This is a genomic window from Kitasatospora sp. NPDC001309, assembly GCF_042896295.1.
In the GTDB taxonomy this organism is placed as follows: domain Bacteria; phylum Actinomycetota; class Actinomycetes; order Streptomycetales; family Streptomycetaceae; genus Kitasatospora.
Genome location: NZ_JBIAXC010000043.1, coordinates 1 through 57,671 on the forward strand (window position 1 = coordinate 1; position 57,671 = coordinate 57,671).

Below are 57,671 nucleotides of genomic sequence, written 5' to 3' on the forward strand. Positions count from 1 at the left end.
TTGGGGTATCCTGGGGGGTGCGCTGGGGGGGGGCGGTGGGGGCCGGGGCGAAGTTCTGGACTAGGGGGGGGGGCGCCGGGGGGTGTGGGGGGGGGGGGGGGGGGTGGGCGGCGCAGGGCCGCCCACCCCGGGAACAAGGCCCGGTCAGGAACCGGGCTCGGTGGGCCGGTTCGGGAAGACGAACCGGGACGGTCCTCCGGCCGGGGACGGTCCGCTGGCTGCCGGCGCGGGCGGTGCCGGCACCGATGGGGCTACCGGAGCCGGACCGGGCGCCGGGGGCGCGGGTGCGGCCGGGGTCGTCGACAGTTCCGGCGCGGACGGGGTGGCAGGCTGGGCCGCGCCTCCGTCCTGGCCGCCGCCGGACGACGACTCCCCATTACCTGAGCCGGGGGCGGCCCGGGTGATCAGGGCCGGGATGCCAGGCCGGGTGACCAGGGCGCGTCCGCGGTCGCCGGGGGCGGCCGGGTCCTCGCCGAAGCGGAACTTCGTCGGCTGCTGCGCGGGGCCGGCGTCGATGCCTTCCTTGCTGATACGCCCGGTCGGATCGATGCCGGAGGAGGCACCGCCGCCGTCCATCCCGGGGACCTTGGCGGGGCCCTGCGGGGCCGGGACACCGGTGCCCACCTGCATCGCGAGGCTGGCAGCGGTCTTCGCCGCCCCGGCAGCCACTGCGACACCGGCGACGCTGGTGCGGTGCATGTCCTCGTGGCCCGAGCCGTCGGTCGCCCAGTGGATGAACTTGTAGCAGGCGTACGGGCAGAGCAGGATCAAGACCATGATCACGACACCGGCCATGGCGTCCGACAGGGCGCTCATCCCGTCCTTGGCGTTCGAGTTGCCGATCGCGGAGATGCCGGTGATGAACACGATGGTCATCAGGAGCTTCGACGCCACCAGGGTGGCGGTGGCCTCGATCCAGCCGCGCCGCCAGCGCTGCGCGACCTCCCAGCCTCCGCCGGCCCCGGCGAAGCTCGCGAGGACGACCAGGACCAGGATGCCGACCTTGCGGGCGACCATCGTGCCCCAGTAGAGGAACGCGCCGATCGCGCACCCGATGGCGACCAGGGATGGGATCGTCCAGCCGAGCCCGTACATGAAGCCGAGTTCGGAGACCTTGATGATCCGCCGGATCGCGTCCTCCAGCGTGGTCCCGGCGGCCTTGAACAGGCTGTCGGACAAAGCGTCGACGACCGTCACCGCAACCGAGGTGAACGAGATCGCGCAGAAGGAGAACAGGACGCCGGTCATGGTGCCCCAGGCCGCGCGGGCGAGCGCCCGGTCGTCGCGGCGCCAGGCAGCGAGGATCAGCTGCGCGCAGAACGTGCCGACCGTGAGGATCAGGCCGATCGGCAGGATCAGCTCGTAGTTCTGCCTGAACCAGCCGGCGTTGAGGTCGATGCCGGTGGTCTGGTTGACCCCCTGCGAGGCGAGGTTGACGGCGCTGGTCGCCAGCTCCGTCATCGACTTGGTGATCCACGCACCGATGCCGTCAGTGATGCTCTTGCCCGGATCGGAGACGAAGTTGATCGCGTCGACCGCGTCGCAGACCTGGCTGATCATGGGGACGTCGCAGACACCCATGGGGGAACCTCCTTCCTGGGATTAGGGCGAGACGGTCGGCAGCACGCCGACCAGAGCGCAGGGACGGTCGGGGCGGCACTGGACGGCGAGGGTGGACGAGCGGTCCTCGGCTCCGCCCTGCGGGGCGCCGTTCCAGGAGATCGACTGCTTGCCGGTGACGGTGACGGCGTAGATGTATGCCTGCTTGATCGCCCCCGGATCGGCCTGGAGCGCCCTGGTGAACGTGTCCGGGAAGTGCGCCTCGTCCGCGGTCGCCGTGGCGAACTGGCCGGAGTCGGCCATCCGTCCCCACAGCAGCGGCGACGGAACCAGGCGGTCCACCGAGCTGGCGTCCGCGTAACTCCCCTCGGCCGTCAGCCACCGGTGGAGGCCGGCCACCAGCTCCGGCTGCGAGTACGAGCGGGTGTCGTACGACCACAGCGCCACCGCCGCAGACTTCGCGTAGCCGATCGGATCGTGCGTCGACGGCGGAGACGGAACCGAACCGGGACCACCCGTGGGCGATGGCGACGCGGAAGCGCTGCTGGAGGAGGGTGAACTGGCGACCGGGGAGACAGGGTTGGGCGTGGCTCGGGTGTCGCGGGTGAAGTAGGCGAGCGCGCCGGCCAGGATGACGAGGACCACCAGGACCACGAGGCCGAGCAGCGCCCGGCGGCGCACGCGCGATGCGCCGCCGGACACGCCTTCACGGGTGAAGGAACGATTCTGCATCAGTGGACCTGGCCGCCAAGGCCGGAGAAGAAGGCGACGATTCCGTTCGCCGCACCGATCAGCAGTGCGGCGCCGGCCGACACCAGTACGCCCTTCTTGCCGTTGGCCTCGGCCTGGTGGCCGCCGGAGTGGTGGCCCCAGGCCCAGACCCCGGCGCTGACGGCAAGCGCGCCGACGATCGCGATGATCCCGAACAGGTTGATCGAGCCCATCACCTGCTTGAGGACCGAGAGGCCAGGCAGGCCGCCCTCGTTCGGGGTGATGCCGGGGTCGAAGGCGAGGTGCGTGACCGCGTCCGCGAGAAACATGGGAACTCCAGTTCGAATATGGGCATGCGAAGGCAGCCCGGGAGGGGAAAAGGGGGGAGGGGAGGTGGGAGAAGCGCCGGTCAGACGACGCGGCGGGCCGCGAGGATCTCCGGTCGCCATTCGGCGAGCGTCGAGATCTTGACCACGTCGCCGGTGTGCGGGGCCTGCACGACGAGCCCTGAGCCGATGAACATTCCGACGTGTTCCGGCACGGCGGCGGTGCCCCGCGTGAAGAGCAGGTCGCCGGGCTTGAGAGCGTCCGCCGAGACGGCCGTCCCCTGCTTGACCTGGTCGTACGTGGTCCGCTCCAGCGAGATGCCAGCGGCCTTGTAGGCCATCTGCATCAGCGAGGAGCAATCGCACCGGCCCATCGGGTCGGCGCCGTGCGAGTTCTCGCACGTCCCACCCCACTGGTACGGGGTGCCCAACTGACCGAGCGCCCAACGGATTGCCGTCTGGACCTGCTGGGGGGCGTCGGTCGGAATGGTGTACCCGGCCGGGAGTGAGCCCGCCGGGATAGTCCCGAAGTTGGTGCCGTCGCCGCCCGTTGAGGTTCCGCAGCCGCCGGTGCTCGGCGAGGGGCTCGCGGTGCCGCCGCCCGAAGGAGTCGGCGCCGGGGTCGGGCTCCCACCAGGTGGCGGCGAGGCGGCTTCGGTGGGGGTGAGCAGCGGCTCGATCGCCTTCTGCAGCGCGGTCGCCAGCGGCTCCCACTTCGCATAGGCGTCGGGGAACCCGCTGCGCTGCACCGCCTGGGCGGCCTGGGTGACGGTCATCGACTGCCAACCGCTGACCTGGTTGAGCGCCTCGTAGAACTTCGTCGAGGCGTACACCGGTTGCATGATCTGCGCCGGCGTGCCCCAGCCCTGCGAGGGCCGCTGCTGGAACAAGCCCAGCGAATCGCGGTCCCCGTAGTTGATGTTCCGAAGTCCGCTCTCCTGGAGCGCCGTTGCCAGCGCGACGATCTGCCCGCGGACGGGGATGTGCATCGCGACACCGGTGGCCTGGATCGTCTTGGCGTTCGGGATCTGCTCGTCCGGCTTGTCCAGCCCGGCCACGTTCGGCGCCGACAGCGGGCTCGAGCCCTTGAGAATCGACTCCACCTGCGCCGCGACGGCGGAACTGTCCACAGCCTGTGTACCGCCGCCGGTCGGACAGGCGGACGCCGACGCGTTGCCCGCGCCGACGATCACCACCGGCAGGGCCAGCATCAGTGGGCCGCAGGCGAGAACGCCGAGGAGCGTGCCAGCGGTCTTCTTCACGTCCGCCGCCGATCGCCGAAGCGGTACAGGGCAGTTGGCGGGGGACGATGAGGGCACGGGTGTGCCAGGGCATGCTGCATCGCAGCGGCTCCTTGCGGGATTCGTAGGAGGGCGCGGTGCCGGACTCTCGTGCGAAGAAGTCACCGGCACCGCGCCGGTCGTGAAACCGCCCTCGGTCAGGGCGGGCCCGGGTCAGAGGAGTTGGTAGCTCCCGGACGCCGGTCTCGGGTCACGCGCGGCAGCCAGCCGCGCTCGTAATCTCAGCCGGAACACGAAGGCGCTCCTCGGAATCGGGGGAAGGAAGATGCCGCCCGCGTGGCTCCGCGAGACAGAGCAACACAGGGCAGCACAGGGCAACACGCGCCGGGCCCAGGCCCGTTCGGCCTGCTGCCCGGTTGGCATGGCGAGACAGTAGACGCGAAAGTCGGCCGCACCAAACGACCCCCGACCAGGCCCGGCACCTGCGTCGCCGCTCGTTAGGTCCAGCCGCCGATCGCCGCTACCTTCCTCGACATCCCCGCTCCCGGCGGCTGCCGCCGGGCGCCGCCTGGAGCGGGCCCAACCACGCCCTGAAGGAAGAACCATGAGCTACAAGCTGCACCGAGGCGACGCTCTCACCGTCCTGAAGTCCCTGCCCGACGAGAGCGTCCACGCGGTGATCACCGACCCGCCGTACAACAGCGGCGGCCGGACCAGCTCCGAGCGCACGAGCCGCGACGCCCGCGCCAAGTACGTGACCAGTGGCAGCGCCCACGACCTGAAGACCTTCCCCGGCGAGAACCGCGACCAGCGTTCCTACCGGTCCTGGCTCACCGACCTGCTGACCGAGGCATACCGGGCGAGCACCGAGCACTCGGTCGCGATGGTCTTCTCCGACTGGCGGCAGGAGCCCACCACCAGCGACGCGCTGCAGATGGCCGGGTGGACCTGGCAGGGCACCATCCCGTGGATCAAGCCCGCCAGCCGGCCGCGCAAGGGCGGCTTCAAGCAGTCCGCGGAGTTCATCATCTGGGGCGTCAAGGGCACCCTCGACAACAGCCGGGACCTCTACCTGCCCGGCCACTTCATCGCCAGCCAGCCCCGCAAGGACCGGGTCCACATCACCCAGAAGCCGCTGGAGATCATGCAGCAGCTCGTCCAGATCTGCCCCGAGAACGGCACCGTCCTCGACCCGTTCACCGGCAGCGGCTCGACCGGCGTCGCCGCCCTACGCGAAGGCCGGCGATTTGTCGGCGCCGAACTCTCGCCGCACTACGCGGACGTGGCCGAACAGCGCCTGCGCGCCGAACTGACGCAGGACGACTTTGTCCTCGCCGGACCGGAGGCGTGACCGTGAGAACCCCGGACAGCCGGCACCGACCGGCCCACAGACACACTAGGGCGGCTGGAGCATGAAGCTCCAGCCGCCCTCGCCGTTCCGTCAGGCCGCCTGAACTGCCCGCTCGATCAGCGGACCCGCCTTCTCCAGGTCGGCCGCCGAGGCGATCCGCACCTCCAGGTCCCCGGTGCCCAGGTGCCCGATCCCGCGCATGTCGCGCGTGAAGCCCTCCTCCAGGTCCACCGTGTCCGGGTCCAGGCGCAGGTAGACCAGGATCACCCGGTGCGACTCCGAAGGCCGGAAGATCACGCTGGCCACGTTCTGCAGCCGCCGGTAAGCGATGTAGTGCTTGAGGACGACGGTCTCCACCTCGCCCGACGCGGTGAGCACCTCGTCCAGCTCGCCGTACAGATCCCGGAGACACTCCGGTACGTCGCCGACGACCGGCAGCTCAGCTGCCTCGACGGCAGCCGCCGGCACCGAAGGCGTGATGGATCTGCGCACGGCCGCCGGGCTGACTGCGGCGGAGACCGGCTCGACCAGCTGGAGGCTCAGCAGCCCGCCGTCGAAGATCCGGTAGCGGACCAGCTCGATCGGCCACTGCCGACCCAGGTCACCAACGGCAACCCGGTCGTGGTGCGAGAACCCGGCCGCGATGCACAGCGCCCGGGGAGCACGCCAGTCGACGGACTCGGCCGCCTCCGGGCCCAGCTTCTTCTTGACGAGGGCCTCGAACTCGTGGCGGCTGCTCTTCAACCAGGTGAGGTACGAGACCGCCTGCGAGACGACCCCGCTGTCGTTGCCCTTCTTGAACTCGATCACGACCGGCACGCCGTTCTCGTCCAGACCCAGCGAGTCCACCCGGCCCCGGTGCCACGGACCGGTCGGATACTCCGACTCCAGGAACCGGATGCCGAGCATGGCCCCCATGCTGGCCTCCACCCGGCGCTGCAGCTGCACCTCCAGCGCCACCGTCGAGCTGCGCAACTCCACGTCCTGGCCGTCCGCCCCGAGCCGGAACACCTTCAGATCAGCCACCCACGCCCCCTTCGCACGACCGTACGGGGAGACCAATCAACGAGCGGAACGGGATATTCCCCCTGGGTGGCGACACCGGAGCCCGCAGATGAGCAGCCCGGACGGCTTCCAGAATGAGGTGGTGATCAAGCGGCCAGAGCTGGGAAGATCACCCCCTAGGCGGCTATCTCGGACAATGAGGTACAAGTTGCGGATCGTCAGGATCGCTTGGGAGAACTACCGTCGACTGCCCGACGGTGAGATCCATGTGCGCAACCACATGGTGCTGGTCGGCCCCAACGACTCGGGTAAGTCGAGCGTCCTCCGCGCCGCACACATGTGCCTCGGCATGACCCGCGCCCAGCTGATGTCCGCGGTCAACGTTCGCGACTTCACCGACGCAACCAATCAGCTGAGGTTGGAGGTAGAGCTCTCGGACCTCGGGCCCGACGACCTCGCGGCGTTTCCGGACGAGGTGATCGTCGGCGACTCCAACACGATCAAGATCGCGGTCGAGGCGGACCTCAACCTCGCCGACTCCGAAGGCGATGACGCCGAGGAGACCAAGGAGGTCCGCCGGTTCTTCATCGATGCCGGACACAGGCGCGGGCCTTCGAGGGCACAGTTCGACGCCATCGGGTGGGCATACGTCCCTGCCGCGCGCTCGCTTGTGCGGGAGCTGGCTGGCGCCGGCGGGACGATGCAGGAGCTTCTCAGTGCCCTCGATCTAGGCAACGACTCCGCAGCTGTCGAGCAGGCCGCCAAGCAGCTGAGGGAGGCGGTCCAACAGGCGGCAGCAGTAGGCGCGTTCGGCGCTGAGCTCGCAACTACGCTCTCCGATGCGCTGCCGAAGCCCGTGAGGGCTGACCAGGTCCACATCTCGACCGCCGGCGATCTGATCGGTTCCCCCCTCGCGGGGATGACGGTCGCGATCCAGGACGGCGATCACCTGGCTCCCCTGGCCGAGCAGTCTGACGGCGTACGAGCCCTCTCCGTGCTCGCACTACTGGGCATGTCCCAGCGGGCAGCCCGGATCGTCGGAGTCGATGAGCCTGAGACACACCTGCACACCAGCGCCCAGAGGGCCGTAGCACGATCTTTCCGCAAGAGTGCCGGGCAACGGCTCGTGGTCTCCCACTCAGCCGCCCTTGTCGGTCAGATGGACCCCCAGGACATCGTGGCGTTCGGCGCCGACCGGAGGCCCCGGCAGCTTCCCGTCGATGTGTTCGCAACGGGCGGTGCTCAGGCTGCCAAGTACTGGATCCCCAGCATCATCGACGCCCTGACGGCACGTCGGCTGCTCTTCGTCGAAGGGGCAAGCGACAAGATCATCTGCGAGGCTGTCGCGGACCTCATCGGCCTTTCGCTCGATCGAGTCGGCGTAGCCGTCATCGAGCTTGGTGGCGGAAGCTCGTTCGGACCTGCGTACAAGGTGCTCGGCCCTGCGGGCTTCGACGTGCCCATCTACGGGGTCACCGACGAGGACAAGCGGGACGAGTGGGCGAAGGTTATCGGAGCTGCTCCAGGAGTGCTGGAGGCCAGTGGCATCCTGGTCTGCAACCCCGACCTTGAAGCCATGTACGCGAAGGCGCTCGGGCGGGACAAGCTGCTCAAGCAGCTCCTCAAGAGCCCGGACTTCAACGAGGCCGCGATCGTTGCGGCGAGCGGTGCCCAAAGCCTGGATGATGTCACCGAGGCAGACCTGGTGAGCTTCTGTGGACACAAGCGGAGGAAGGTCCAGGCTGCTGCTGCGGTTACGGCAGGACTCACCCTGACCGATGCCGAGAGCATGACCGGGCTGTGCGGCCACCTTCGGGCGGTGGCGTCGTGACGGTGGCCGATCCGCCCGCTGACCCGCGTCAGAGGTTGCGCGAGTTCGGCCCCGCAGACCTTCTCGTGGTAGCCCCTGCGGGCTGCGGGAAGACCTATGCCCTCGCAGACCGGGCTGCCGGCCTTATCAGGGCTGGCCACGTCGTCTCCCCGCGCAAGATCCTCGCGCTCACCTTTTCCAACAAGGCGCGGGACAATCTCAACGCGCGCCTGCGACAGGTGATGTCCGTGCGGGAGAGCGCCTCGGTCGCCGTGAGCAACTTCCACGGACTAGCCGGCCGGGTCCTCCGGGCGCACGGCAAGGTCCTCGGCCTCGATCCCCAGCAGGCGTTCCCCGAGAGGGTTCAAATCAACCGCCGCCGCGAGGCGGCAGGGATCAGCTACAAGAACAGCCAAGCCGCCGACCTCGCTCTGTCTCAGGCCAAGGTCGGGCTCTGGGACGACGACGAGGTCCTCCGCCGCCTTGCAGCAGCCGGCAACGCCGAGGCACTCCGGTACGAACTGGCGCTGCGCGAAGCAGGGCATATCGACTACAACGACCTCATCCGCTACGGAGCTCGCCTCCTCGCCGACCCCCGCGTGGCCCAGCTTTACCACGAGCATTTCGCCGTGCTACTCGTGGACGAGGTTCAAGACCTGAGCCTCCTCCAGTTCGGCATGGTCCAAGCGATCGGGGCCGGCCGGACGACCTACGCAGGCGACCCGGCACAGGGCATCTATGCCTTCGCTGGCGCCGAGCCGGACCTCGTCTTCGACGCGATCCACGCCGTCGTCCAGGACACCGTGGAGCTCAACGTGTCCTACCGTTCCAGCCCGGCCGTCCTGGCCGCCGTCAACGCGCTCGCAGCCGAACTCGGCACCACTCGCCTCCACTGCGCGAATCCCGAGAAGTGGGGGGCCGACGCCAGGGTCGAGGTGGTGATCAGTGACGATCCCGACGAGGAGGCCAGCGCGCTGGTCCCCGAGATCCGCCAACAGCTTGAGGCCCAGCCGGACCTGACCATCGGGGTTGTCGCCCGCCGAACCACGCGGTTGAACGAGTTGATCACCGCCCTCGACGCAGACGGGATCGCCTTCCAGAACTGGCAGTTGGACACACACCAACCGGAGATCGTCGGCCTGCTCCAGCGCCATGTGCGAGAAGCCACCGCACGACAGATCGCGCCCGAGGCCCAGCTTCAACGGTTGGCTGAGCTGTGCCGAGCCGATCTGCAGATCGACGCAGCCGAGGCGAGCGACCACCTGAGCGGCGCAATCGCATCGCTGCAGGAACAGCTCGATGCGGGCATGACCGTAGCCCAGGCCGTAGCGACCTGCAGAGCCGTACAGGACTCCGAGGCGCCGGTCACCCCCGGGCTTCATCTCCTGTCGGGGCACGCCGGCAAGGGCCAGGAGTTCGACGTCGTGTACATCGTGGGCCTCGAGGAGGGACAGATCCCAGACTTCCGTTCGACCTCCGACGACGCTCGGCTGGCCGAGGAACTCCGGGTACTGCATGTGATGGCCTCGCGGGCCAAGACGCGACTTGTCTGCACTCGTGTCGAGAACCGGTGGCGAACAGAAAACTGGTACGCAGCAGAGGCACCGTCTCGATGGTGGCACCTCCTGGCGAATGTGGCCACCAGCTGACTCGTGTGTGGGCGTCGGCAGCGCCACGGCCGACCGTCCGCGTGGGCCTCGGGCGTGACGGGCCCGCCCCACGGGCGGGCGACCTGCTGGTTCGTCCAGGCCCTAGGACCGCCCCTCGGTGGGGCTCGTTCCCATGGCCTCGGCCGCCGGCAGGTCTGCCTCCGGGCACCTGTGGGCGCGGGTCAGCGGCACGAAGCCCGAGGGCAGGTCAAAGCCGGGGACGAACAGCATGGTCGTTGCCCGGATCCCGGCGCGCCCGAGGTGGAACTCCATGAACACCGCCGCCAGGGCGTCCTGCTGTTCCTTGACCTCCCGGCACTCGTCGGTAAGCAGCTCGGCGGCCCAGGCCCAGCGGCGCGCCTCACTGGGCAGGCAAGCCTGTAGGGCGTCGAGCGCGCGCAGGCGGTCGTCCAGCAGGGCGACGTGCTGAGCGACCACTGCGGCGACTCCGTCGTCTCCGGCCAGCAGGTGCTCAAGCTTGAGGGCTTCGACGTCCGGCAGAGTGGAGCTGAGGCGCTCGCGGGTGTCGGCGTACACGGCGACCGGGTGGCGGTACGCGGCGGGCACGTCCCCGAACTCGCTCCACCGAGCCCAGCTGCCGGGGAAGAGGTCGGCGTGCCAGCCCCCGGCCGAGGGCTGCAGGCGCAGCTCGAAGTCGCCGTGGCCGAGGGTGTGGATGTCCGCGCCGACCCGGCACCAGCGGCCCTCGGAGACGAACGCCTCGGCCAGGTGTTCGGCCATCGTCAGGTCTGGGTCGGTGTAGGACTCCGCGAGTTCCCGGCTGGCGGTCACGATCGGGCGATCGTCGAAGGCCAACCCGTAGGACAGGATCGGGACGAGGGTCATGCAGAAGGTGTCGGCAGAGCGGGCCGCCGCCTTGAGGACACCCCCGCGTACGGCCCGCCGCCGGCGCCCTGTGACACCCGCGCACTGCGGCGTTCCTGCCGGACTGCGTCGACGCCGCACCATAGGCTCGGGATCCTCCCGGAGCAGGCAACGGTCTTCGTCGGTTGTGGAGTGCCAACAGCCCCGGTCTTGGCCAGACTGGTGCGTCTGGTGTGGCCATGTGCGGCCGGTGTACGGCCGGACGCCTCTGGACGAGGTAACACCAGGTGGACGAGGCTGAACAGCCGAACGTGCCCTGATCAGGCAAAATGGCACTACGGAGCACTAGGCAAGACCAGCCGTCACGATCGCTGATGGTCTCGTAATGCGTCGGTCGCGAGTTTGACGCTGAGAAGTCTCGGTGACCGCGATAGCGGTCGGTCGGCTGCTTCTTTCGGCCGCGAGGTACCCATTGCCGAGAGCCGGTGACGACGTCCGCCGCGCACGCGCTGGAGGGCTCTGGCACTTATCACAACACGACGGTCTCACCAAACCGGTCATTTTCCGGATTCTGGTCGCCCGCCATTCCCACGGCTAATCGTGCGGATGGCGGGCGATTTGCATGGCCGCCGTTAAGCGGCATGGACACCGGAGAGAAGATGCGCAGCAAGTCGGAGCTCGCCGTCGAGGCCGCCTTCATGACCGTCCAGGATGCGGCGACGTACCTGGGGATCTCGGTCAACACCCTGTATGTCTGGCGCCACCGGCGGCAGGGGCCACCGAGCTTTCGGATGGGGCCCGGTGGGCGGGTGATGTACCGCCGGGAGCTCCTTGACGCCTGGTTGGTGGAGCAGGAGGACGCGGACTCTCGGTCGAACTCGGCCCTCAACCCGCTGAACAAGGGGCGCCAGCCTCGTAATTCGCGCGATCGGTGACCTGACGAAGGATCAGAAAGTCGACCTGCAGGATCGGGAAGTTCTTGCGACCGCAGGTCGTCTGTGTCCATACCGATCAAGTGGTGACTGCGTCCAGAGGACGCGAGGCAGCGAGGGGAACGTACGTGGCGGGCTATATCGAGGACCGGTGGCTGAAGAAGCGCCCCAGTAAGGAGACTGGGAAGCGCGAGCGCACATCGATGTGGGGCAAGTGCACCAGGTATCGGGTCAAGGGCATACCTGGAATTCGGGACCGTTCGTTCGATACGGTCGCGGATGCCAAGGCATGGCTGGCTGAGGCCCAGACAGACACGCGCCGGGGGGACTTCGTCGACACGCGCGACGGTGCCATCAGCCTGCGCGAGTACGTGGAGAAGTACTGGTGGCCGTCGCAGGTGCACCCGCCGCAGACGCTGGAGAGCATGCGGTACCGGATCTGGGGGCAGCTGTTGCCGCACCTGGGTGACCTTGCTCTCCGTGACATAGGTGTCGCCGAGCTGCGGAAGTGGTCGGCCGACGTACAGCGCGAGGTCGGATCCGGCACGGCTTACACCGCCTGGGTGTACCTGAAAGCGATCATGCAGGCGGCAGTCGAGGACAAGCGGCTGTTCCGCAATCCGTGCAAGGGCAACAGTTCGATCAACCCGCCGAAGAAGCCGGAGCGCAAAGCTCGAGCATGGTCGCAAGACCGTGTGGATCGTGTCCGGGAGGGGCTGCCGGAGCGCTACCGGATCTCGCTCGACCTCGGTGTGGGCAGCGGGCTCCGGCAGGGTGAGGCGTTCGCCTTCAGCCCGGATGACGTCAGGGGTGACTTCATCCACATCCAGAGGCAGATCATCCGGTACAAGTCGCAGCTCTACTTCGCGCTGCCGAAGGGCGGCAAGGAGCGCGAGGTACGGCTGGCTTCATCGTTGCGAGAGAGGATCCTCAGTCACCAGGAGCGGTTCGAGCCGGTCGCGGTCACACTCCCGTGGCTTGATCCCGAGGAGCCGGAGAAGCCTCGTGAGGAGCGACGGAGGGTTACCGTGAGGCTGCTCGTCCACACGACGCACCGCACGGCGATCAATCGATCCACATGGAACACCAAGACCTGGAAGCCCGCGCTCGCAGCCGCTGGTGTCATCTCGCCGCTGCCTGAGCCCGTTGAGGGGGCGAAGCCCGGCCGTGTCTGGGAGCCCAGCCGTGAGTATGGCTTCCACGCCCTTCGCCACACCTATGCGTCGGTCATGCTCGAGGCCGGTGAGTCGATCGTGTCGCTGGCGAACTGGCTGGGTCACTCCGACCCGGCCTTCACCCTCCGAACCTATACTCACTTCATGCCGCAGGCGGGCGCGCGTGGGCTCGCTGCCATCGACTCCTGGTTCGCCAGTCCCAGTCTGGCGGAAAGTCCCTGAGAAGTCCCAGGGGGCTCGCAGGCGCTCTGATTCCAGGGTAAAGCACCAGGTCAGCGGCATGATCGTCCTGATCTTGAACTGAACCCGGCGTACAGGCCGACTTCCACAGGCGTCAACGGTGCGGTACCGGCGGCGGTGACTTCATGCGGGAACGTGAATGGTCCTTGCCCGCCCGGCGTGGCCTGCCTAGGGTCCTGATCACCGGTCCGCCATGAAATGCGTGGAGGGGAAACGATGAGGCTTACGAGGATCGCGGGTGGCGACCCCGACTGCCGCAATGACGACTGTCCGACCGTCTACACCACGGATCGTGGGTCGATCGCGGTTCAGGGTGACGTGGTGGAGTGGCAGACGCCCGCGGGCGAGGCCGTGGTGGAGATTCCCGAGGAAGTGTTGAGGGAGGCGTTCCGTGCTCTTGGATGGTGATGCCTGGCGTGCCGTCTTCGACACGTTCGAACGCGAGGCATTCCGGCTGGAGACGCGGAGCGCCTATGCCATGCCCGGCGAGGACGAGGAGTTCCGGGAGTTCCTGGCCACCGGAGAACTCGACATCCCCGAGGACGACCCGTGGCTCACCCGCGTGCGGACCTATCGCGCGAGCGGCCGAAGGATCTGCCGGGTGCACGTCCTGACCCGACCGCTCTCCGACTACCTGCGCTACGAGTTCGCCGCCTACGCCCACAACGTGAAGGCCGGCGAGGACATCCGCATCCTGGACCTCACCGGTCGGGACGACCCCGGGCTCCCGGACCAGGACTTCTGGATGTTCGACGACACCACAGTCGTCGACATGAGATACCGGTCCGACGGCACACAGAGCGGCCGGGAACTCCTGGAGGATCCGGACCTGGAGCAGTACCGGCACTGGCGTGGTCTCGCGCTATCCCTCTCGGTCCCCTTCGAGGAGTACGTCGCAGCTTGACCCTCGATCCCGGTAGGGCCGGAGAGCAACGCCGAGACCTTGCAGCAGCGCTCAAGGACCTCCGGCGTGCCTCCGGTCTTTCCGGCGAACGGCTGGCCGTCCGTTGCGGCATGAGTCAGAGCAAGATCTCCCGGATCGAGACGGGCCGCGCTCTGCCGACGGTCGTCGATGTGCACCAGATCGTCAACGCACTGGGCCTGGACGAGGACCTGGCCCGGGAGCTGCTCGCGTTGGCCAGCGTCGCCAACGCCGAGTACGAGGATGTCCGGGCGTCCGTCAGACGTGGACTGCACTTTAGGCAGCGTGAACTGGCGACCCTCGAGAGCAACTCCGAGCACATCCGCTACTTCTTGCCGGCCATTCCGTCGGGGTTGCTCCAGACGCCCGAGTACATGCGAGCGGCGATGAGCCCGCCGGTCGACCCGGTCGACGGTGATGTGACTCAAGCCGTCGCGTTGAAGATCGAACGACAGGCCGTTCTCTATGACGAGAGTAAGCAGTTCGATTTTCTGCTGACTGAGTCGGCTGTCCGCTGGAAGCTGTGCCCTCCATCGGTCATGGCTGTTCAGCTGGACCGCTTGGCGTCCATTTCTCGACTTCCGAACGTCAACATCGGAATAGTTCCACTTTCCGCTCAGATCGCCGATGCGCCGTTCCATATCTTCACTGTCTATGACTCGAGCCTTGTGACCGTCGAGCTCTTCACGGGACGGGTCGTCCTGCGCGATCCGAAGGACATCGACCACTATCAACGCCTGTTCGACTTCTTTCTCGCGAACTCCCAGGTCGGAGCCGGTGCCAGGGCCTTGCTCGATGAGTGGTCCGAAGAGTTCCGGCGGAGAATGTAGATGGATGAACTTTAGTCAATATCGTGCATATCGTTGAATGGCGGCCATCGACTTCTCTAATCTGCTCCTCGCTGGTTGGATGTCTCATCCGCAGGAGGGAACGCACATGGGAAAGCACCGCGGCGGATCGGGTGGGGACGGTCCCGGTAAGGCTGGTGGGGGCAGCGGGGGCGGGCACTCCGGGAAGCCGGATACCGCGCCGCACGACGGGCAGCGGGACGCGCCGCCCAAGAACCTGCCCAAGCCGTCGAAGCCGTAGGGGGCGTCATGACGTGGTACGAACTGGCCGATGCGCTCCGGGAGTCCGGCGCGCTGTCGGCCGACTGGGAGAAGGCGTTCCGGACCACCCCGCGTGAGCTGTTCACCCCGGACCGGATCCTGGACGAGGGCGAGTGGCTCGATCGCGCGGAACAGCCGCACCGCTGGGCCGAGTTGGTCGCCTCCGACCTCGCCCTGGTGACGCAGGTCTACGAGGGGACGGACACGCCGTCGTCGTCCAGCTCCATGCCCACGGTGGTCGCGCAGATGCTCCGGCACCTGGACGTGGCCGAGGGTATGCGGGTGCTGGAGCTGGGCACCGGGACTGGGTGGACAGCGGGTCTGCTGGCCACCAGGTTCGGCGCGGAGCGGGTGACCAGCGTCGAGCTGGACCCCGAACTGGCGGGCCGGGCGCGGCAGCGGCTGCACGCGGCGGGCCTGCGGCCCACCGTGCTGGCCGGTGACGGCACCCTCGGCCACCCCGGGGGCGCCCCGTACGACCGGGTGCAGTTCACGGCCGCCGTCCAGCGGCTCCCGTCGGCGATCATCGAACAGACGGCGCCCGGCGGGGTCATCCTGGTGCCGTACGGCACGCCGTTCTGCAACGGGGCGCTGTTGCGGCTCACCGTCGCCGAGGACGGGCGGTCGGCGAGCGGCCCGTTCGTCGAGGACGTGTCGTTCATGTGGGTGCGCGACCAGCGCCCGGACTGCGGCGAGTTCGGCATCGAGGATGTCCGGCACGGGCCCTCCGGCATCGACCCGGACGAGGTGGCCGAACGGACCGACTGCGCCTTCGCCGTCGGGCTGCGGCTGCCCGGCCTGTTCCGGCGGAGCGTGTGGGCCGACTACGACCGGTTCGGCACCGGCCGGGCGGAGGTCTGGGACGGCACCTCCTACGCCCACTGCCGCTTCGCCGATTGGGACGGGCCGCACGCCGTGTCGCAGTCCGGCCCGCGCAGCCTGTGGGACGAGGTGACGGCGGCGCACGGTTGGTGGGTCCGAAGCGGAAGGCCCGGTCTCACCCGGCTCGGTATGACCGTGACCGTCGCCGGCGAACACCGCCCGTGGCTGGACGACCCGGGCAACGTTCTGCGCTGACCCCGATCGGGTCGGCCCCCACCTCACCGTGCTCGCGGCAGGTGGCCCTTGCGTCGGGTGAGGGGCGGCGGTAGACACGGGTGGATCTTTGTTCCCCCGTAGACAGGCCGTTCGATGGCTCGTACGACCCCGCCGCGTCCGCTCGACGTGGAGGCGCTGTTCCCCGAGGTGGCCGCGTTCCGGAAGTCGGCCACCCGGCTGCATCCGCGGCCCGGCGAGCCGGGGCCCCGGGAGAGTTCGATGGGCGGGCCGGTGCTGTGGCCGTCCTCCGAGCCGTGGCCGCACTGCGCGGACGAGCATCCGCGGACGGCGTACTCCCCGCCGAGGACCACGGAGGGCCCGGTCCCGCTGGTGCCCGTCCTGCAGTTGTTCGCCGCCGATCTGCCCGGGCTCGAACTGCCGCCCGGCACCGACCTGCTGCAGTTGCTGTGGTGCCCCTTGGAGCACGATCCGGACTTCGTGCCCCGCCCGGAGGTGTTCCGGTGGGACAGTGCCCGCCCGGACCTCGCACCGGTGGCGCCCTCCCGCCCGGACGGTGCGGACGACGACTACCTGCCGGATCCGTGCGTCCTGCACCCGGAGGTCGTCACCGACTACCCGAACTGGGACCTGCCGGACGAGGTCGCCGACGCGCTGAGGGCCAGGTTCGAGCAGGTGGAGGAGGAGACCGGCTGGTCGTACTGGTACCACCTCTCGGTGTCCAGCGGGATCAAGGTCGGCGGCTATCCGACCTGGACGCAGGAACCGGACTGGCCCGACTGCCCGTCCTGCGACCGCACCATGCGGCACCTGCTGACCGTCAACAGCCGCGAGTTCGACGGTGAGGGCTGGCGTACCTGGCTGGCCGTCGAGGACACCCCGGCGGAGGGCGAGATCTGGGACCTCCCGTACGAGGAGCGGAAGCTGGTCCAGTGCCCGCCGGACCTCACGATCGGCGACATGGGCGGCGTCTACCTGTTCGAGTGCCCGGACTGCCCGGACCGGCCCCTCGCGCACCGCTTCGACTGCTCCTGACGGACGAGCGGGGTGCGGTCCCCTCCCCTGGGCGGGGGAGGGGGTCGGGCCGCCGGGACGATCCGCCCACCGTCGTCACGGCGGGACGGTGGAGGCATGAAGACGACCCTCCTTCGCCCCGCCGCCGCCCCCGCCGTCCACGCAGCCTCCGCCGCCTACGCCGCCGCCGTGTGGGCCGGCGCGTTCTCGCTCGTCCACCTCTACTGGCTGTTCGGTGGCCGGATCGGCCTCCCGGACGGGCTGTCCGTCACCGGGAACACCCCGCTGCTGATCATCGACATCCTGGCGATCCCGGGGTGTGCCGTGGCGGCGGTGCTCGCGCTGGCGATCGTCCGGCCGTGGGGCGGGCGGCTGCCCGCCAAGCTGCTCGGCGTCGCGCTGTGGGGCATCACCGCCGTCCTGCTGGTGCACTCGCTGCCGTCCGTGCCGGACTGGTTCGCGCTGGCCACCGGCTCCCGGACGACGGGCGACTTCGACGCGATGGGACGGTTCGCGACGCTGCTCTACGAGCCCTTCTTCCTGGCCGGCGGGCTGCTGTTCGGCCTCGCCACCCTCGCCCGCCGCCGCCCCCGCCGGAGCTGAGGGCCGAGGCTGAGGGGCTACGCCGGGTGCTCCAGGCCGATGGCGCGCAGGACGTCGGCGAGCCACACCAGGTGGTGGCCGATGGCGCGGTCCGGGTCGGCGAGCAGGGCCTGGAGTTGTGCCCAGGACTCCGACACCTGTCCGATCGTCAGCACGTCGGGCTTCGCGGTCATGTCGTACAGCTCGGGCGGTGGCACGGTCCAGAAGAGGTCGTTCGGCAGGGCGGCCTCACCGCCCGCCCCGTGCGCCTCCAGGTGCCGCATCAGCACCTCGAACGAATCGCGCACCTGATCGAGGGAAACCCGCAACTGCTCATCGCTCATCGGCCCATCCTGCCCGGGCCGGACGGAGCGGGCGCAGGGGGGCTCCCCGTCCCCGCCGTGGTCGGACGCTTCGCCCACCCACCAAACGTCGTCATTCGGCCTCTTCGCCCCCGCGCCTTGGCTCGATCGCTCCCTTGTGGGTGACCGGACGTGTTCGTAGCGTGACCACCTCCGCCGCATCGCGGCTCCCGCACAACGACGTGGAGGTGGCTTCGCCATGCCTGGAACACCCGAGTACGCCGAGCCCATCGAGCCCATCGAGCCGACCCCCGCCGTCGCGGCGGCGAACCGGCGGGCCGCGGAGGCGGCCACGGCCGCCGACGAGAAGGACGGCCGGGACTTCGCCGACGCGAGCCGGTTCCTGATCGCCCCGCCGGACGTGCCCGTCATCGTCTCCCGCAAGGACCGGGAGAAGGTGGTCTGGGACTTCACCGCCTACGAGTTCCTCGACCCCGACAACCGTTCCGGGTTCCCGACGGTCAACGGCAGCCTCCACCGCCAAGGCGAACTGACGGCGATCGCAGGCCTGTTCCAGGTCACCAGCTGTCGCGAGTACCGGATCTACCAGGTGCGCGGCTACGACCTGTCCAACATGACGATCGTCGAGAGCGACGCCGGCCTGGTCGTCATCGACCCGCTGGCCTGCTACGAGACCGCGCAGGCCGCGCTCCGGCTGTTCCGGGACAAGACGGAGCTCAGCAAGGAGCAGCGGCCGGTCAAGGGCATCGTCTACACCCACTGCCACGTCGACCACTTCGGCGGCTCCCGCGGCCTGTTCCACGAGCTCGGCGACCCGTTGGAGCCCGGCGTGCCCGTCGTCGCGCCGGAGGGCTTCCTCGAACACGCCGTCAGCGAGAACATCTACGCCGGCCCCGCGATGGCCCGGCGCGCGCAGTACATGTATGCGGCGCAGCTGGACAAGGGCCCGACGGGGCAGGTCGGTTCGGGCCTCGGTCTGACCATCTCCACCGGCGAGGTGACGCTGGTCCCGCCGACCGAGTACATCGGCGGACCGGCCCACCCGGCGGTGCCGGAGCAGAGCTGGCGGGACGGCTACGTCATCCCGTGGCGTCCGGGCCTGTACGAGTTCGCCCTGGCCGGCGTGCAGATGCTGTTCCAGCTCACCCCGGGCACCGAGGCCCCGGCGGAGATGAACATCTACTTCCCGGACGCCCGCACCCTGTGCATCGCCGAGAACGCCACCCACACCATGCACAACATCCTCAGCCTGCGCGGCGCGCAGGTGCGGGACGCCCACGCCTGGTCGAAGTACCTCACCGAGTCGATCCAGACCTTCGGCAAGGAGACGGACGTCCTGTTCGCCTCGCACCACTGGCCGGTGTGGGCCGAGGTGGAGCAGGAGGGGCCGGGCGAGAAGGTGAGCAACGCCCGCATCCTCGAATTCCTCAACAAGCAGCGCGACATGTACGGCTACCTCAACGACCAGACGCTGCGCCTGATCAACGCGGGGCAGACCGGCACCGAGATCGCCGAGGAGCTGGCGACCCTCCCGCCCGGCCTCGACGACCACTGGTACAACCGGGGTTACTACGGCTCGGTGAGCCACAACCTCAAGGCGGTCTACCAGCGGTACATGGGCTGGTACGACGCCAACCCGGCGCACCTGTGGACGCTGCCGCCGGTGCAGGCGGGGGCCAACTACGTGCAGGCGATGGGCGGCGCGGAGGCCGTCGTCACCCAGGCCCGGCAGGCCTACGACACCGACACCCCGGACGGCTTCCGCTGGGCCGCCGAACTCCTCAACCACGTCGTCTTCGGCGCCGCCGCCACGACCGGCACGACCGGCACGACCGGCACGACCGGTACGGCCGGCACGCCGGTCCCCGCGGACGTGCTCCAGCAGGCCAAGGAGCTCCAGGCGAAGGTGTTCACCCAGCTCGGCTACGGCGCCGAGAACGGCACCTGGCGCAATGCCTACCTGACCGGCGCCCAGGAGGTCGTCCACGGCCCGCAGCCGCTGATCACCAGCCAGTCCTCCGCCGACCTGATCCGCAGCACCACCCTGGACCAGTTCTTCTCGGCGCTCGCCCGCAGCGTGGACGGGCCGACGGCCGCCGAGCAGCACCGCGTGCCGATCGCGCTCAACTGGGAGTTCACCGACACCGGCGACCGCTGCACCACGACCCTGCGCAACGGCGTGCTGGTCTTCGTGCCGGGCGGCGACCGCTTCGTCGAGGTCCCGGACGCCACCATCACGCTCACCCGCCGGACGCTCGACGACATCGCCGAAACCCCCGGTTTCCAGCGGAACTTCGACCGGGCGGTGCAGGACGGGAGGATCACGCTGGCCGGCACGTACGCCCAGCAGGCGGCGGACAGCGTCTTCGGCACGCTGACCCTGCCGGACCCGAAGTTCCCGATCGTCACCCCGTGACGCGGTGATACGGCGTCCGGGCCCCGGTCTCCCCACCGGGGCCCGGACGCCGGCGCTGCGGGACCACTCTTGGCCCCTTGGTTTCTGACGTAGGAAAAGCTACGTTGCGTTCATCGTTCTGCTCATCGCATCGCGGCAAGAGAATCCTATTTTCGCAGGTAGGTTGCCAGGGATCAGCGCCAGAGACCTGCGGGGAATGCAACGAGCCCGGGCCGCCTTTCGTTGCAATGGATTGACGGTGGACGCTATCGTGGACGGAGAGCGCAGAGACCATCGATCCCGAAGGAGGCCGCGATGCCGGGCGGCAGGCTCACCCAGCAGGAACGCCAGCAGATCGCGCTGGGACTGGCCGACGACCTCGCGTACGCGGAGATCGCCAGGCGCCTCGACCGGCCGACCTCGACCGTCACCCGCGAGGTGATGCGCAACGGCGGCCCCGCCACCTACCGCGCCGACCTCGCCCACCGCGCCACCGGACACCGCGCCCAGCGCCGGCGGCAGTCCGCGCCCCAGGGGCCGGGCGCCACCCCGCAGCCGCACGGCCGGGACGCCGAGGCGGTGCACGCGTACGAGGAGGTGTTCACCGCCGTCCTGATGCAGTCCGGCATGCCCCGGATGATGTCCCGGGTGCTGGCCTGCCTCTACCTCACCGACGCGGGCAGCCTCACCGCCGCCGAGCTGGTCGAGCGCCTCCAGGTCAGCCCGGCGACCATCTCCAAGTCGATCGCCTTCCTGGAGAGCCAGGGCATGGTGACCCGGGAGCGCGACGAGCGGCGCCGCGAGCGCTACTTCGTGGACGACGACATCTGGTACCGCTCGATGATGGTCAGCGCCCAGGCCACCGCCCAGCTCGTCGACACCGCCCGGCAGGGCGTCGGCATCCTCGGCGGCGGGACCCCGGCGGGCAACCGGCTGGAGAACATCGCCCGCTTCCTGGACTTCGTCTCCGAGTCGATCGCCCGCGCCGCCGAACAGGGCCGCGAGGTGCTGCACGCGAAGCCGCTGGGCGGGGAGGACGCGGAGGGCGCGGAGGTGTGACGGGGGTCACCGTCAGGCGTGTCACGCGGCGCCCGGCCACCTTGTCCAAGAGAACGACAAGGAAGTGCCGAACCCGAGGGAGCACACCGTGGAAGCCCGACTGAACCCCTTCGCCAACCCGGTCATGACCAAGGTCTACAAGCACCTGATCGCCGCGAACCAGCCGATCGCCGACTCGACGCTGCCGTACGCGACCCAGGAGCTGGTGCGGCTGCGGGCCAGCCAGATCAACGGCTGCGGGTTCTGCGTCGACATGCACTTCAAGGACGCCGTGCACGCGGGGGAGGAGGCGACCAGGCTGAACCTGGTGGCGGTCTGGCGCGAGGCCACCGTCTTCACCGACGCCGAGCGGGCCGCCCTGGAGCTGGCCGAGCAGGGCAGCCGGCTCGCCGACGGGGGCGGGGTGACGGACGAGGCATGGGCGAACGCGGCGAAGCACTACGACGAGGAGCAGCTCGCGGCGCTGGTCTGCGTCATCGCGCTGATCAACGCCTTCAACCGGGGCAACGTCATGATCCGCCAGCCCGCCGGGGACTACCGGCCGGGCCAGTTCGCCCAGCACTGAGCCGAGAGTGTGTGCGCGGTCGGGCGGCACCCCGTCCGACCGCCCGCCGCCGCCCGCCGCCGCCCGCCGCCGCCCTCCGCGGTTCGCCGCCGCCCGCCGCCGTCCGCGGCCGCCGCGGGCGGGTGGGGGCGTGACCGGCCCGTGCGCACACCACCGAGCCCCACCCCAGGGGGCTTGTCACCGCAAAACCGACCGTTAAGGTGTTAATCCAACATTCATCCATGCCGCATAGCCTCCGGGGGCTAGCCTCATGCTGAACGTCATCGTCCGACCGGGAGGCGGAACCCCCGTGCAAGGCACTGTCACCACACCGGGCGGCCCCGCCGTGGCCGGGGGCCAGGGCGAGGCCTTCCTCCTCGTCGTGGACGACGAGCCGAACATCCGCGAACTGCTCGCAGCCTCGCTGCGCTTCTCCGGATTCCGGGTCGCCTCCGCCGCGAGCGGGACGGAAGCGCTGGAACTGATCGCCGTCGAACGTCCGGACCTGGTGGTCCTCGACGTGATGCTGCCCGACCTCGACGGCTTCACCGTCGTCGAGAAGCTGCGCGAGCGCACCAACCGGGGCCAGATAGCCGGGCCCGCGCACGGACACCCGGGCGACCACCTGCCGGTGCTGTTCCTCACCGCCAAGGACGGCGTCGGCGACAAGGTGCAGGGCCTGGCCGCGGGCGCGGACGACTACGTCACCAAGCCGTTCAGCCTGGAGGAGCTGATCGCCCGGATCCGGGCGATCCTGCGCCGGGCCGGCGGCCCCGCCGAGGACGGGCGCCTGCTGGTGGCCGACCTCAGCCTCGACCCGGTCGCCCACGAGGTGACCAGGGCCGGCACCCCGGTCGCGCTCTCCCCGACCGAGTTCAAGCTGCTGCACTACCTGATGGCCAACGTCGGCCGGGTGGTGTCCAAGGCGCAGATCCTCGACCACGTCTGGGCCTACGACTTCGGCGGCGACCTCTCCATCGTCGAGTCGTACATCTCCTACCTGCGCCGCAAGCTCGACTCCGGACCGGCGCACGGCCCCAAGCTGATCCACACCGTGCGCGGCATCGGCTACGCGCTGCGCCGCCCCCCGCAGGGCTGACGGGCCGGCCCGTGTTCACCCGCTTCACCTCCCGGCTGTCGCTGCGCGCCCGGCTCCTGGTCCTCGCCCTCGTGCTGGTGACCACCGGGCTCGCGGTCAGCGACACCTTCGTGCTGGGCGCCGTGCGGGCCCAGCTGGTGGAGCAGCTGGACGAGCAACTCCAGCGCTACGGCGTGCCGTTGTCCCGCAAGGCGCCGATGCAGGTGAGTACCCCGGGCAGCAGCAAGCCGGTCGTCTCGGGGCGCCGGATCAGCCTGCCCAGCCAGTACCTGGTGCAGTGGCTGTCCGCGGACGGCAAGGTCCAGACCTCGCTCCGCCAGCCCGTCTCGGACACCGACCCGGCCCCCCAACTCGGTGGCCTGGACCCGACCCAGACCGCCCCCGACACCCCCTTCGACCTGCCCGACCAGCGCGGCCACCACAGCTGGCGGGTCCTGGTGCTGCCGATCCAGGCCCCGCGCACGCCGACCCCCGGGCCCGGCGTGTTCGCCTCCCCGGTCAGCACCCCGACCTACGTCATGGTCGCCGTCTCCCGCGAGGACATCGACACCACCGTCGGCCGGCTGAGCACCTCCTTCCTGGCCATCGGCGGCGGCGTCCTGCTGCTCATCGCCGCGCTCGGCTTCTTCGCCGTCCGGGCGGGACTGCGGCCGCTGCGGCGGATCGAGGAGGGCGCCGCGCGGATCGCGGCCGGCGAACTCTCGCACCGGATGCCGGAACTCTCCCCCGGCACCGAGGTCGGACGGCTGTCCGTCGCGCTCAACGGCATGCTCACCCAGATCGAGGCGGCCTTCGCGGCCCGCGCCGAGTCCGAGGCCCGGATGCGGCGCTTCGTCGCCGACGCCTCGCACGAACTGCGCACCCCGCTGGCCGGCATCCGCGGCTTCGCCGAGCTGTACCGGATGGGCGCGCTGCCCACCGGGGCGGACGTCACCCGGACCATGAGCCGGATCGAGAGCGAGGCCGTCCGGATGGGCACCCTGGTCGAGGACCTGCTGGTGCTCGCCCGGCTCGACGAGGAACGCCCGCTCGACCTCGCCCCGATGGACCTGCGCACCCTCGCCGCCGACGCCCTGCACGACCTCACCGCGCTCGACCCCAGCCGCCCGGTCGCCCTCACCGGCCCGGCCGGCACCGGCGCGCCCGGAGCGGCGCCCGTCCTCGGCGACGAGGCGCGGCTGCGGCAGGTGGTCACCAACCTGGTCGGCAACGCCGTCAAGCACACCCCGCCCGGCACCCCGGTGCGGATCGGGGTCGGCGGCGGGCCCGACGGGGTCTGCCTGCTGGAGGTCGCCGACACCGGGCCGGGCCTCACCGAGGAGCAGGCCCAGCGGGTCTTCGACCGCTTCTACCGGGTCGACGCCTCCCGCAGCCGCGACAACGGCGGCGGCGGCGGACTCGGCCTCGCCATCGCCACCGCCCTCACCCGCGCCCACGGCGGCACCCTCACCCTGGACACCGCCCCGGGCGCCGGCGCTACGTTCCGGGTCGAACTGCCCACGAATGGCGACCGGGTTTCCTGAGCCCTTGTCGACCGTCTTTGTCGACTCGTCAATTCCGCTGCGGACCGGGCAATTACGGCGTCCCTCCCATTGCCGGAAACCGGCATGGAGAGCAAAGAATCCGTATGCCTATGATCGGCGCTGCCGGAGCGTCAGAAGGCGCCCCGGCAAGGGTATGTGCTTTCCTTTTCGACCCGAAAGGGGTCATGGTGAAACTCCGCCGTACGCTGGTCTCGGCCGCCCTCGTCGCCGCCGTGCTCTCGCCCGCCGCCGTCCTCCCCGCGGCACCCGCCTTCGCGGAGTCGGCTCCGGCGGCCCCGGCCCAGAACGACACCGGCTCGATCGCCGCCCTGGAGAAGGCCGCCGCCGACGCGGCCAAGGCCTACCAGAAGGCCAAGACCGAGCAGGCCGACATCGCGGCCAAGCTCGAAGCCTTCGACCCGGAGCCCTACCTCGCCAAGCACCGCGAGGCCCAGGCCGCCGCCAAGAAGGCCACCGAGGCCCGGACCGCCGCCGAGGACGAGCTCCACCAGGCCATGTCCGTCTACGACAAGGCGTCGGACGCCGAGCGCGAGAAGGCCCGGCAGGACCTGCTGAAGGCGATGGACAAGGCCAACGCCGCCATCGCCGCCGAGAAGAAGGCCCAGGCGGCCGCCGCGGCCACCGGCACGGCGGCGGACGACGCCAAGGTCGACCTCTTCCGCAAGATCAACGCCGCCAACAAGGCGGTCGAGACCGCTCTCGCCGTGAAGAACACCGCCGACAAGGCCCTCGCCGACGCCAAGGCCGCGGCGGAGAAGCCCGCCGAGAAGCCGGTCGAGAAGCCGGCGGACAAGCCCGCCGAGAAGCCGGCCGACAAGCCCGCCGACCAGGGCGCCCAGCAGCCCGGCACCGTCACCCCGGTCACCGACAAGTCGACCACTACGGTGAAGACTTCGAGCTCCACCGACACCAAGGCCGCCGCCGCGACCGCCACCGCGACCACCACAGCGACCACCGGTTCGGCCACCGAGCTCGCCGAGACCGGCTCCAACCCGGCCACCCCGTACCTCGCCCTCGGCGCCGCCACCGCCATCGGCCTCGGCGCCGCCGCCCTCTACGTCTCGCGCCGCAAGGGCGCCCGCCCCACCTCCTGACCCACCCGGTCCGCGCCCGCTCGGGAGGAGGACGCGGACCCCGGCACCCCCGCCACCGCAGGGCAGGCCCCTTCCGGCCTGCCCTGCGGTTTCGCGTTTCCGCACCCCAAACGCCCCGTTCGGGTGAACCCCGGGCCATTCACCCGATCAGCCCTCCGGTCGTGTGCGACCGTGCTGCCGTCGCTTGTGCGAGATCGCGCAGGCTCATCACACTGGACCGGAGAAGAGGTGTCTCGTGAGCGTGCTAGTTGCTGAGGTGGCCGTCGTGAACCTGGACCAGGTGCTTTGGGACGTGTGGAAGTCCTCGGAACTGCCTGAGGGCTATCGCCTGGAGATCATCGAGGAGACCCTCGCGGTGTCACCCACGGGCAGCAGCCGTCATTTCGATGTGAACAACCGGGTCTTGGAGGATCTCTTCCTCCACCTGCGTGGCAGTGAATGGAGGCCCGGGAACGACTGCAACGTCATCGACGGACTCAAGGTCTTGATCCCCGACGTGTTCGTCGCACCGAAGGACATCGAATCGGTCGAGCATCCCGAGGGCAAGGGCGTACTGGCTTCCAGCGTCGCGCTGGTCGTGGAGACCGTCTCGCCCGGTTCTGAGAACCGCACGCGCGACCACGTCCTCAAGCACCGCGCCTACGCCCGTGCCGGCATCCCGGTGTACGTGATCATCGACGATCACGAGAACGGCGGCGTGGTGACCATCCTCACCGGGCCGGATCGTGAGCGCCGCGCGTACGAGTACGCGGCCCGGATCCCGTACGGCAAGGAGGCCGTGATCCCCGAGGGCCCGGCCAAGGGCTTCGTGATCGGCCCCGGGATCACCGGAGAGCCCCGTGGTTGATCCGACGTCCGTCTCCTTCAAGCGGGACCTCTCCGAGTGGCGGATCGCCCTCGTCGCCTGGCGGTTGCTGATCCTCCAGGCGGCGGATCCGGTGGTGGGCGCCGGGATGCACGAGCACTCCACCTACCGGGCACACCCGTGGCGGCGGATCGAGCACACCCTGGGCAGTGGCCGGCGGCTGTTCTACGCGGACGCGGACGCCCTGCGCCGGGAGGTGGCCCGGCTGAACCGCGCCCACAAGCGGATCAGCGGCACGATGCCGGACGGCCAGGCGTACGACGCCCGGGACGCGGCGACCAGGGTGTGGGTGCTGCTGACGCTGTTCGAGTGCGTGGCGGCCATGCGGCGGCTCGGCGGGGACGGCTACGACGCGGACCAACTGGAGCTGGTGTACGCGGAGTTCAGGGAGGCGATCGCGGCCTTCGAGCTGCCGGAGGAGGAGCTCCCGAAGACCGCCGCCGACCTGCCCGGGTACTTCGCCCGGTACGCCGCCGAGAAGCTGGAGTTCACCGAGGCCGCCCGCTACCTCCTGGACGACATCCTGCACGAGGCGCCCCGCCCGCGCCGGCTGTGGTTCCTCGGGGACGCCGGGTGGCGGGTCACCCGGTCCCTGGTCGCCCGGCTGCTCCGTGAGTTGACGGTGGCGGACCTGCCGCCGGCCGTGCGGGAGCGGTTCGGCCTGGTCCGGACCCGGCGGGGTGCCCTGCTGTCGGTGCTGCTGCACCGCGGTGCCGGGATCGTCGTGCCGCGCCTCCCGGAGCGGCTGCGCTACCGGGCCCCGGAGGAGCAGGCCCCGCCGCGCCGGCTGCGGCCGCAGCGCCGGGACGCGCGCGGCTCCCGGGTGGACCGGTTCTTCCGCGAGGTGCTCGACCAGACCGGGGACGGCGTGATCACCGTGCACGACCTGCGGGCGATGGCCCACAACGTGTGCTGGCAGCTGGAGTTGGACGAGGCCGCGGAGGCCCGGGTGTACGCGGCCTTCGACGGGTGGTGGGAGCAGCTGCGGGTGGCGATGGACGCCGACGGGAACGGTGAGGTGAGCCGGGAGGAGTTCGTGGCGGGGACGCTGGCGGGCTGCGACCGGGACGACGCGTACCTGGAGCAGGGGCTGCTGCCCGCTCTGCGGGCGGTGTTCACCGCGGCCGACACCGACGGCAGCGGCTTCCTGGAGTTCGACGAGTACCGCGCGGTGTTCGGCGGCCCGCGGGTGCACCCGGCCGAGCTGTCGCACGGTTTCCGCCAGTTGGACACGGACGGGGACGGGCGGATCACGGTGGAGGAGTTCGTGGGGGGCTTCACCGAGTTCTTCACCGCCCGGGCCGACTCGACCTCGGGCGCCCAGCTCCTCGGCCGTCCGTAGCCGAGGTCCGCCCACAAGCCCACAGCCGAGCAGGCGCTCAGCGCCTAGCACGCCCCGCCCGCGACCGCGAGCGGGGCGTGCCGCTGTCAAGCGCCGGTTCGGCCAAGAGCGGCGCGCCGTCCGCCCGCTCGTTCGTTGCCCCGGGCCCGGCCGGTCCGCAGACTGTGCGCACCGCCCGCACACACCGTGACGCACCGCACAGGGATGTCAACCCCACCCCACCTGCGGTTCCCCCGTAAGGATGGTGGATACTGTGCTTGTGAACGTGTTCACGTTCACAAGCGGACAAGCTTGCACGGGTGTGCGGCGGTCTACGGCTATAGATGAAGTTTGTCCGGAACACGCCCTGAGAAAGGGCCGGTTGGGAGAGAGGGCGACGTGGAACTGGCAATCGCTCACGAGACGATCGCGCGATGGCAATTCGGAGTCACCACCGTCTACCACTTCCTCTTCGTACCGCTCACCATCAGCCTGGCCGCGATCGTGGCCGGGCTGGAGACCGCCTGGGTGCGTACGAACAAGGAGAAGTACTTCCACGCGACGAAGTTCTGGGGAAAGCTCTTCCTCATCAACATCGCGATGGGCGTCGTCACCGGAATCGTCCAGGAATTCCAGTTCGGCATGAACTGGTCCGACTACTCCCGCTTCGTCGGTGACGTCTTCGGCGCCCCGCTCGCGATGGAGGCGCTGATCGCCTTCTTCTTCGAGTCCACCTTCATCGGCCTGTGGATCTTCGGCTGGGACAAGCTGCCGAAGAAGATCCACTGCGCCTGCATGTGGATGGTCGCGCTGGGCACCGTGCTCTCCGCCTACTTCATCCTGGCCGCCAACTCCTGGATGCAGCACCCGGTCGGCTACGCGATCGACCCGGCCACCGGCAAGGCGCAGCTCACCGACATCGCCGCGGTGCTGTTCCAGAACACCACCCTCACCGTCGTCTTCCACACCCTGACCGCCGCCTTCCTCACCGGCGCCGCCTTCATGGTCGGCATCTCCTCCTTCCACCTCTGGAAGGCCAAGCGCAAGCCCGAGGGCGCCGACCCGAAGAAGACCGCCGTGATGCGCACCTCGCTGCGGCTCGGCCTGGTCCTCGCCGTGGTCTTCGGCGCCGGCACCGCGCTCAGCGGTGACACCCTCGGCAAGGTCATGTTCGAGCAGCAGCCGATGAAGATGGCCGCCGCCGAGGCACTGTGGGACACCCAGTCGCCCGCGCCGTTCTCGATCTTCGCGGTCGGCGACGTCAGCAAGGGCCACAACTCGGTCGAGCTGGAGATCCCCGGGATACTCTCCTTCCTCGCCCACAGCGATTTCAGCTCCTCCGTGCCCGGCATCAACGACACCGCGGCCGCCGAGGCCGCCGCGCACGGCGGCGACCCCAAGGACTACATCCCGAGCGTCTTCGTGACGTACTGGGGCTTCCGCTTCATGATCGGCTTCGGGATGACCTCCTTCGTCGCCGCCCTGATCGGACTCTGGACCACCCGCCGGAAGTTCCTGCTGCGCCCCGAGTTCCGCACCGGCGACACCGAGGTGCCCCGGCTGATGCTCACCCCGTCCAAGGAGATGGGGCCGCTGCTCACCAAGTGGAGCTGGCGGATCGGCATCCTGACCATGGGCTTCCCGCTGATCGCCAACAGCTTCGGCTGGATCTTCACCGAGATGGGCCGTCAGCCCTGGGCCGTCTTCGGCCTGATGACCACCGCGAGCGCCGTCTCCCCGAACGTCGGCATCGGCACCCAGATCGGCGCGCTGGCCACCTTCACCACGCTGTACGCGATCCTCGCCGTCGTCGAGGTCCGGCTGCTGGTCAAGTACGCCAAGGCGGGCCCGGTGGTGACCGAGCAGCCCCCGGCCAAGGACCCGTCGCTGCGCGGCCCGGCCGCGGACGAGGACGCCGACAAGCCGCTCGCCTTCGCCTACTGAACCCGTACTGAACCCGTACTGAACCGTACTGACCCACGGAAAGGAGACCTAGGGTCATGCAACTCCACGACGTCTGGTTCGTGCTGATCGCGGTCCTGTGGATCGGCTACTTCTTCCTGGAGGGCTTCGACTTCGGGATCGGCATCCTCACCAAGCCGCTCGCCCGCGACACCGCCGAGCGGCGGGTCCTGATCAACACCATCGGCCCGGTCTGGGACGGCAACGAGGTCTGGCTGCTGACCGCCGGCGGCGCCACCTTCGCCGCCTTCCCGGACTGGTACGCGACCCTGTTCAGCGGCTTCTACATCCCGCTGCTGGCCATCCTGGTCTGCCTGATCGTCCGCGGCGTGGCCTTCGAGTACCGGGCCAAGCGGGACGGCGCCCGGTGGCAGCGCAACTGGGAGGAGGCCATCTTCTGGACCTCCCTCCTGCCGGCCTTCCTGTGGGGCGTGGCCTTCGCCAACATCGTCCGCGGCGTGGACATCGACGCGCAGAAGAACTACGTCGGCGGCCTCGCCGACCTGCTCAACCCGTACGCGCTGCTCGGCGGGCTGGTGACGCTCACCCTGTTCATCTTCCACGGCGCGGTGTTCGCGGCGCTCAAGACCGTCGGCGAGATCCGTGAGCGGGCCCGCCGGGCCGCCCGGTACGCGGGCCTGGCCGCCGCCGTCCTCGCCCTCGCCTTCCTGGTCTGGACCCAGGCGGACAGCGGCAACGGACGCAGCCTGGCCGCCCTGGTGGCCGCGGTGCTGGCCCTGGCCGGCGCCCTGGCGGCCAACCAACTCGGCCGCGAGGGCTGGGCGTTCATCCTCTCCGGGGCGACCATCGTGGCCGCCGTGGCGATGCTCTTCCTGGCTCTCTTCCCGAACGTCATGCCGTCCACGCTCAACCCGGACTGGAGCCTGACCGTCACCAACGCGGCCTCCTCGCCGTACACGCTCAAGCTGATGACCATCGTGGCCGCCGTCTTCACCCCGCTGGTGCTGCTCTACCAGGGCTGGACCTACTGGGTGTTCCGCAAGCGGATCGGGGTCCAGCACATCCCCGGCCACCAGGCCGGTCAGCAGCCCGCCGCCCCGGCCGACCGGGCCTGACGCCGTGCAGCCGGTCGACCCGCGCCTGCTCGCGCACGCCCGCACCACCCGTGCCTTCCTCGCCGGATCCGTGCTCCTCGGCGGGGCGGGCGCGGTCCTGGTGGTCGCCCAGGCGAGCCTGATCGCCGAGATCGTGGTCCGCGCCTTCCAGCGCGGGGCCGGCCTCGGCGAACTGACCACCCCGCTGGTCCTGCTCGCCCTGACCGCCGTCGGCCGCGGGCTGGTCGGCTGGCTCACCGAACTCACCGCGCACCGGTCCGTCGCCCGGGTGAAGTCCACCCTGCGGCGCCGGCTGCTCGACCACGCCACCGCGCTCGGCCCGTCCTACCTGGCGGGCCGGCGCACCGGCGAACTCACCACCCTCGCCACCCGGGGCATCGACGCCCTCGACGACTACTTCGCCCGCTACCTGCCGCAGCTCGCGCTCGCCGTGGTCGTGCCGGTCATCGTGCTGCTGCGGATCGGCGGCGCCGACCTCACCTCCGCCGCGATCATCGCCGGGACGCTGCCGCTCATCCCGCTGTTCATGGTGCTCATCGGGATGGCCACCCAGTCCCGGATGGACCGGCAGTGGAACACCCTGGCCCGGCTCTCCCACCACTTCCTGGACGTGGTCGCCGGCCTGCCCACCCTCAAGGTGTTCAACCGGGCCCGCACCCAGGCCGCCACCATCGCCAGGATCACCGCCGACTACCGCAAGGCCACCCTGCGCACCCTGCGGATCGCCTTCATCTCCTCCTTCGCCCTGGAACTGCTCTCCACCCTCTCCGTCGCCCTGGTCGCGGTCACCGTCGGCTTCCGGCTGGTCGACGGCAGCATGGACCTGGAGACCGGGCTGCTGATCCTGGTCCTCGCCCCCGAGGTGTACTTCCCGATCCGCCAGGTCGGCGCGCTCTACCACTCCAGCGTCGAGGGGCTCACCGCCGCCGACGAGATCTTCCGGGTGCTGGAGACCCCGCTGCCCGCCGCCGGCACCCGCCCCGCCCCCGACCTCACCGGCGCCGTGATCACCGCCGAGGGCCTGACCGTACGCCACCCCGGCCGCGCCCTGCCCGCCCTGGACGGCGCCGCACTCACCCTGCGCCCCGGCTCCAGCACCGCCCTCACCGGGCCCAGCGGGGCCGGCAAGTCCACCCTGCTGGCCGTCCTGCTCGGCCTCACCGCCCCCGAGGCCGGCACCGTCCGGATCACCGCCGCCGACGGCAGCACCCACGACCTCGCCGACCTGGAGCCGGACAGCTGGCGACGGCAGATCGCCTGGGTGCCCCAGCGCCCCCACCTGTTCGCCGGGACGATCGCCGACAACCTGCGGCTGCACCGTCCCGAGGCCCCCGACGCGCAGCTGTGGACGGCGCTGCGAGCCGCCCACGCGCTCGACTTCGTCACCGACCTGGACGCCGAGCTGGGGGAGGACGGCGCCGGGCTCTCGGCCGGCCAGCGCCAGCGCCTCGCCCTCGCCCGGGTCCTGCTCGCCGACGACCGGCCGCTGGTGCTCCTCGACGAGCCCACCGCCCACCTGGACGGCGACTCCGAGGCGGCCGTCGTGGACGCCGTCCGGACCCTCGCCGAGGACCCGGCGCGCACCGTGCTGGTGGTCGCCCACCGGCCGGCGCTGCTGGCGGTCGCCGAGCAGCGGATCCGGCTGGCGGGGCCCGTCGCCGCCTCCGCCTCCGCCGCCGGCGCCCCGGCCCCGGTCGTGCCGCTCGCCCACACCGGCGAGCCCACCCCCGCCCCCGCCGCGCCGGAGGAGCCGGAGGCCGAACCCGCCGCCCCCCGGCTGGCCCTGTCGGTGCTGCTCGGCGCGCTCGCCCTGGGCAGCGCCGTCGCCCTGATGGCCACCTCCGGCTACCTCATCTCCCGGGCCTCCCAGATGCCCCCGGTGCTCTACCTGATGATGGCCGTCACCTCCGTCCGCGCCTTCGGCATCGGCCGCAGCGTCTTCCGCTACGCCGAACGGCTGGTCTCCCACGACGCGGTGCTGCGCACCCTCGGCACCCTGCGGGCCGCCGTGTACCGCCGGCTGACCGTGCTCGCCCCCGCCGGACTGCCTGCCTTCCGGCGCGGCGACCTGCTCTCCCGGCTGGTCGCCGACGTCGACGCGATCCAGGACCACCACCTGCGCTGGCGGCTGCCCGCCTCCGTCGCGGCCGTGGTCGCGCTCGCCTCGGCCGTCGCGATGGGCGCCTTCCTGCCCGCCGCCGGGCTGGTGCTCGGCCTCGGACTGCTGCTCGCCGGAGTGCTGGTGCCCGCGCTGGCCGCCCGCTGGTCGGCCGGCGCCGAGCAGCGCCAGGCCCCCGCCCGCGGCCGCCTGGCCACCGCCGTGGTGGACGGCCTCACCGGCACCGCCGAACTCACCGTGGCCGGCGCGCTGCCCGCCCGACTGGCCGCCGTCCGCAGCGCCGACGCCGCCCTGACCGGCCTCGCCGCCCGCTCCGCCACCACCACCGCGCTCGGCACCGGGCTGATCACCCTGCTCACCGGGCTGACCGTGGTCGCCGCGGCCGCCGTCGGCATCCAGGGGGTGCGCGACGGCGCCCTCGCCCCGGTCTGCCTGGCCGTCGTGGTGCTCACCCCGCTGGCCGCCTTCGAGGCCGTCACCGGGATGCCGCTCGCCGTCCAGGCCCGCCGGCGCAGCAGTGCCGCCCGGGCCCGGCTGGACGAGGTGCTGACCGCCCCGCCGGTGGTGGCGGAACCCGCCGAACCGGCCGCACTGCCCGAGCGGCCGCTGCCCGTCGCGGTGCGCGGGCTGACCGTACGGCACCCCGGGCAGGCCGTGGACGCGCTCACCGGCGTCGACCTCGATCTCGCGCCCGGCCGCCGGATCGCCGTGGTCGGCCCCTCCGGCTCCGGCAAGACCACCCTCGCCCAGGCGCTGCTGCGCTTCCTGGAGCCCGGCGCCGGGTCCGTCACCTTCGCCGCCGGTCGTCCACAGGCTGTGGACAGCCGCGCGCTCGCGGGCGAGGACGTCCGCCGGGTGATCGGCCTCTGCGCCCAGGACGCCCACGTCTTCGACAGCTCGCTGCGCGAGAACCTGCGGCTCGCCCGCCCCGACGCGGACGAGGACGAGCTGCGCGCCGCCCTCGCCGCCGCCCGGCTGCTGGACTGGACCGAGGGCCTGCCGGACGGCCTGGACACCATGGTCGGCGAGCACGGCGCCCGCCTCTCCGGCGGCCAGCGCCAGCGCCTCGCGCTCGCCCGGGCGCTGCTCGCCGACTTCCCCGTGCTGGTCCTGGACGAGCCCGCCGAGCACCTCGACCTGCCCACCGCCGACGCCCTCACCGCCGACCTGCTGGCCGCCACCGCGGGCCGCACCACCGTGCTGATCACCCACCGGCTGGCCGGACTGGACGACACCACCGTGGACGAGGTGCTGGTGCTGGACGCCGGCCGGGTGGCCGAGCGCGGCCGCTGGTCCGCGCTGGTCGCCGATCCGGACGGGCGGCTGCACGCGCTGTGGCGCCGGGAGCGGGAGGCGGACGGTCTGCTGGCGGCGGAGGCACCGTTGGCGGCGGTGGGGCACTGATGGCCGCATCGTCCCTCGGCTGAAAACCGTACAAAAGTAGGCTTTCTCCATGGACCCCACGCCGGACCTCCCCGAGACCGCCCCCGAGCCCACCCCCCACCGGGTGCCCGAGATCGCCTCGCTCGGGCTGGACACCCTGGTCACCGAGGTCGCGGAGCGGCTGCAGTCCGCCGCCGCCGTCACCGACCGGATGCAGCGCCTGCTGGAGGCGGTGGTCTCCATCGGGGCCGGACTCGACCTGCACGCCACCCTGCAGCGGATCGCCACCGGCGCCGCCGAACTCGTCGACGCCCGGTACGCGGCCCTCGGCGTGATCGCCCCCGGCGGGCACGGCCTGGCCGACTTCATCCACGTCGGCATCGACGACGGCACCGCCGCCGAGATCGGCGAACTGCCCGCCGGTCGCGGCATCCTCGGCGCGCTCATCGACCGCCCCGAACCGCTGCGGCTCGCCGACCTCGGCGCCGACCCGCGCTCCTCCGGCTTCCCGCCGCACCACCCGCAGATGAAGACCTTCCTGGGCGTGCCGATCCGGGTCCGCGAGGAGGTCTTCGGCAACCTCTACCTCACCGAGAAGAAGGGCGGCGGCGCCTTCACGCCCGAGGACGAACAGGTCGTGCACGCGCTCGCCGCGGCCGCCGGCGTCGCCATCGAGAACTCCCGGCTGTACGAGGAGGGCCGCCGCCGGGAACGCTGGATCGCCGGTGCCGCGGCCGTCACCACCGCGCTGCTCTCCACCGAGCAGGCCGAGGGCGCGCTCACCGTCGCCGCCGAGCAGGTCCGGGAGCTGGCGGGCGCCGCGCTCGGCATGATCCTGCTGCCCACCGGTCCGGCCGGCCCGCCCGGAGCGGCGGGCTCGGCGGGCTCGGCGGGTTCCTCGGCGGAGGGTGACGGGCAGATGCGGGTCGCCCACGCCTCCGGCGAGGCCGCCGAGTTCGTCCGCGGCGAACTGCTGCCCAAGGACAGCTTCGCCGCCCAGCTGCTGGAGGGCGACAGCGTCCACCTCGACGACATGTCCAGCGACCCCACCGTGGTGATGCGGCTCGCCCGCAGCTTCGGCCCGTCCCTGGCCGTGCCCATGGTCGCCGCCGGGCGGGTGCTCGGCGGCCTCTGCGTCTGGCGCTCGCGCGGCGCCCTGCCGTTCACCGACTCCGAGAAGCAGCTCGCCGAGACCTTCGCCTCCCAGGCCGCGCTGGCCCTGCGGCTCGCCGAGGGCCAGCGCGACCAGCAGCGGCTGGCCGTCTTCCAGGACCGCGACCGGATCGCCCGCGACCTCCACGACCTCGTCATCCAACGGCTGTTCGCCACCGGGATGATGCTGGAGAGCGCCGCCCGCCGGTCCGTCGTCCCCGAGGTCAAGGTGGGCATCGGCAAGGCGGTCGACGAACTGGACGCCACCATCCAGGAGGTCCGCACCACCATCTACGCGCTCCAGCACGACAACCACGGCGACGCCCCCGACACCCTGCGCACCCGCGTCCTGCGCGAGGCCAGCCAGGCCGCCGCCGCCCTCGGCTTCAAGCCCTCGGTGAGCTTCGTCGGCCCGGTCGAGAGCCTGGTCGGCGAGAACACCGGCCGCCAACTCCTCGCGGCCCTGCGCGAGATGCTCTCCAACACGGCCCGGCACGCCCGCGCCTCCCGGGTCGGGGTCGAGATCGACGCGACCGTCCACCTGGACGACGCCGGACGGCCCATCGGCGGCGACCCCGAGTCGCTGGACCGGGGCGGGCGGCCCGGCGTGCTGCTGACCGTCACCGACGACGGCGTCGGCATCCCCCAGGGCGGCCGGCGCAGCGGACTGCTCAACCTCACCCGGCGCGCCGAGGCCCTCGGCGGCGCCGCGTGGCACGAGCGCGGGCCCTACCGGAAGGGCGCCGTGGTCCGCTGGACGGCCCGGCTGTGACCGTTCCGGTACCGACAGATGAAAGCTGAACGAGGGAGAACTTCCCGACCAACGGCGCAAGTTGTGAACGTTCTGGGCTTTCGGCGGTTCCGTGTGCACACATAGCTTGGCTCCGTCCCGGAGGGGAAACCGGACGGAGGGGGCAGTGGACGGTTCCGGCCGCGGTCACACCGCAGCAGGGGCGAGCCGAGGGGGGTTCCGGACCGAGCGTGCACCGGACGGGCGCTACCGCTGGCAGCTGAAGGCACCCAACGGCCGGGTGGTGGCGATCACCTCCGCGCTGTTCGAGACGGCGGGCGAGGCCGAGCGGGGCTTCGACGGACTGCGCGCCGGCGCCGACGGACTGACCGCGCGGATCACCCATGTCCGCGACGGGCTCGGCTGGATCTGGGTCGTCCCCGGATCGCGCAGCCTGCCCGAGGTGCGCTCCAGCCGCGCGTACGAACGGTACGCGACGTGCCAGAACGCCTTCCGCCGCTTCGTCGTGCTGCTCGCCAAGCAGCCGCCGCGCGAGCCGGCGGTCCACGAGCCACCCGTCCGCGAGGGGTCGGTCCGCGAGGCTCCCGTCCGCGAGGGGTCGGTGCGCGAGCGGTCCGTGCGCGATGTGCCCTTCCGCGACGCGCCCGCACGTGAACTCCCGAGGAGAGCAGTGTCGTTGAGACGCCCCGATGGCAGCTGAGCGGCGCGGACCGCGGCTGCTGATCGTGCCCGCGGCCGACCGCTGCGTGGGCTGGGCGCTGCGCGCCGCCAACGGGCGGCCGCTCGGCGTCGGCGTGCGGACGTACCGCAGCGAGGAGGAACTCGCCGACGCGGTGCGCGAACTGATCATCGAACGGGCCGCCCTGCGCTGCTCGACCGTCCAGGCCGAGGGCCGCCAGTGGGTCTGGTCCGCCCACCTGCCGGTGCGCACCACCCGGCCGGGCGCGACCCCCGCCGTCCCGGTCGCCCGCAGTGCCCGCGGCTACCTGCGGCGCGACCAGTGCCAGGCCGGCGTCGAGGGCTTCCTGGCCGGACTCCAGTGGGTCGGGCAGGAGTTGCGGCGGTCCGGCCGTGACGGCCGCTGGCCGCTGTAGCGCCGGCTCCGCTTCGTACCGTCCGGCTCCGTCCTACTCCGTACAGCTCCGTACGGTTCTGCTCCGGGCCGTTCCGCTTCGTGCTGTTCCGGTGAAGCGCAGGTTTCCGGCAACACCCCGAGCCGCCTCCTGGAGAAGAACGTCGACCGGGTTCGTCACCCCTGTTCCGCCCCTGTCACATCCGCGTTGACCAGTGCCTAAACCTCGTCGAACCGATGAGTCGACATTCGCCGCCCGGCCCCGACGGCCCTTCCGACGGAACCTCCCGGCCGGACAGGATCGGCACTGCCGGAGCGGCCGCAGCAGACACGGCCCCCGGCCCCGGACTCCCCCCGGAGCACGGGTTCACGCGATGGACGTCTCTCCCTCGGAGGAAGAGGAACATGCGTAAGACCGCTGCCAAGCTGCTCACCGTCGCCGCCCTGGCGACCTCCCTGGTCACCGTCGCCAGTGGCTCCGCCCTGGCCGACCCGACCGGCACCCCGGCCGCCCAGGACATCGTCGGCGTCGGCTCGGACACCACCCAGGCCGTGCTGAACCAGTTCTCCACCGACTACAACGCGTACCTGGGCGCCGGCTCCACCCTGCCGCACCTGTACAGCTGGGACGCGACCGGTTCCTCGCCGATCACCACCAAGACCGGTGCGACCTCGATCGCCCGCCCGAACGGCTCCGGCGCCGGCATCTCGGCCCTCAAGAACAACACCAGCGCGACCGTCGACTTCGCCCGCTCCTCGCGCGGCCCGCAGTCGACCGACCCGAACACCTTCGACTTCGTCGCCTACGCGACGGACGCGGTGGCCTGGGCCGCGCCGAACAACGGTGACGCGCCGGCCAACCTGACGACGCAGAACCTCAAGGACATCTACAACTGCAACATCACCACCTGGGACCAGATCGACCCCAGCCTGCCCAGCAACACCATCAAGCCGTACCTGCCGCAGGCCAACTCCGGCACCCGGTCGTTCTTCCTCTCCGTGCTCGGCATCTCCACCATCAAGCCGTGCGTCACCGAGGGCGTCCAGGAGAACGAGGGCAGCGACACCAACCTGTCCGACCCCGACGCGCTGGTCCCGTACTCCGTCGCCCACTACATCGGCCAGGTGTACTACGGCAAGGGCAGCGGCTCCGACGTCCAGGGCCCGCTGACCATCCGCAGCATCGACAACACCGCGCCGGTCGACACCACCAACAAGGTGATCAACGGCGACTTCGCCGCCACCTCCTACGCCCGCACGGTCTACAACGTGGTCCGTGACGCGGACTGGAAGGCGACCGACGCCCACGGCACCGCGCTGCGCAGCATCTTCGGTACCACCGGCTGGGTCTGCACCAACGCCACCGCGAAGGCCGACCTCAAGAGCTTCGGCTTCCTTCCGCTGAACGCCGGCGCCTGCGGCAGCACCATCCACTCCTGATCACACCCCGCACGATCCGACGGCCACGGGCCCGCCGCCCGTGGCCGTCGGCCGTCGGGAGCCGACCGAAGGGAACCGGAGAACGATGCGCAGGACGTGGCGGAAGCCGCTCGTCACGGCCGTCCTGGCGGCCTCGGTCGCGGTGGCCCCCGGCGGCGGCCCGGCCGTGGCGGACCCGGCAGGGCCGGCGCTGCCGGCCGCACAGGACCTCGTGGGGGTGGGGGACGCCGACAGCCAGGCCGTGCTGAACCAGTTCTCGGCCGACTACAACGCCACGATCCCGGGCTCGGACACCACGACACCCCGGCTGTACAGCTGGGACGCGACCGGGGCGCCGACGATCACCACCAAGACCGGTGCCACCACGATCGCGCGCCCGAACGGCGCGGAGGTCGGCATCTCGGCCCTCAAGAACAGCACCGGCGCGACCGTCGACTTCGCCCGCTCCTCGCGCGGCCCGCTGCCGACCGACCCCCGGTACTTCGACTTCGTGAACTACGCGGACGACGCGCTGTCCTGGGCCGCGCCGGGCAACGGCAACGCGCCGGCGAACCTGACGACGCAGAACCTCAAGGACATCTACGACTGCGACGTCACCACGTGGAAGCAGATCGACCCCGCCCTTCCCGGCAGCACCATCAAGCCCTTCCTCCCGAAGGCGGGCTCCGGAACCCGGGCGTCCTTCCTCGCCGCGCTGGGCATCCACACGGTCAACAGCTGCATCGACGACCGGACGGTGACCGAAGGCCAGGGCAGCGACCCGAAGCTCAACGACCCGGACGTGCTGGTTCCCTACTCCGTGGGGCACTACATCGGCCAGGCGTACTACGGCCGGGGCAGCGGGGCCGACACCCAGGGGCTCCTGACCATCCGCGGCATCGACGGAACGGCCCCGGTCGACGCGACGGGCCGGGCGATCAACACCGACTTCCTCACCCTCCACGGGCAAACGGTCTACGTCGTGGTCCGCGACGCGGACTGGGCGGCGACCGACGCACACGGAGCCGCGCTGCGCGGCGTCTTCGGGCCTGACGGCTGGATCTGCACCAGTTCCACGGCAGCCGCCGACATCAGGACCTACGGCTTCCTGCCGCTCCCGGCCGGCGCCTGCGGCGGCGTGCTCATCCCTTGACCAACTGTCACCACCGCACCATCCCACCTCTCCCAGGGAGTACGACATGGCAAGAACCGGCGTCCGTCTCGCCGCCACCGGGATCGCCGTGGTCCTCGCGATCACCGGATTCAGCGGTGTGGCCGCGGCCGACACCACGGCCACCACCACCGCGCCCACCGGCAGTGCCGTGGTCACGGTCGACCAGCAGTTCCTGGCCAAGACCCTGCTCGGCGGCATCGCCGTCGTCCCGTTGACGCCGGCCACGGCGGACGTCACCAACAACGTCGTGACCAGCACCTTCCCGGTGACGGGCGGCGTCGCCAACATCCCGTCGTTCTCCGGGCAGGTGCAGCTCGGTGGCGGACTGCTCTTCGTCAACCTGAACAACGGCAAGACCGTCACGTTCAAGCAGCTCGGCTTCAAGGTCCGTGACTGGAACGTCTCGGCGGTCCCGAACGGCGGCACCGCGCCGGTGGCCCTGCTGGACCCGCTGGGCGACACCCAGATCGGCCGCACGGGCACCACCCAGTCGCTCTCGGCCTCCAGCCTGCAGCTGGACCCGGCCGGCGCGCAGTACCTCGACAGCGCGCTGGGCACCACGTACTTCACGGGCGGTCAGTCGCTCGGCTCCTTCGCGCTGACCTACACCCCCGGCAGCTGATCCGGCTCCTCGTCGGAAGGTCCCGGACGACCCCGGGTGCCCCGCGGGCCCGCGCCTCGGCGCGGGCCCGCTCGTGTGCCAAGGGGAGCACTCAACTCCGTTCCAGGGGCGCCGCGTTGTGTTCTCGTACATCCTGTCGACCGGATCCGGACACGTCCGGCTGGCCGAATGGTGGGTACTGGGGGTGCCCGGCCGTCGGCATGCCCGATCCCACCTTGCGCCGCGTGCTGGGCGGCGCGGATCCGCACGGAGGTGCCCACCATGAGAGTCCGATTGCCCGACCGGAGGGATCCGGGGAGATGGCGCCGCCGACTTCCGGCGATCGCGCTGGTGTGGTCGGTGGTGGTGGCGCTCGGTGTGGTGCCGATCGGCCTGGGGGCCGGGCCGCAGGCGGTGGCGGAGTCCTCCAGCGTGACCGTGGCGGGGCCCAAGGTGCTCGACCCGGCGACCGGGACGCGCGGCCGGGCCGGCAAGATCACGGTCTCCCAGACGAAGAACCTGGTCAACCAGGTGGTGCAGGTCTCCTGGAGCGGCTTCACGCCCACCAAGACCACCAGCGGCCAACAGGTCACCCTGGCGCGGGTCGGCGAGGCCAAGTACCTCTACCCCGTGCGGATCTACGAGTGCCGCGGCGCCACTCCGAAGGTGACCGACTGCTACAACAGCTCGCTGTTCGGCGGTGACGCGAACGCGGGCTTCCAGCAGACCCTGCCGCCCGGGTCGAGCACCGCGCCCGACTTCCCGAGCAACATGGCGATCGCCCCGACCGGTGCGGACGGCACCGGCGCCGCGAACATCGAGCTCTACACCCAGGCCCAGGCCCCGACGCTGGGCTGTGACGACACCCACCCGTGCTCCCTCGTGGTGGAGGCCAACTACGGTGGCGACAGCCTCGGCCGGACCACCCCGACGGCCTCGGTCGACTGCCTGAACCATTCGCTCGACAGTTCGAGCTCGCTCGCGAGCGACGCGGTGCTGTTCAGCTACGCGGCCAACGGCATGTCGAGCGGCGAGCAGTGCGCGTGGGAGAACGGCATCGTGATCCCGCTGTCCTTCGCGCCGGTGGCCCAGGCCTGTGCGTCGCAGAACGGTTCGTTCGACGCGGAGGGCCTGGAGATGTTCAACCGGGCCATGCAGCAGTGGCGTGCGGGCCTGTGCCTGAGCGATTCGCCGATGGCCGTCCGGTACGTGTCGGCCGGCGGTGAGCCGCAGGCCCGTTCGCGCTTCCTCGGCGGATCCACGGACGTGGCGCTGACCGCGCGGGCGGACGGTTCACCACCGGCCCGGCCCTACGTCTACGCGCCGCTGGCGACCTCGGGCATCTCGGTCGTGTTCTCGGTGGACGACCAGGACACCGGTCGGCAGATCCGCGACATGAAGCTCAACGCGCGGCTGATGGCCAAGCTGCTCACCCAGTCCTACGCGCCCCGCGGCGGCGTGGTCACCTCGGTGAAGGGCAATCCGACCTGCCTCTTCGCGGATCCCGAGTTCCTCCAGCTGAACCAGCTGCCGGCGACCTCGGGGCTCAAGTGGCCCAGGTTCTGCGACATGTTCGACTTCAGCCCGACCGTGGTGGGCGGGACGACCGACCTGACGTACCAGTTGACCTCGTGGATCGCCTCGGACCCGGACGCCGCCCGCTTCCTGGACGGCGAGTCCGACCCGTGGGGCATGCACGTGAACACCTACTACCTCCGGCCCGCGTTCTCCGGCTACCCGGTCGACTCCTTCTCCCGGCAGGACTCCTCCGGGATCGTCGGCAGCAAGGTCGACGCCTACCAGCACCTGATGCAGTACGAGTGGAACCCGGTCACGAGCGGACTGGGCCAGGTCGCGCGCGGGTTCCTGCAGAACAAGGCGACCTGCGTCAACCCCGGGCTCAACGGAACCGGCGGGCACGACCAGTGCGCGCCGGTGGACGTCGGACAGCGGATGCTGATCGCGATCATGGACACCGGCCAGGCCAAGGCCTACTCCCTCCCCGAAGCCCAGCTGCTCAACCCGGCCGGCGCCTTCGTCTCCCCGGGGACCACCGGCTTCCAGGCCTCCGTCGCCGACATGACCGTCGACGCCTCGACGGGCGTGCAGTCGCTGCCGTACGGGACCGCCGACACGGCGTACTCGCGCGACCAGCGGGCCTACCCGCTGACCACCGTGCAGTACGCGATGGTGCCCACCCAGGGCGTCCCGGCCGACAAGGCCGCCGCGATCACCACGTTCCTGCGGACCACCACGAGCAGCGGCCAGGTCTACGGCAACGAGCCGGGCCACCTGGCGCCGGGCTTCCTGGCGCTCACCAGCGCCCAGCGGGCCCAGGCGGCCGACGCCGCCACCCACGTGGCGGCCCAGGACGCCAAGCTGCCCGGCAACCAGGCCGCGCCGCCGAACCCGCCGGCCGTCACCCCCGGCGACGGGGGCACCGGTGGGGGGACCCCGGCGGAGGGCTCCGGCTCGGCGGGCGGCACCACGCCGGTCAGCGCCGGGACCGACAACGGCACGAGCGGTGGCGGCCTCGGCGGGGCCTCGACCGGCGGCCCCGGGGAGGGCGCCGCGACCACCGGGGGCGCCGCCGCGGCCGCGGCCACCGCCGGGGGCAAGACCCCGGGCGCCTCGCCGAGCACGCCCGGCAAGTCGCTGAGCGCCGCGCCCGTCGCGGCCGGGACACCGGCCGCGGACCGCTCCGGCGCCGCGCGCCTGCTGCTCCCGATCGCGCTGATCGGCGGCCTGGTGCTGCTGGTCGGCGGGCCGGCGGCGCTGGTCCTGGGCGGGACACCGGCCGGGGAGCGGACGCTGGCGGGGCTGCGCAACGGCTGGGCGCGGTTGCGCCGTCGCCCCTGACGGCCGACGGCTGACGGCTGACGGCTCGGCGAGGCCGCCGTCCCGGCCCGCCGAGCCGTCGGGCCCATGGCCCAACCATCCGGCAGGAAGGCCGAGTTGACCGTCGCCGCACCGGTGGCCGGAAAGGATCCGGCCACCGGTGGCGGTCAACTCCAGCACCGAACTGGCTCGTTGGGGCCCCGTACACGCGTGCGACCCAGGGCGGACACCTCCGGATGGCCGAATGGGTACGCACCGGAACCGCGGCCCCGTGCCAACCGGCCGCCCCCACAACGATTTCGCGCCGCCGAGCCCCCACCGGAGCCGCCGAGCGCGACCGGCGCCACGTCGCGCCACCGTCCGGTCCGGGCGCAGCCCGGCCATCCGCACCCGAGCACGGAGAGCAGAGCATGACAGCCGCCGCCGAGCCCGCGGCCTCGTCCGCCGGGGCCCCGGGCAGACCCGACCGCGGAGCCGACCGCGGAGCCGGCACCGACGTCCCGCGCGTCATCACCTCCCCCGCGACCCCCGGCGACCGGGTGTTCCGCGGGGTGCTGCGGGTGGCCGGGCTCTCGGTGTTCGCGATCATGGGCCTGATCGCGTTCTTCCTGCTGCTGCGCGGCTCGGACGCGCTGCGCGCCGTGGGCTGGTCCTTCCTGACCGAGCAGAAGTGGCAGACCGCCGCGCACACCTTCGGCATCGCCGCCGTCCTGCCGAACGGTCTGCTGATCGCCGTGATCGCGCTGGTCATCGCCGTCCCGGTGGCGCTCTCCACGGCGGTCTTCATCTCCGAGTACGCGCCGGTCCGGCTGCGCGCCTCGCTGGTCTCGCTGGTCGACCTGATGGCGGCGATCCCGAGCATCATCTACGGCCTGTGGGGGCTGTTCTTCCTCCAGCCGAGGATCATCGGTTTCAGCCGCTGGCTCTCCAACCACCTCGGGGACACGGTCCCCTTCCTCAAGGTGCGCACCGGCGACATCGGGACCTCCTACACCTCCTCCACGTTCATCGCGGGCGTCGTCGTCGCGCTGATGATCATCCCGATCGTCACCTCGCTCAGCCGGGAGGTCTTCTCCCAGGCCCCGCAGGGCGAGCGGGAGGGCGCCTACGCGCTCGGCTCGACCCGGTGGGGGATGGTGCGCACGGTGGTGCTGCCGTTCGGCCGCGGCGGTGTGATCGGCGCGGTCATGCTGGGCTTCGGCCGGGCGATGGGCGAGACGATCGCGGTCGCGCTGATCATCTCCCCGAACTTCAAGGCCATCAGCCACATCCTGGAGAACGGCGCCAACTCGATCTCGGCGCTCATCGCGCTGCGCTTCGGCGAGTCGGACGCGCTCTCGCTCTCCGCGCTGATGGCGGCCGGCCTGGTGCTGTTCGCGCTGACCCTGCTGGTCAACGTGGCGGCCGGCTTCGTGATCAACCGGTCCCGCTCCGGGGCCTCGACCGCCGACTGAGGCGGCGCACGGACATGACCGGTCCCGCTGAGACCCCCGCCGCACCCCCGGCGGCCCCGTCGGCCGCACTCCCGCCGGCCACCCCCGCCGGTCCCCCGGCCGAGACCCTGTCGAAGGGAACGACCCGATGACCACGCTCGACCTGCCTCCGGCCGCCGCCGTCCCGGGGCCCGCCGCCCAGGGGCCCGCCGCGCCCCCGGCCGGCCCGGCGGAGCCGCGCCCGGAGAAGCGGGTGAAGCTCGGCGGCGTCACCCGCGAGGACGTGTTCACCGTGGCCGGCTCGTCGATCGGCTCGCTGGCCCTGAACTGGACGCTGTACGAGCGGGTGCTGCCGTTCAGCGGCGCCTTCGGCTTCCTGGTCTGCTGGTACCTGCTGTTCCTGGCCGCCTACTTCACGCTCGGCCGGCTCCAGTGGGGCCCGCTGCTGGTGCGCGAGCGCCTGGTCTCCGTCGTGGCGTGGAGCGCCGGCCTGCTGGTGCTGGCGCTCATCGTCGACCAGGTCGGCTACCTGGCGGTGCGCGGCTACGAGGCCGCCCAGCACCTCAACTTCTTCACCGAGTCGATGGAGCGCACCGCCGCGCTCTCCCCGATCACCTCCGGCGGCGCGCTGAACGCGATCGTCGGCTCGCTCGAACAGGTCGGCCTGGCCACCCTGTTCGCCGTGCCGCTGGGCATCGCCGCGGCGATCTTCATGTCCGAGGTCGGCGGCCGGATGGCCAAGCCGGTGCGGACCCTGGTGGAGGCGATGACGGCACTGCCGTCGATCGTCGCCGGGCTGTTCGTGCTCGGCATCGTGATCCTGACGCTCGGCTTCGACAAGAGCGGCTTCGCGGCCTCGCTCGCCCTCACGGTGATGATGATGCCGATCGTCACCCGGGCCTCCGAGGTGGTCATCCGCCTGGTGCCCGGCACCCTGCGCGAGGCCTCGTACGCGCTGGGCGGCAGCCAGTGGCGGACGGTGTGGAACGTCGTCCTGCCGACCGCCCGGCCCGGCCTCGTCACGGCGGTCGTGCTCGGGGTGGCGCGCGGCATCGGGGAGACCTCGCCGGTGCTGCTGACCTCGGGCTTCACCCCGCAGTTCAACGCCGACCCGTTCCACGAGCACCAGGTGTCGCTGCCCCTGTACGTCTGGAACTACGTCAAGCAGCCCTACCCCGAGATGGTCGCCCGGGCCTTCGCGGCGGGGCTGACCCTGATGGCGCTGGTGCTGGTCCTCTTCGTCACCGCGCGGGTGCTCGGCGGCCGCCGTCCGGGTGAGCTGACGCGCGGTCAGCGGCGCCGGATCGACCGGGAGGCGCGGCGGGCCGAGAGCGCCGCCCGGGCCGCCCGGGCCGGTGCCCACGCGCCCGTCGCCCATCCGCCCGTCGCCCATCCGCCCGTCGCCCACCCGCCCGTCGCCCACCCGCCCGTCGCACTGCCCGGGAACAGCTGATGAACCGTCCAACCACCCTCCGTACCAGAGGAGTTCTCATGTCATGGGAGGCCGCAAGGCGCTCCGTGGCCCGTGTCCTGGCGTGCCTGTCCGCGTTGCTGCTCGCCGCGGGCACCCTGCTGTTCGGGCAGGCCGCTCCTGCCTTCGCCGCCTCGGTCGCGCTCAGCGCCGACGGCTCCAGCTGGGCCGGCCCGGCCATCGACCAGTGGCGCCAGGACGTCGGGCCGCAGGGCATCCAGATCAGCTTCAACCCGGTGGGGTCGGCGGCCGGCCGGACCGCCTGGAGCAACGGGCAGGACGACTTCACCGCCTCGGACGTGCCGTTCCGCAGCGCCGAGGACACCGGCCTCAACTCCGGTGCCCGCACCAGCGGTCAGGGCACCAGGGAGAACCCGGTCTACGGCTTCTCCTACGTGCCGATCACCGCGGGCGGCACGACCTTCATGTACAACCTGGTGGTCGGCGGCAAGCAGGTCCGCGACCTGCGGCTGTCCCCGCAGACCGTCGTGGACATCTTCACCAACAAGATCACCAACTGGAACGACCAGAAGATCACCGCCGACTACGGCAAGCAGCTGCCCAACCTGCCGATCACCCCGGTGGTCCGCTCGGACGGCTCCGGCGCCACCGCGCAGTTCACCCGCTGGATGGAGCACACCCACAAGGACCAGTGGGACGCCTACTGCTCCTCGGTCAACGGCACCACCTGCGGTGACTACACCGAGTTCTTCCCGCCGTCCGGCCGGATGGTCGCCCAGAACGGCTCCGACGTCGTCGCCGGCTACATCAAGGCCGCGGCCGGCCTGGGCACCATCGGCTACGACGAGTACGCCTTCGCCAAGCGCAGCAACTGGCCGGTCGTGAAGGTGCTCAACCAGGCCGGCTACTACTCGCTGCCGACCGCCTCCAACGTGGCCATCGCGCTCACCGCCGCCAAGATCCGCGGTGTGGACGACGACACCCCGGCGTCCGACCCGAACTACCTCCAGCAGAACCTCGACGGCGTCTACACCATGGACGACCCGCGCTCGTACCCGATCTCCAGCTACAGCTACGTGATCGTGCCGCGGGCCGGCGCCGCGCTGCCCCCGCCGGGCCGGTTCAACAACGACAAGGGCGCCGCGCTCAGCCGCTTCCTCGCCTACGTGCTGTGCGAGGGCCAGGGCGAGGCCGACGGCCTGGGCTACTCGCCGATCCCGCGCGGCCTGGTCAAGGGCGGGCTGCTGCAGACCAAGTCGATCCCCGGCAACGCCAGCCCGGTCAACCCGGACACCCTGGCCAACTGCGCCAACCCGACCTTCAACTCCGCCGGTGAGCTGACCGTCCTCAAGAACGCCCCGCAGCCGAGCCCCTGCGACAAGCAGGGCGCCCCGCTGGACTGCACCGTCCAGAACGGCCAGGCGGTCAAGACCGGTTCGGGCGGCTCCGGCGGTTCCGGTGGCACCGGCGGCGCGGCCGCCGGCTCCGGCGGAACGGGCGGCACCGGCCACGGCACCGGCGGTTCGGGCGGCTCCGGCGGCAGCGGCACCGGCGCCGACGCGGCCGGCACCGGCGGCGCCGCGGCCGGCGGCGGTGACCCGAACGCCGCCGCGGCCGGCGACCCCGCCGCGGGCGACGGCTCCGGCGACGTGGTCGACCCGCAGACCGGCCAGGTGGTCGCGCGCGGCCGGGGCGGCGCCACCGAGGTCGCGGCCAACGTGGTCGAGGTGAGCGGCAGGCCCGAGGACTGGACGCTGTCCACGCTGACCGCCGTCGAGCTGCTCGCCGTCGTCCTCGTCCCGCCGCTGCTCGGCCGCCGGCTGCTGCGCCGGCGCAAGGGCTCGGGCGGTGCCTCGTGACGGCACCGGTCCTGGAGAAGCCGCCGGTCCGGCCGGCGCCCGCGGCCGAGGCGCCCCCGGCCCGGCCCGCCGCCGTCACCCCCGCCCGGCGCCGCTTCCTCCAGGGCGCCTGGGCGGCCAGCCTGGCGGCCGCGCTGGTGCTGGGCTTCGTCGGCTTCCTGTTCACGCTCTCGCACGTCCAGGAGCGGCACTACCAGTCGACGGCGTACAAGACCTTCCGGGACCAGCTGGCCCGGGCCGTCGCCCCGACCGGCGCGGCCGCCGACGGCGACCCGGTGGCGCTGGTGGACATCCCGGCGATCGGCCTGCACCAGGCCGTGGTGGTCGAGGGCACCACCGGCCGGGACCTGATGCGCGGCCCCGGCCACCGCCGGGACACCGCACTGCCCGGACAGAGCGGGGTGGCGGTGCTGTTCGGCCGCGGCGCGACCTTCGGCGCGCCGTTCGCCCGGCTGTCCGGGCTGCGGGTCGGCGACCGGATCGAGACCACCACCGGGCAGGGCACGTTCACCTACGTGGTCAACGTGTACGGCGACGGCGACCACCCGATCACCGACCCGGCCCGCAACCGGCTGGTCCTGGTCACCGGGGACTCCGACTGGATCCCCGGCTCCACCGTGCTGATCGGCGCCCGGCTGGAGGGCGACCCGCAGCAGAACCCCGGCGGCCGCCCCGCCACCGTCCCCTACGACAAGGCGCTGGCCGCCGACAAGGGTGCGCTGGCCACGCTCCAGCTCTGGTCGCTCGCCCTGCTCTGCGCGGTGGCCGGGGCGCTGCTGCTGGCCCGGTACTGGCGCCGCTCGCCCGCCTGCCTGAGCGCCGCGCCGGTGGTCGGCGCCCTGCTCTGGGCGGTCTACGAGAACGCCGCCGCCCTGCTGCCCAACCTCTACTGACGCGCGCCCGGAGGACGTACCGATGACCGACACCGCCGACACCACGCACCAGCCGCACGACGCGGCGGTCGACCCGGCCGCCGACACCCTCACCCTCCCGCCGGTCCCGCCGGCCCCCGCCCCGCCGGTCGTCCCGGCCCAGGGCCCCGACGGGGTGCTCGCCGGGCTGGAGACCCGGGACGTCTCCGCCTGGTTCGGCAGCCGCAAGGTGCTGGAGCGGGTCTCCCTGGCGATGCCGGCCGGCGAGGTCACCGCGCTGATCGGCCCGTCCGGCTGCGGGAAGTCCACCTACCTGCGGATCCTCAACCGGATGCACGAGATGGTGCGCGGCGCCGCCCTGGCCGGCGAGGTGCTGCTGGACGGGGACGACGTCTACCGGCCCGGCCGGCGCCCCGCCGAGGTGCGGCGCCGGATCGGCATGGTGTTCCAGCGGCCCAACCCGTTCCCGGCGATGTCCATCCAGGACAACGTCTCCAGCGGGCTCAAGCTGGCCGGGATCAAGGTCTCCAAGGAGGAGCGCCAGCACCTGGTGGAGACCAGCCTGCGCCGCGCCGGGCTGTGGGACGAGGTGGCCGCCCGGCTGCACGCCCCCGGCGGCTCCCTCTCCGGCGGGCAGCAGCAACGCCTGTGCATCGCGCGGTCGTTGGCCGTCTCACCGGACATCCTGCTGATGGACGAGCCGTGCTCCGCGCTCGACCCGACCTCCACCCGCCGGGTCGAGGAGACCATCGCCGAACTGCGCGGGCGGCTTACCATCGTGATCGTCACCCACAACATGCAGCAGGCCCAGCGGGTCTCCCAGCGCTGCGCGTTCTTCCTCGCCACCCACGACACCCCGGGCCGGATCGTCGAGGCCGGGCCGACCGAGCGGCTCTTCGGCAGCCCGCGCGACCAGCGGACCTCCGACTACGTCAACGGCCGCTTCGGATAGGGGCGTTACCGGCCGGAGTCGGTGATCAGCCGCTCCAGCACCGCCGCGACGCCGTCCTCCTCGTTGCTCACCGTGTGCAGCGGCACCGCCGCCAGCACCTGCGGGTGCGCGTTGGCGACGGCGTACGCGGTGCCGGCCCAGGCCAGCATCTCCAGGTCGTTCGGCATGTCGCCGAAGGCCACCACCTCGGCCCGGTCGATCCCGTGCTCGGCGCACCAACGGGCCAGCGTGCTGGCCTTGGTGACGCCGGGCGCGCTGATCTCCAGCAGGGCGATCGGCGAGGAGCGGGTGATCTCCGCCAGGTGTCCGGCGGCCGTCCGGGCCTCGGCGAGGAAGGTGTCGGGGTCGAGGTCCGGGTGCTTGGCCAGCAGCTTGAACAGGCCCCGCACCGGGCCGCTGTCCGCCAGCAGCTCCTCGGCCGGGCCGACCGCCCGCACCTCGGTGTCGCCCCACATCAGCACCTCGTACCCCGGCTCCCGGGCCCAGCCGTCCGCGTACTCGAAGGCGAAGGAGGTGCCGGGCAGCTCGGCCCGCAGCGCCTCGACCACGGCCAGCGAGGTCGGTGCCGGCATCGGGAAGTACTCGATCAGCTCGCCGCCGCGCCGCACGTCCACGATCGCGCCGCCGTTGGAGCAGATCGCCACCCCGTGACCGCCGATGTGCGGGCTCACCTGCTGCATCCAGCGCGGCGGCCGGCCGGTCACGAACACCACCTGCACCCCGGCCGCCTCGGCCGCCGCCAGGGCCGCGGCGGTGCGATCGCTGACGGTGCCGCCGGGGCACAGCAGGGTGCCGTCCAGGTCGGTGGCGATGAGGCGGGGAGCGGTGCGGGGTTCGGTCACCGGTCCATCTTCGCCCATCGCCGCCGCCCGGTCACCGCCGCGGGCGGCCCGCGGCGGGCCTGCGGCGGGCCCGGTGGCGGTGCCCGCGGCCGACCGACCGTGAGGACGGGTTCCGGCCCTTCCTGCGCCGCTTTCCGGCCGATCCGCCCCCGTCCGGGGTGTCGCGGCGGGCCGACGGGCAGGAACCCCCTGGTCACCCCGTCGGCAGGAAGAGCCATGCCCACTCGCCAGCTCCGTGACGAGCCGCCCCCGACCCTCCCTTCCCCGGATCCCCCCGCCGCCTCCCGCGAGCCGGTGCTGCTCGGCGAGGTGCTGTTCCACACCCTCGCCGAGCTCGCCCGCCGCACCCCGGACCAGGCCCCGGCCCCGGCCTTCCCGGCCCAACGCACCCGCCCGCACCCCTGACGGCCTCCTACCGGCGCAGGGGCAGCCCGTCCGGCTAGGGTCGGTGGCATGCGTCTGAGCACCGTGATCCTCCCCATCCACCGGTGGAGCGAGGGACAGAAGATCTGGCGGCGGGCCGAGGACCTCGGATTCCACGCCGCGTACACCTACGACCACCTGTCCTGGCGGTCCTTCCGCGACGAGCCCTGGTTCGGGTCGGTCCCGACGCTGACGGCCGCCGCCACGGCGACCGAGCGCCTCCGGCTGGGGACGCTGGTGACCTCGCCGAACTTCCGCCACCCGGTGACGCTGGCGAAGGAGCTGATCACGCTGGACGACGTGTCCGGCGGGCGGCTCACGCTGGGCATCGGTGCGGGCGGGACGGGCTTCGACGCGACGGCGATGGGCCAGGAGGCGTGGTCGCCCAAGGAGCGGGCGGCCCGGTTCGGCGAGTTCCTGCCGCTGCTGGACGAGCTGCTGACCACCGACGCCACCACCCGCGAGGGCACGTACTACTCGGCGGTCGAGGCGCGGAACATCCCGGGCTGCGTGCAGACCCCGCGGGTGCCGTTCTACGTGGCCGCCGCCGGTCCGCGGGGGATGCGGCTGGCGGCCGAGTACGGGCAGGGCTGGGTGACCTACGGGGACCCGAAGGGCCCGGCGGACGTGCCGGTCGAGCAGGCGCCCGGCGTGATCGCCGCGCAGATCGGGAAGCTCACGGCGGCCTGCGAGGCGCAGGGCCGGGACGTGGCGACGCTGGAGAAGATGCTGCTCCAGGGCTCCACGGCGGAGAAGCCGCTCCAGTCGCTGGACGCCTTCGTGGACTTCGCCGGCACCTACCGGGAGCTGGGCATCACCGAGTTGGTGATCCACTGGCCGGTGCCGGACTCGATCTTCGCCAACGACCTCTCCGTGTTCGAGCGGATCGCCACCGAGGGCCTGGCCCAGCTGGGTTGAGCGGTACGGCCGGTCGCGGACGCCGTCAGGACGGGTGCGGTCGGGGGGAGGCGCTAATCTGTCCGCCGCACCTTTATCTGATCATGCGTTAAACGGGGGTTCATTCATCATGTCCGCATCCAGGAGACTGCTCGTCGCCACTCTGGTCGCCACCGCCGCGCTCGGCCTCGCCGCCTGCGGCCCGGACGACCCGTCGACCCAGGGGGCCGGCGCCTCCACCGCGACCGCCGCCCCGGCCACCGGCGGGGCGGCCTCGCCCACCGCGGCCCCGGCCACCGGGACGGGCAAGCCCGCCCCGGCCGGCAAGCCCACCGACGGCGGCCCGGAGGGCTTCTGCACCCACGAGCCGCTGCCCGCCGGGCAGAAGTGGATCGAGCCGGTGAAGGGCACCAGCGCGACGACGCTGGTCTACAAGGAGACCAAGGACGCCTGCGGCGTCAACGACGTCGCCCTCGAACCGACGGGCGCCGACAAGAGCGCGACCTTCGCCCCCGGCGCCAAGGGCCACCTCAAGTCGGTCGTGGCCGCCCCGAAGGACGTCGTCGTCGCCGAGCTGGTGAAGCACATCAACGAGTGCATCGCCACGCCCGGCAACCAGAAGGGCTCGTACCCCTGCAACAGCGGCACCTACAAGGTCGCCCTCGACGCCTCCGGCAAGGTCGTCGAGATGTGGGAGCGCCCCAGCTCCTGAGCCGACGCCGGGCCCGGCGCCGGGCCGCCCGCCTCAACGGTGGGCGCCCCGGCGCCCCGGGCACACCCCGGCTCCGCGACCCTTAGGGGAGATCGGTCCCCACGTCATACCGCAGCAGCAGACGCCCCCGGGAAGCCTCGTCATTCCAGCTCATGGCCCCTGCGGCGCGGGACCGTTACGTTGAGGGCGTGTCCACTGCTGTCATCAAGACCGAGGGCCTCACCAAGAGCTTCCCCCGGGTCACCGCGCTCGACCAGCTGACCGTCGAGGTCCAGCCCGGGGTCGTCGGGCTGGTCGGGGCCAACGGGGCGGGCAAGTCCACCCTGATCAAGATCCTGCTCGGGCTCGCCCCGGCGACGTCCGGCCGCGGCGAGGTGCTCGGCCTGGACATCGCCACCCGGGGCTCGGAGATCCGCGAACAGGTCGGCTACATGCCCGAACACGACTGCCTGCCACCGGACGTCTCGGCGACGGAGTTCGTGGTGCACATGGCGCGGATGGCGGGGCTGCCCGCGACCGCCGCGCGGGAGCGCACCGCGGACACGCTGCGGCACGTGGGCCTGTACGAGGAGCGGTACCGCCCGATGGGCGGCTACTCGACCGGCATGAAGCAGCGGGTGAAGCTGGCCCAGGCGCTGGTGCACGACCCGAAGCTGGTGCTGCTGGACGAGCCGACCAACGGCCTGGACCCGGCCGGCCGGGACGAGATGCTCGCCCTGATCCGCCGGGTGCACACCGACTTCGGCATCTCGGTGCTGGTCACCACCCACCTGCTCGGCGAGCTGGAGCGGACCTGCGACCACCTGGTGGTGATCGACGGCGGCAAGCTGCTGCGCTCCTCCTCCACGGCCTCCTTCACCGAGGCGACCGCCGTCCTCGCGGTGGAGGTCACCGACTTCCCGCAGGACACCGCCGCCGAGCCCGGCGCCACCGTCCGGGAGCGCCTCGCCGCCACCGGGCTGGACGTCCGGGCGGAGGGCTCGCACCTGCTGCTGGTCCGGCTGGACGGCGAGGACACCTACGACACCATCCGCGACACGGTCGCCGAACTCGGCCTCGGCCTGGTCCGGTTGGAGCAGCGCCGGCACCGGGTCGCGGAACTCTTCACCGACCACGAGGAAGCCGATGCCATGGCGTACGACGCGCCCCACGGCGACGACCGGAGCAGCAGGGGAGGGACGGACGATGCCGCAGCCTCCTGACACCAGGGCCGCCGACACCGGTGTCATCCACGACATCGGCTACCGCGGCTACACCGGTCCGCGCCTCGGCCGCGCCTACGCCACCCGCTCGCTCTTCACCCAGAGCCTGCGCGCCGCCTACGGCCTGGGCCGCTCCGGCAAGTCCAAGGTGCTGCCGATGCTGCTGCTGGGCGTGGTCACCGTCCCGGCGATGATCTTCGTCGCGGGCGCGGTCTACCTCAAGCGGGACGAACTCCCGGTCGAGTACGCCGGCTACCTCTCCAGCCTCGGCCTGGTGGTGTCGATCTTCCTCGCCGCCCAGGCGCCGGTGCTGCTCTCCCGGGACCTCCGCTACCACACCGTCCCGCTGTACTTCTCCCGTCCGATCACCCGCGCCGACTACGTCCGGGCCAAGTTCGGCGCCATGGCCTGCGCCCAGTTCCTGCTGATGGCAGCCCCGTTGCTGGTGCTGTACGCGGGCGCGCTGCTCGCCGGGATGGACTTCGGGCACAACACCGGCCAGTTCCTCTACGGCCTGGTGGCGGCCGTGCTCTACGCCCTGGTGCCCACCTCGGTGGCCCTGGTGATCGCCGCGAGCACCCCGCGCCGGGGCTTCGGGGTGGCCGCCATCATGGGCTACCTGGTGGTGAGTTCGACCCTCGCCGCGGTCGTGGTCGGCATCAGCAGCCCCGGCCCGGGCGGCTCGGACGCGGCCCAGTGGACGTCGCTGATCTCGCCGAACGGCCTGGTGGAGGCGCTGGTCAACCAGGTCTTCGACCTCGGGTCCGGGATCGACCGCCGGCACGCCCCGGGGGCGCTCGGCACGCTGGTGTTCGCACTCGTCGCCGCGGCGATGGTGGCGGGCTCCTACCGCCTCCTGCTGCGCCGCTACGAGAAGGTCTGAGAGGGCGGCATGGCCACCATCACCATCGACAAGGTCTCCCGCTGGTTCGGGAACGTGGTCGCGGTCAACGACATCTCCATGTCGATCGGCCCCGGCATCACCGGGCTGCTCGGGCCGAACGGCGCGGGCAAGTCCACCCTCATCCACATGATGAGCGGCTTCCTCGCCCCCTCCAGCGGCGCGGTCACCCTGGACGGCGCGCAGATCTGGCGCAACCAGCAGGTGTACCGGCAGATCGGCCTGGTGCCCGAGCGGGAGTCGATGTACGACTACCTGACCGGCTGGGAGTTCGTCCTCGCCAACGCCGAACTGCACGGCCTGCCGCAGCCCGGCGCCGCCGCCCGGCGCGCCCTCGACCTGGTCGAGATGGCGCCCGCCAAGGACCGCCGCACCGGGACGTACTCCAAGGGCATGAAGCAGCGGGTCAAGATGGCCTCGGCGCTGGTCCACGACCCGGCCGTGCTGCTGCTGGACGAGCCCTTCAACGGCATGGACCCGCGCCAGCGGCTCCAGCTGATGGAGCTGCTGCGCCGCTTCGGCGCGGACGGCCGGACGGTGCTGTTCTCCTCCCACATCCTGGAGGAGGTCGAGCAACTGGCCCGGCACATCGAGGTGGTGGTGGCCGGACGGCACGCCGCCTCGGGCGACTTCCGGCGGATCCGGCGGCTGATGACCGACCGGCCGCACCGCTACCTGGTCCGCTCCAGCGACGACCGCCGGCTCGCCGCCGCACTGATCGCCGACGGCTCGACCACCGGCATCGAGGTGGACGAGCGGGAACGGGCACTGCGGATCGAGGCGGTGAACTTCCAGGGCTTCACCACCCTGCTGCCCAGGGTCGCCCGGGAGGCCGGCATCCGGCTGTACACCGTGTCCCCGGCGGACGAGTCGCTGGAGAGCGTCTTCTCCTACCTGGTCTCGGCATGACCCCCGGCCCCACCCGCGCCACCCACCGGACCCAGGAAGGGGTCGACCGACCATGAACCCGACCGTCGCCAGGCTGACCCTGCGCGGCCTGCTCGGCCGCCGCCGCGGCGCGCTGCTGCTGGTGGCCCCGGCCCTGCTGCTGATCGTCGCGGCGATCGCCGCCGGGTCGAGCGGCGACGCGCACAGCCTGACCGTCAAGATCCTCGGCCAGCTGGACCTCGGCACCCTGCTGCCGATCCTCGGCCTGGTGATCGGCACCGGGGTGATCGCCACCGAGATCGACGACGGCTCGATCGTCTACCTGCTGGCCAAGCCGCTGCCGCGCTGGCAGATCATCACCACCAAGCTGGCCGTCGCGATCGGCACCACCTGGGTGTTCGCCGCCGTCCCGACGCTGCTCGCCGGGCTGCTGCTGTACGGGACGAAGGACGGCGTGGCGCTCGGCTACACCGTCGCGGTGCTGGTCGCCGGGGCCGTGTACAGCGCGCTGTTCCTGCTGCTCGGCGTGGTCACCCGGCACGCGGTGGTGGCCGGGCTGGCGTACGCGCTGATCTGGGAGTCGCTGATCGGCAACTTCGTCGAGGGCGCCCGCACGCTGAGCGTCCAGCAGTGGGGCCGGGCGGTCGCCGAGGCGGTCGCGGGGGACAACGCGATCGGCGCCGACGTGTCGCTCGGGGCGGCCGTCCCGCTGCTGCTGGTGGTCGCCGTCGGGGCGACCGTGCTGGCCTCGGTGAAGCTGGCCGGGCTGACCCTGGCCGCCGAGGAGTAGGCCGCGCCTCGCGCGACCGGGCCCGGACTCCCACGGAGTCCGGGCCGGTCGGCGTTGCGGGGGTGTCCTACAGGGTCCGGTTCCGTCCGGCGCCGAGACCGGCCGCGCCGACCACCAGGACCAGCACCAGCATCAGCACCAGGGTGGCGTCCCAGCCGCCGGTGAGCTGGTGCAGCGCCCCGGCGCCGACCGGGCCGGCCGCCGCGACCAGGTAGCCGATCGCCTGGGACATGCCGCCCAGCTGGGCGGCGCCGGCCGCGGTGCCGGTGCGCAGCACGATGAAGGCCAGGCCGAGGCCGAGCGAGCCGCCCTGGGCCAGGCCGAGGATGGTCGCCGACACCCAGGCGCCGGAGACCGGTGCGACCAGCAGCAGGGCGATGCCGAGCCCGTTCAGGACGGCCATGGTGACGGCGAGGGCGCGCTGGCTCGTCATCCGGCCGGCCATCAGCGGCACCAGGAAGGCGCCGGCCACCTGCACCAGGTTGGAGTAGGCGAAGACCAGGCTGGCCTGGCCGCGGTCCATGCCGTGGTCGGCCAGGATGGTCGGCATCCACGCGACCAGGGTGTAGACCAGCAGCGAGGAGATGCCCATGAACAGGCTGATCTGCCAGGCCAGCGGGGACTTCCAGATGCCCTCGATCGGCTTGCCGGCCCTGGCGGCCCCTCCGGGCCGGTCGTCCCGGGCGGGGGCGGCCGCCCCGGCCTTCGCCTGCCGGGAGCGCAGCACCTGCGGCAGCCAGGCCACCGCGGCGATCAGCGCGAGCAGCGACCAGGCGCCGAGCGAGGCCCGCCAGCCGCCGCCGAGCGCGTGCTCCAGCGGGACGGAGGTGCCGGCCGCGAGGGTGGCGCCGACCAGCATGGTGGTCGAGTAGACGCCGGTCATGGTGGCCGCGCGGTCCGGGAACTCCCGCTTGACCAGGCCCGGCATCGACACGTTCAGCACCGCGATGGCCACGCCGATCACCACGCAGCCCGCGTACAGCGCGAACACCGAGGGCAGCACCCGCAGCAGCACGCCGGCGCCGAGCACCAGCACCGCGCCGAGCACCACCCGCTCGGTGCCGAACCGGCGGGTCAGCCGGGGGGTGAGCGGGGCGCCGACGCCCTGGAACAGCACCGGGATGGTGGTGATCAGCCCGCCCGCGGTGGCGGACAGCCCGAAGGTGCGC

At 71.6% G+C, this 57,671-nt stretch carries 49 protein-coding genes and 1 pseudogene (1 of these 50 running past the window's edge); 41 read left to right on the plus strand and 9 right to left on the minus strand.

Annotated elements, in window-relative coordinates:
- Positions 1 to 144: 144 nt before the first annotated feature.
- The 4 genes from ACFY2K_RS32970 to ACFY2K_RS32985 all read right to left on the minus strand — a co-directional run bounded on the left by ACFY2K_RS32970 (position 145) and on the right by ACFY2K_RS32985 (position 3,859).
- Positions 145 to 1,581 carry an ATP-binding protein gene (locus ACFY2K_RS32970; RefSeq protein ID WP_387716330.1) on the minus strand — a complete coding sequence of 479 codons (1,437 nt, stop codon included), beginning with the start codon at positions 1,579 to 1,581 and terminating at the stop codon, positions 145 to 147.
- Positions 1,582 to 1,602: 21 nt separating this feature from the next.
- Positions 1,603 to 2,292, minus strand: coding sequence for a hypothetical protein (locus ACFY2K_RS32975; protein WP_387716332.1), 690 nt, complete (start codon positions 2,290 to 2,292; stop codon positions 1,603 to 1,605).
- Positions 2,292 to 2,600, minus strand: a complete 309-nt coding sequence (locus ACFY2K_RS32980; RefSeq protein WP_387716334.1) for a DUF6112 family protein — start codon at positions 2,598 to 2,600, stop codon at positions 2,292 to 2,294. The genes ACFY2K_RS32975 and ACFY2K_RS32980 overlap by 1 nt, the downstream gene beginning before the upstream one ends.
- 80 nt (positions 2,601 to 2,680) lie before the next feature.
- Positions 2,681 to 3,859, minus strand: a complete 1,179-nt coding sequence (locus ACFY2K_RS32985; protein ID WP_387716336.1) for a C40 family peptidase — start codon at positions 3,857 to 3,859, stop codon at positions 2,681 to 2,683.
- 583 nt (positions 3,860 to 4,442) lie between these two features.
- Here ACFY2K_RS32985 and ACFY2K_RS32990 point away from each other — a divergent pair.
- Positions 4,443 to 5,189: a DNA-methyltransferase gene (locus ACFY2K_RS32990; RefSeq protein WP_387716338.1), complete on the plus strand. Its 747-nt coding sequence runs from the start codon at positions 4,443 to 4,445 to the stop codon at positions 5,187 to 5,189.
- Positions 5,190 to 5,279: 90 nt separating this feature from the next.
- Here the strand turns inward: ACFY2K_RS32990 and ACFY2K_RS32995 are convergent, their stop codons facing one another.
- Complete coding sequence (locus ACFY2K_RS32995) at positions 5,280 to 6,215, minus strand: hypothetical protein (RefSeq protein WP_387716340.1); 936 nt, start codon at positions 6,213 to 6,215, stop codon at positions 5,280 to 5,282.
- A gap of 88 nt (positions 6,216 to 6,303) precedes the next feature.
- Here ACFY2K_RS32995 and ACFY2K_RS33000 point away from each other — a divergent pair, with 88 nt between their 5' ends.
- Positions 6,304 to 8,025, plus strand: coding sequence for an ATP-dependent endonuclease (locus ACFY2K_RS33000; RefSeq protein WP_387716342.1), 1,722 nt, complete (start codon positions 6,304 to 6,306; stop codon positions 8,023 to 8,025).
- The gene (locus ACFY2K_RS33005) at positions 8,022 to 9,653 is read left to right on the plus strand and encodes a UvrD-helicase domain-containing protein (RefSeq protein WP_387716344.1); all 1,632 of its coding nucleotides are present in this window, start codon (positions 8,022 to 8,024) and stop codon (positions 9,651 to 9,653) included. Before ACFY2K_RS33000 ends, ACFY2K_RS33005 begins: the two co-directional genes overlap by 4 nt.
- 102 nt (positions 9,654 to 9,755) lie before the next feature.
- Here ACFY2K_RS33005 and ACFY2K_RS33010 read toward each other — a convergent pair whose 3' ends face one another.
- Positions 9,756 to 10,499 carry a hypothetical protein gene (locus tag ACFY2K_RS33010; RefSeq protein WP_387716346.1) on the minus strand — a complete coding sequence of 248 codons (744 nt, stop codon included), beginning with the start codon at positions 10,497 to 10,499 and terminating at the stop codon, positions 9,756 to 9,758.
- Between the two features lie 464 nt (positions 10,500 to 10,963).
- Here ACFY2K_RS33010 and ACFY2K_RS33015 point away from each other — a divergent pair, with 464 nt between their 5' ends.
- From ACFY2K_RS33015 to ACFY2K_RS33050, 8 genes are all read left to right on the plus strand, one after another.
- Positions 10,964 to 11,413: a helix-turn-helix domain-containing protein gene (locus ACFY2K_RS33015; RefSeq protein WP_387716347.1), complete on the plus strand. Its 450-nt coding sequence runs from the start codon at positions 10,964 to 10,966 to the stop codon at positions 11,411 to 11,413.
- Between the two features lie 83 nt (positions 11,414 to 11,496).
- Positions 11,497 to 12,807 carry a tyrosine-type recombinase/integrase gene (locus ACFY2K_RS33020; protein WP_387716349.1) on the plus strand — a complete coding sequence of 437 codons (1,311 nt, stop codon included), beginning with the start codon at positions 11,497 to 11,499 and terminating at the stop codon, positions 12,805 to 12,807.
- A gap of 234 nt (positions 12,808 to 13,041) precedes the next feature.
- On the plus strand, positions 13,042 to 13,233 hold the full coding sequence (locus tag ACFY2K_RS33025) for a hypothetical protein (RefSeq protein WP_380526167.1): 192 nt from the start codon (positions 13,042 to 13,044) through the stop codon (positions 13,231 to 13,233).
- A complete protein-coding gene (locus ACFY2K_RS33030; protein WP_380526169.1) occupies positions 13,217 to 13,729 on the plus strand; it encodes a DUF6879 family protein in 513 nt (170 codons plus the stop codon). The genes ACFY2K_RS33025 and ACFY2K_RS33030 overlap by 17 nt, the downstream gene beginning before the upstream one ends.
- Complete coding sequence (locus ACFY2K_RS33035) at positions 13,726 to 14,577, plus strand: helix-turn-helix domain-containing protein (RefSeq protein WP_380526171.1); 852 nt, start codon at positions 13,726 to 13,728, stop codon at positions 14,575 to 14,577. Before ACFY2K_RS33030 ends, ACFY2K_RS33035 begins: the two co-directional genes overlap by 4 nt.
- Before the next feature lie 267 nt (positions 14,578 to 14,844).
- Complete coding sequence (locus tag ACFY2K_RS33040) at positions 14,845 to 15,933, plus strand: methyltransferase domain-containing protein (protein ID WP_380526173.1); 1,089 nt, start codon at positions 14,845 to 14,847, stop codon at positions 15,931 to 15,933.
- A 114-nt stretch (positions 15,934 to 16,047) separates the two neighbouring features.
- Complete coding sequence (locus tag ACFY2K_RS33045) at positions 16,048 to 16,947, plus strand: DUF1963 domain-containing protein (protein ID WP_387716352.1); 900 nt, start codon at positions 16,048 to 16,050, stop codon at positions 16,945 to 16,947.
- A gap of 96 nt (positions 16,948 to 17,043) precedes the next feature.
- A complete protein-coding gene (locus ACFY2K_RS33050; protein ID WP_380526177.1) occupies positions 17,044 to 17,529 on the plus strand; it encodes a DUF3995 domain-containing protein in 486 nt (161 codons plus the stop codon).
- Between the two features lie 17 nt (positions 17,530 to 17,546).
- Here ACFY2K_RS33050 and ACFY2K_RS33055 read toward each other — a convergent pair whose 3' ends face one another.
- Complete coding sequence (locus tag ACFY2K_RS33055; protein WP_375891969.1) at positions 17,547 to 17,852, minus strand: hypothetical protein; 306 nt, start codon at positions 17,850 to 17,852, stop codon at positions 17,547 to 17,549.
- A gap of 217 nt (positions 17,853 to 18,069) precedes the next feature.
- Between ACFY2K_RS33055 and ACFY2K_RS33060 the strand changes: the two genes are divergently transcribed.
- The 23 genes from ACFY2K_RS33060 (at position 18,070) to ACFY2K_RS33170 (ending at position 49,847) form a co-directional block, all read left to right on the plus strand.
- Positions 18,070 to 20,247: an alkyl/aryl-sulfatase gene (locus ACFY2K_RS33060; RefSeq protein ID WP_387716355.1), complete on the plus strand. Its 2,178-nt coding sequence runs from the start codon at positions 18,070 to 18,072 to the stop codon at positions 20,245 to 20,247.
- A gap of 294 nt (positions 20,248 to 20,541) precedes the next feature.
- Positions 20,542 to 21,285: a helix-turn-helix domain-containing protein gene (locus tag ACFY2K_RS33065; RefSeq protein ID WP_375895900.1), complete on the plus strand. Its 744-nt coding sequence runs from the start codon at positions 20,542 to 20,544 to the stop codon at positions 21,283 to 21,285.
- A gap of 88 nt (positions 21,286 to 21,373) precedes the next feature.
- Complete coding sequence (locus tag ACFY2K_RS33070; RefSeq protein WP_375895897.1) at positions 21,374 to 21,850, plus strand: carboxymuconolactone decarboxylase family protein; 477 nt, start codon at positions 21,374 to 21,376, stop codon at positions 21,848 to 21,850.
- A 289-nt stretch (positions 21,851 to 22,139) separates the two neighbouring features.
- A complete protein-coding gene (locus ACFY2K_RS33075; RefSeq protein ID WP_375895337.1) occupies positions 22,140 to 22,928 on the plus strand; it encodes a response regulator transcription factor in 789 nt (262 codons plus the stop codon).
- Between the two features lie 11 nt (positions 22,929 to 22,939).
- The gene (locus tag ACFY2K_RS33080) at positions 22,940 to 24,451 is read left to right on the plus strand and encodes a sensor histidine kinase (protein ID WP_380526186.1); all 1,512 of its coding nucleotides are present in this window, start codon (positions 22,940 to 22,942) and stop codon (positions 24,449 to 24,451) included.
- A 185-nt stretch (positions 24,452 to 24,636) separates the two neighbouring features.
- Positions 24,637 to 25,566 carry an LAETG motif-containing sortase-dependent surface protein gene (locus ACFY2K_RS33085; RefSeq protein ID WP_380592128.1) on the plus strand — a complete coding sequence of 310 codons (930 nt, stop codon included), beginning with the start codon at positions 24,637 to 24,639 and terminating at the stop codon, positions 25,564 to 25,566.
- 265 nt (positions 25,567 to 25,831) lie between these two features.
- A complete protein-coding gene (locus ACFY2K_RS33090; RefSeq protein ID WP_380526190.1) occupies positions 25,832 to 26,413 on the plus strand; it encodes a Uma2 family endonuclease in 582 nt (193 codons plus the stop codon).
- Positions 26,406 to 27,773 carry an oxygenase MpaB family protein gene (locus ACFY2K_RS33095; protein WP_387716359.1) on the plus strand — a complete coding sequence of 456 codons (1,368 nt, stop codon included), beginning with the start codon at positions 26,406 to 26,408 and terminating at the stop codon, positions 27,771 to 27,773. Before ACFY2K_RS33090 ends, ACFY2K_RS33095 begins: the two co-directional genes overlap by 8 nt.
- A 378-nt stretch (positions 27,774 to 28,151) precedes the next feature.
- Positions 28,152 to 29,696: a cytochrome ubiquinol oxidase subunit I gene (locus ACFY2K_RS33100; protein ID WP_375895324.1), complete on the plus strand. Its 1,545-nt coding sequence runs from the start codon at positions 28,152 to 28,154 to the stop codon at positions 29,694 to 29,696.
- A gap of 56 nt (positions 29,697 to 29,752) precedes the next feature.
- Positions 29,753 to 30,790 carry a cytochrome d ubiquinol oxidase subunit II gene (gene cydB, locus ACFY2K_RS33105; protein WP_387716361.1) on the plus strand — a complete coding sequence of 346 codons (1,038 nt, stop codon included), beginning with the start codon at positions 29,753 to 29,755 and terminating at the stop codon, positions 30,788 to 30,790.
- Between the two features lie 4 nt (positions 30,791 to 30,794).
- A complete protein-coding gene (gene cydD, locus ACFY2K_RS33110; RefSeq protein ID WP_387716363.1) occupies positions 30,795 to 34,313 on the plus strand; it encodes a thiol reductant ABC exporter subunit CydD in 3,519 nt (1,172 codons plus the stop codon).
- Positions 34,314 to 34,362: 49 nt separating this feature from the next.
- Entirely contained in the window at positions 34,363 to 36,216 is a 1,854-nt protein-coding gene (locus tag ACFY2K_RS33115; protein WP_387716365.1) for a GAF domain-containing protein, read from the plus strand.
- Between the two features lie 145 nt (positions 36,217 to 36,361).
- Positions 36,362 to 36,895: a DUF1508 domain-containing protein gene (locus ACFY2K_RS33120; RefSeq protein ID WP_387716367.1), complete on the plus strand. Its 534-nt coding sequence runs from the start codon at positions 36,362 to 36,364 to the stop codon at positions 36,893 to 36,895.
- A complete protein-coding gene (locus tag ACFY2K_RS33125; protein WP_375895314.1) occupies positions 36,885 to 37,289 on the plus strand; it encodes a hypothetical protein in 405 nt (134 codons plus the stop codon). The genes ACFY2K_RS33120 and ACFY2K_RS33125 overlap by 11 nt, the downstream gene beginning before the upstream one ends.
- Positions 37,290 to 37,672: 383 nt before the next feature.
- The gene (locus ACFY2K_RS33130; protein WP_375895311.1) at positions 37,673 to 38,707 is read left to right on the plus strand and encodes a PstS family phosphate ABC transporter substrate-binding protein; all 1,035 of its coding nucleotides are present in this window, start codon (positions 37,673 to 37,675) and stop codon (positions 38,705 to 38,707) included.
- Between the two features lie 85 nt (positions 38,708 to 38,792).
- Positions 38,793 to 39,839, plus strand: coding sequence for a substrate-binding domain-containing protein (locus tag ACFY2K_RS33135; RefSeq protein ID WP_387716369.1), 1,047 nt, complete (start codon positions 38,793 to 38,795; stop codon positions 39,837 to 39,839).
- A gap of 46 nt (positions 39,840 to 39,885) precedes the next feature.
- Entirely contained in the window at positions 39,886 to 40,482 is a 597-nt protein-coding gene (locus tag ACFY2K_RS33140; protein WP_380528411.1) for a hypothetical protein, read from the plus strand.
- Between the two features lie 261 nt (positions 40,483 to 40,743).
- Positions 40,744 to 43,320: a hypothetical protein gene (locus tag ACFY2K_RS33145; protein WP_387716371.1), complete on the plus strand. Its 2,577-nt coding sequence runs from the start codon at positions 40,744 to 40,746 to the stop codon at positions 43,318 to 43,320.
- A gap of 389 nt (positions 43,321 to 43,709) precedes the next feature.
- Positions 43,710 to 44,753 (plus strand): phosphate ABC transporter permease subunit PstC, encoded by a 1,044-nt coding sequence (pstC, locus tag ACFY2K_RS33150; RefSeq protein ID WP_380592119.1) that lies wholly within the window; start codon positions 43,710 to 43,712, stop codon positions 44,751 to 44,753.
- A gap of 127 nt (positions 44,754 to 44,880) precedes the next feature.
- The gene (gene pstA, locus ACFY2K_RS33155; protein ID WP_380528403.1) at positions 44,881 to 46,185 is read left to right on the plus strand and encodes a phosphate ABC transporter permease PstA; all 1,305 of its coding nucleotides are present in this window, start codon (positions 44,881 to 44,883) and stop codon (positions 46,183 to 46,185) included.
- 65 nt (positions 46,186 to 46,250) lie between these two features.
- On the plus strand, positions 46,251 to 48,023 hold the full coding sequence (locus tag ACFY2K_RS33160; protein ID WP_387716373.1) for a substrate-binding domain-containing protein: 1,773 nt from the start codon (positions 46,251 to 46,253) through the stop codon (positions 48,021 to 48,023).
- Positions 48,020 to 48,916 (plus strand): sortase, encoded by an 897-nt coding sequence (locus ACFY2K_RS33165; protein ID WP_380528399.1) that lies wholly within the window; start codon positions 48,020 to 48,022, stop codon positions 48,914 to 48,916. The genes ACFY2K_RS33160 and ACFY2K_RS33165 overlap by 4 nt, the downstream gene beginning before the upstream one ends.
- Before the next feature lie 154 nt (positions 48,917 to 49,070).
- Positions 49,071 to 49,847 (plus strand): phosphate ABC transporter ATP-binding protein, encoded by a 777-nt coding sequence (locus ACFY2K_RS33170; RefSeq protein WP_380592133.1) that lies wholly within the window; start codon positions 49,071 to 49,073, stop codon positions 49,845 to 49,847.
- 5 nt (positions 49,848 to 49,852) lie between these two features.
- Here ACFY2K_RS33170 and ACFY2K_RS33175 read toward each other — a convergent pair whose 3' ends face one another.
- Complete coding sequence (locus tag ACFY2K_RS33175; protein WP_387716375.1) at positions 49,853 to 50,707, minus strand: HAD family hydrolase; 855 nt, start codon at positions 50,705 to 50,707, stop codon at positions 49,853 to 49,855.
- Between the two features lie 198 nt (positions 50,708 to 50,905).
- On the opposite strand from ACFY2K_RS33175, the gene ACFY2K_RS33180 reads away from it, so the two are divergent.
- The 7 genes and pseudogenes from ACFY2K_RS33180 to ACFY2K_RS33210 all read left to right on the plus strand — a co-directional run bounded on the left by ACFY2K_RS33180 (position 50,906) and on the right by ACFY2K_RS33210 (position 56,502).
- A complete protein-coding gene (locus ACFY2K_RS33180; protein WP_375895290.1) occupies positions 50,906 to 51,094 on the plus strand; it encodes a hypothetical protein in 189 nt (62 codons plus the stop codon).
- 45 nt (positions 51,095 to 51,139) lie between these two features.
- A pseudogene (locus tag ACFY2K_RS33185) lies at positions 51,140 to 52,030 on the plus strand (LLM class flavin-dependent oxidoreductase); the annotation flags it as partial.
- Positions 52,031 to 52,139: 109 nt separating this feature from the next.
- The gene (locus ACFY2K_RS33190; RefSeq protein WP_380528396.1) at positions 52,140 to 52,721 is read left to right on the plus strand and encodes a hypothetical protein; all 582 of its coding nucleotides are present in this window, start codon (positions 52,140 to 52,142) and stop codon (positions 52,719 to 52,721) included.
- Between the two features lie 152 nt (positions 52,722 to 52,873).
- Complete coding sequence (locus ACFY2K_RS33195) at positions 52,874 to 53,923, plus strand: ABC transporter ATP-binding protein (protein WP_375895284.1); 1,050 nt, start codon at positions 52,874 to 52,876, stop codon at positions 53,921 to 53,923.
- Positions 53,907 to 54,806 carry an ABC transporter permease gene (locus tag ACFY2K_RS33200; protein ID WP_375895281.1) on the plus strand — a complete coding sequence of 300 codons (900 nt, stop codon included), beginning with the start codon at positions 53,907 to 53,909 and terminating at the stop codon, positions 54,804 to 54,806. The genes ACFY2K_RS33195 and ACFY2K_RS33200 overlap by 17 nt, the downstream gene beginning before the upstream one ends.
- A 9-nt stretch (positions 54,807 to 54,815) precedes the next feature.
- Positions 54,816 to 55,733 (plus strand): ABC transporter ATP-binding protein, encoded by a 918-nt coding sequence (locus ACFY2K_RS33205; RefSeq protein WP_375895278.1) that lies wholly within the window; start codon positions 54,816 to 54,818, stop codon positions 55,731 to 55,733.
- 52 nt (positions 55,734 to 55,785) lie between these two features.
- The gene (locus ACFY2K_RS33210) at positions 55,786 to 56,502 is read left to right on the plus strand and encodes an ABC transporter permease (RefSeq protein ID WP_375895275.1); all 717 of its coding nucleotides are present in this window, start codon (positions 55,786 to 55,788) and stop codon (positions 56,500 to 56,502) included.
- 67 nt (positions 56,503 to 56,569) lie between these two features.
- Here the strand turns inward: ACFY2K_RS33210 and ACFY2K_RS33215 are convergent, their stop codons facing one another.
- Positions 56,570 to 57,671, minus strand: partial view of a CynX/NimT family MFS transporter gene (locus ACFY2K_RS33215; protein ID WP_380592115.1) — the 3' portion only. 164 nt of this gene lie beyond the right edge of the window; only the last 1,102 of its 1,266 coding nucleotides appear in the window; the start codon falls outside the window, past its right edge; its stop codon occupies positions 56,570 to 56,572.

What these genes read in the sequence shown, in the direction of transcription:
- ACFY2K_RS32970 (WP_387716330.1), bottom strand. Translation starts at nt 1,581, where the DNA reads ATGGGTGTCTGCGACGTCCCCATGATCAGCCAGGTCTGCGACGCGGTC.
- ACFY2K_RS32975 (WP_387716332.1), bottom strand. Translation starts at nt 2,292, where the DNA reads ATGCAGAATCGTTCCTTCACCCGTGAAGGCGTGTCCGGCGGCGCATCG.
- ACFY2K_RS32980 (WP_387716334.1), bottom strand. Translation starts at nt 2,600, where the DNA reads ATGTTTCTCGCGGACGCGGTCACGCACCTCGCCTTCGACCCCGGCATC.
- ACFY2K_RS32990 (WP_387716338.1), top strand. Translation starts at nt 4,443, where the DNA reads ATGAGCTACAAGCTGCACCGAGGCGACGCTCTCACCGTCCTGAAGTCC.
- ACFY2K_RS33000 (WP_387716342.1), top strand. Translation starts at nt 6,304, where the DNA reads ATGAGCAGCCCGGACGGCTTCCAGAATGAGGTGGTGATCAAGCGGCCA.
- ACFY2K_RS33010 (WP_387716346.1), bottom strand. Translation starts at nt 10,499, where the DNA reads ATGACCCTCGTCCCGATCCTGTCCTACGGGTTGGCCTTCGACGATCGC.
- ACFY2K_RS33025 (WP_380526167.1), top strand. Translation starts at nt 13,042, where the DNA reads ATGAGGCTTACGAGGATCGCGGGTGGCGACCCCGACTGCCGCAATGAC.
- ACFY2K_RS33040 (WP_380526173.1), top strand. Translation starts at nt 14,845, where the DNA reads ATGACGTGGTACGAACTGGCCGATGCGCTCCGGGAGTCCGGCGCGCTG.
- ACFY2K_RS33045 (WP_387716352.1), top strand. Translation starts at nt 16,048, where the DNA reads ATGGCTCGTACGACCCCGCCGCGTCCGCTCGACGTGGAGGCGCTGTTC.
- ACFY2K_RS33050 (WP_380526177.1), top strand. Translation starts at nt 17,044, where the DNA reads ATGAAGACGACCCTCCTTCGCCCCGCCGCCGCCCCCGCCGTCCACGCA.
- ACFY2K_RS33055 (WP_375891969.1), bottom strand. Translation starts at nt 17,852, where the DNA reads ATGAGCGATGAGCAGTTGCGGGTTTCCCTCGATCAGGTGCGCGATTCG.
- ACFY2K_RS33060 (WP_387716355.1), top strand. Translation starts at nt 18,070, where the DNA reads ATGCCTGGAACACCCGAGTACGCCGAGCCCATCGAGCCCATCGAGCCG.
- ACFY2K_RS33065 (WP_375895900.1), top strand. Translation starts at nt 20,542, where the DNA reads ATGCCGGGCGGCAGGCTCACCCAGCAGGAACGCCAGCAGATCGCGCTG.
- ACFY2K_RS33085 (WP_380592128.1), top strand. Translation starts at nt 24,637, where the DNA reads ATGGTGAAACTCCGCCGTACGCTGGTCTCGGCCGCCCTCGTCGCCGCC.
- cydB (WP_387716361.1), top strand. Translation starts at nt 29,753, where the DNA reads ATGCAACTCCACGACGTCTGGTTCGTGCTGATCGCGGTCCTGTGGATC.
- ACFY2K_RS33115 (WP_387716365.1), top strand. Translation starts at nt 34,363, where the DNA reads ATGGACCCCACGCCGGACCTCCCCGAGACCGCCCCCGAGCCCACCCCC.
- ACFY2K_RS33125 (WP_375895314.1), top strand. Translation starts at nt 36,885, where the DNA reads ATGGCAGCTGAGCGGCGCGGACCGCGGCTGCTGATCGTGCCCGCGGCC.
- ACFY2K_RS33130 (WP_375895311.1), top strand. Translation starts at nt 37,673, where the DNA reads ATGCGTAAGACCGCTGCCAAGCTGCTCACCGTCGCCGCCCTGGCGACC.
- ACFY2K_RS33135 (WP_387716369.1), top strand. Translation starts at nt 38,793, where the DNA reads ATGCGCAGGACGTGGCGGAAGCCGCTCGTCACGGCCGTCCTGGCGGCC.
- ACFY2K_RS33140 (WP_380528411.1), top strand. Translation starts at nt 39,886, where the DNA reads ATGGCAAGAACCGGCGTCCGTCTCGCCGCCACCGGGATCGCCGTGGTC.
- ACFY2K_RS33145 (WP_387716371.1), top strand. Translation starts at nt 40,744, where the DNA reads ATGAGAGTCCGATTGCCCGACCGGAGGGATCCGGGGAGATGGCGCCGC.
- pstC (WP_380592119.1), top strand. Translation starts at nt 43,710, where the DNA reads ATGACAGCCGCCGCCGAGCCCGCGGCCTCGTCCGCCGGGGCCCCGGGC.
- pstA (WP_380528403.1), top strand. Translation starts at nt 44,881, where the DNA reads ATGACCACGCTCGACCTGCCTCCGGCCGCCGCCGTCCCGGGGCCCGCC.
- ACFY2K_RS33175 (WP_387716375.1), bottom strand. Translation starts at nt 50,707, where the DNA reads ATGGGCGAAGATGGACCGGTGACCGAACCCCGCACCGCTCCCCGCCTC.
- ACFY2K_RS33180 (WP_375895290.1), top strand. Translation starts at nt 50,906, where the DNA reads ATGCCCACTCGCCAGCTCCGTGACGAGCCGCCCCCGACCCTCCCTTCC.
- ACFY2K_RS33190 (WP_380528396.1), top strand. Translation starts at nt 52,140, where the DNA reads ATGTCCGCATCCAGGAGACTGCTCGTCGCCACTCTGGTCGCCACCGCC.
- ACFY2K_RS33195 (WP_375895284.1), top strand. Translation starts at nt 52,874, where the DNA reads ATGGCCCCTGCGGCGCGGGACCGTTACGTTGAGGGCGTGTCCACTGCT.
- ACFY2K_RS33200 (WP_375895281.1), top strand. Translation starts at nt 53,907, where the DNA reads ATGCCGCAGCCTCCTGACACCAGGGCCGCCGACACCGGTGTCATCCAC.
- ACFY2K_RS33205 (WP_375895278.1), top strand. Translation starts at nt 54,816, where the DNA reads ATGGCCACCATCACCATCGACAAGGTCTCCCGCTGGTTCGGGAACGTG.
- ACFY2K_RS33210 (WP_375895275.1), top strand. Translation starts at nt 55,786, where the DNA reads ATGAACCCGACCGTCGCCAGGCTGACCCTGCGCGGCCTGCTCGGCCGC.